A 57,671-nucleotide genomic window follows, 5' to 3' on the forward strand; every position below is an offset into this window, starting at 1 on the left:
AAAAGGGAGTAACAAGTTGGCGCTGGCTTTAAGAAATGCTGCAAACACCATTGATAAAACCAAAGATGGGGTGTTGACAAGGTTTTTCAAACGAGTGGCTTATCGCAAAGGAAGGGGAGCTGCCATTACCGCAACTGCCAGAAAGCTGGCAGTAATTATCTGGAACATGATTATAAAAGGAGAAAGATACCAGCCCGGTAATTTAGACCAATACCAAAAAGAAATGAAGGATCGAATGATAGCATCAATTAAAAAAAAGATGCTATCACTGAATATGTCAGCCGATGAGTTAAATGCTGCCCTATCATAAGTTAGATGGAAATATGCTATTATTTCCCAATAGGATTGAAACTGCAAGAAAATCAGACTATTAAGAGAATAAAGGGATAAAACCGATATGATGAAGTTAAAAATAATAAACCAAGACTGATTATTAAGCAATTTTAGACCGGAATGGGATAGGTAATGCCTAAAACCTAACACGGAATAAATAAGAAGGGGATCTCTTTCATTTCCTTTTCAATCTGTTTGGAGTACTCTTTTACCGAGAACCAAAAAGTCCACAAGACAGGACATTCAAAAAATAATCCTGTCTATTTAGGTAGATTTTTTAAAAAGCGACAATGAATTTGCATATTTGCGTTCAGTAAGCCATCTGTTTGTATAGAATGGCATGTTTCATAAAATTAAAATCATAAATGTCTAATCAAAAAATCAAAATAACCCTTCCGGATGGTTCGGAAAGGGAAATGGACAAAGGAGTTTCAGGACTACAAATTGCTCTTGGTATCAGCGAGGGTTTGGCCAGAAACGTATTGGCGGCAAAGGTAAACGGCGAAATATGGGACTCAAACCGTCCGATTGAGCAAGATGCCACCGTTCAATTGCTCACCTGGAATGATAAGGAAGGGAAATCCACTTTTTGGCATTCATCAGCCCACTTGATGGCTGAAGCCTTGGAAGCCCTTTATCCGGGTGTTAAACTTGGTATTGGCCCTTCTATCGAAAACGGGTTTTATTACGATGTTGACTTCGGCGATCGGACTTTCGAAGGCGCCGAATTGGAAACCATTGAGGCCAAAATGATAGAGTTGGCCCGAAACAAAAGCGAATACATACGAAAAGACATCTCTAAAAGCGAAGCCATCGCTTATTTCGAAAACAAGGGAGACGAATATAAATTGGACTTGTTGGAAGGACTTGCCGACGGCACCATTACTTTTTACGAGCAAGGCAACTTTGTTGACCTTTGCCGTGGACCCCACATTCCAAATACGGGATTTATCAAGGCGGTCAAGCTATTGAATATTGCCGGTGCCTATTGGAGAGGGGATGAGAAGAACAAGATGCTCACCCGTATTTATGGCATAACCTTTCCCAAGGCGAAAGAACTTCAGGAATATTTATTTATGCTGGAGGAAGCCAAAAAGAGGGATCACAGAAAGCTCGGACGGGAATTGGAATTGTTTACCTTTTCCGAAAAAGTAGGCATGGGACTTCCATTGTGGTTGCCAAAAGGCACCTTGCTTCGGGAGCGTTTGATCAATTTCATGAAAAAGGCCCAGGACAAATCCGGGTATCAGCAAGTGACCACTCCACATATTGGGCACAAGGCTTTGTATGAAACCTCTGGCCATTATGAAAAATACGGCAAGGATTCATTCCAGCCGATCGCTACTCCAAATGAAGGAGAGGAGTTTTTATTGAAACCAATGAACTGTCCTCACCACTGTGAGATCTACAAATACAAACCAAGATCCTACAAAGATCTACCGATTCGCTATGCTGAATTTGGTACTGTTTATCGATACGAGCAGAGTGGTGAATTACACGGTTTGACCCGTGTACGTGGATTTACGCAGGATGATGCGCATATCTTTTGTATGCCGAATCAGGTTAAGGAAGAATTTATCAAAGTCATCGACCTAGTATTGCATGTCTTTAAGGTGTTGGGATTTAATGATTACACAGCCCAGATATCCTTGAGAGATCCCAATAACAGGGAAAAATACATTGGAGGAGATGAGGCATGGAACAAAGCAGAATCCGCAATTATAGAAGCGGCTGCTGAGAAAGGTCTTGAAACCGTCACAGTCCTGGGAGAAGCAGCTTTTTATGGTCCAAAATTGGATTTCATGGTGAAGGATGCCTTGGGCAGAAGATGGCAGTTGGGTACCATTCAGGTGGATTACCAGTTGCCGGATAGATTCGAGTTGGAATATATCGGAGCAGACAATCAGAAACACAGACCAGTGATGATCCACCGCGCACCATTTGGCTCTTTGGAGAGATTTGTGGCCGTATTGATAGAACATTGTGCAGGGAATTTCCCACTTTGGTTGTCCCCTGATCAAATCACCATTTTGCCGATTTCAGAGAAATTTACCGAATATGCTGAAAAAATCAGGATGTTATTGGATGAAAATGACATCACCGGATTTATCGACAACAGAGATGAAAAGATCGGGAGAAAAATCCGGGATGCGGAAGTTAAAAAGATCCCATTCATGTTGATCGTAGGAGAAAAAGAGCAGGAGGAGGAAAAAGTATCGGTAAGGAAACACATTGACGGTGATTTGGGAAGTTATACTCCTGAGGAATTTGTAAAATATTTCAAGGGACTAATTGCTGATTCACTGAAAAATTAAAAGTAAAAAGGCAGGAGGTTTTTTAAATCTCATAATTATTTCGATATTTGCGTCCTATTTCATTAAATAACCATAAAATATTTTGAGAGGAAGAACACCGTTCAAACCAAGACAAGAAGAGCCTTATAAAGTAAATAACAGAATCAGAGCCAAAGAAGTAAGGGTTGTAGGTGATTTTGTAGAAGGCGGAAACGCCGTTTTACCTTTAGATGAAGCAATTAAAATTGCCCAGGCAAATGAACTTGATCTCGTAGAAATTTCACCAAATGCCGAGCCTCCTGTGTGTAAGGTGATTGATTATGCGAAATTTAAATATGAGCAAAAAAAGAAGCAAAAGGAAATCAAAGCCAATGCTTCCAAGACTGTTTTAAAGGAAATTCGTTTTGGTCCGAATACCGATGATCACGATTTCAATTTTAAACTGAAACATGCCATCAATTTCTTGAAAGAGGGAGCAAAGGTAAAAGCCTATGTTCATTTTGTGGGAAGGAGTATCGTGTTTAAGGAAAGAGGGGAAATGCTATTGCTAAAGTTTGCGCAAGCCCTCGAAGAATACGGCATCGTAGAACAAATGCCAAAAATGGAAGGTAAAAGGATGCATATCTTTATTGCCGCCAAACCAGGGAAAAAATAATTTCAACAAATAATACAGTTATGCCTAAAGTAAAAACAAAATCAAGTGCAAAAAAGCGATTCAAATTGACTGGATCCGGTAAAATCAGAAGGAAGCATGCTTACAAAAGCCACATCCTGACAAAAAAGACAACCAAACAAAAGAGAAATCTTACCCAAATGGGAATGGTTCACGAGTCAGATGAAGGAAGAGTAAAAGCAATGTTGAGAATCTGATCAAACGATTCGTCCATTAAAAATCATCAGTAAGGTTAAATTATTCACCAGATTCATTGGTATAAAGTCCGAAAGGCACCAAGAGTCAAAAATCAGTAAATTATGCCAAGGTCAGTAAACTCCGTCGCGTCTAGAGCTAGAAGGAAAAAAGTATTAAAAGCCACCAAAGGTTACTTCGGAAGAGGTAAAAACGTTTGGACGGTAGCAAAGAACAAATATGAGAAAGGCTTACAGTATGCTTACAGGGACAGAAAAGCGAAGAAAAGAGAATTCAGAGCTTTATGGATCCAACGTATCAACGCCGGTGCCAGAGAACATGGTATTTCATATTCACAATTGATGGGAATGTTGAAAAAAGCAGAAATCGAATTGAACAGAAAAGTTCTAGCCGATCTTGCTATGAATCATCCCGAGGCATTCAAAGCTGTTGTTGAAAAAGTAAAGTAAGAAGGCACTTAACTTACTTGTTAAAAGCCCCTGATAAAGGGGCTTTTTTTTTGTGCATTTTTTTTATGCCAATAGGTTCTCTTTCTTATTTTTCACTATATTACAAAAGATCAAATCAGACCCGAAAGCATATCTCCAATTCCAACTTGGATAATTTCAAAAAATACCTGTGGAATGGGAAGGCGCTCTTTTGCTGGTCAAAGATTTGAATCTAACGTTAACAAATAAATGAAAGTGGTTTTGTCCAATTCAACCGATGGTTCTCTGAATCATTGTCCATCAAAAAAATAAAGGCATAAAAAAAGCCTCTCACATGGAGAAGCTTTTAATGTAGCGAGGACGGGAGTTGAACCCGTGACCTCAGGGTTATGAATCCTGCGCTCTAACCAACTGAGCTACCTCGCCAAATCGGAATGCAAATATGCAGGGTTAAGGACTAAAATGCAAGTCTTACGCGTTAAAAAAAGCATTATTTACAAATCAATTAAAATTAAAATGGTTAAGAATAAATTTGTTTCTGATTATCAGATAAATACTTCAAGGAAAATAATTTTCCCGTACCTGAGTACAGCGAGTGGTTTATCGGAATGGTTTGCAGATGACGTGAAGATCAATGAGGATAAAAATTATATTTTCAATTACGATGGAGAGGATCACTATGCCAGAATCGTGGCGCTGAGAACCAATATCCATATCAAGTTTGATTTCTATGATCCAAAAAACCCTGATGAGACCGATCATTCTTTCATAGAATTCCGACTTGATGAAAATGAACTTACCCAAACCTTGTTTTTGAAGGTCGTTGATTATAGCGATACTTATGATGATGACGAGCAAGAATCGATTTGGGAAAGCCTTATCGGTTCATTAAAAGAGATAATTGGAGGTTAGTTTTATGAAGTGTTCCTGTTTTTGGAATATTATCATGACCTTTGACGTTCTTAACAAAAAGAAAAAGAGCCTCGGGGTTTCATGAAAAAACTTGATAAATTAATACTAGGGTCCTTTTTAGGTCCCTTTTTATTGACTTTTATTGTTGTGGATTTTATTCTGCTCACCGTGAATATGCTGAAATACTTTGACGAAATCTTCGGCAAAGGTTTGGCCTTCTCGGTGTACATGGAGCTTATTGGCTACTTTGTCATCAGTATATCTCCTATGGCTTTGCCCTTGGCGGTATTGCTTTCTTCCTTGATGACTTTTGGGAATCTGGGGGAGCATTTTGAGCTCACGGCGATCAAGAGCAGTGGCATTTCCCTGCTGAGGGCATTGAGACCCATTGGGATTTTTGTGTTTTTCCTGGCCATCGGCGCTTATTTATCCAACAATTATCTGGTGCCAAAAGTGAACCTCAAGACCTTTGGACTCCTGTACGACATCCGGATGAAATCTCCGGCATTGGACATCAAGGAAGGAGTATTTTATAATGGTATCCCAAATTATAGCATCAAAGTCAATAGGAAATTGGACGAAGTCAGGTTGCAGGATGTCATTATCTATGACCATTCAGAGGGACAGGGCAATATCGGCATCATACTGGCAGATTCCGGTCGTATGGAACCGTTTTTCAATGACAGTTATATGAGTCTTACCCTTTACCATGGGTATAACTATAAAGAATCTAGGGGACAACGGGGGATAATGGAAAAACCCGTGGATTTCAGTCGAACCAAATTTTCCGAAAACCAGATAATTTTCAATTTGGAGTCTTTTCAGTTGAACCGGACCCCGGAGGACCTCTGGTCTACCAATCGGTCCATCAAGAATATAGCGGGATTGCGAATGGGCCTAGATTCCCTGGCAAGTGAAATCAATCAAATCACCTATCTCAACTACCTCAATACGGAATCTTCCTATCCCTATTTCGCAAGGGAAAGGAAACTAACTCCCCCAAAAGATATTTCTGAAAGGAAAAGAACAGACGATTCCATCCGAGCCCTAAAAACGCTTGAGCAGGAGAGACGAGACCGTGAGTTGACAAGGAGAAAAGATAGTATCACTGTCAATGGATCGGGGGCTCTTGACTCCTTGGCTATTTCCGTGATGTCCGAAACCCAGGATCAGGCTTTGGCATCCCTTGATTCTGACCTTTCACAGCGTTCCGATGGTGGATTCGATCCAAATGCGCTGATTGAAAAAAGGAAGAAATTGATGGATGATGTTCAGGATCCTGCCGCGTCCGACTCGGGAAATGATTCCAGCTTGGCCAAACCTACTTTTCCCGTACAGGTTCAAAAGGAAATTCCCCAAAGAGTGTTTTCCCCTGAAAAGAAGGCGTGGATGGATTCAATGATAGTTGCGGGTAATTACAAAACCCGTGCAGCCACAGTGGCACTGAACAATGCCAGAACGCTCAAAAATAATTTCAGCAACAAACTTTCACAAATAGATAATCTGGAAAGGGAATACAGAAGATACCAAATCGCATGGTATCAAAAGTATACTTCTGCATTTGCCTGTATCGTCATGTTCATGATTGGGGCACCATTGGGAGCGATCATCAAGAAAGGGGGATTGGGTATGCCTGTTCTTATTTCCATTATTTTCTTTATTGTTTATTACATGCTTACCATCACGGGGGAAAAGTGGGTGAAGGAGGGGTTGACGGATCCATTTTTAGGTACGGCCTTTTCAAATTTGATGCTTTTGCCTTTCGGGCTTTTCTTCCTGAGACAGGCACGAAAAGACGCTCGGTTGTTTGAGCCAGAAACCTACACGGAAGGGGTGAAAAAACTCATCAATTGGTTTAAGTCAAAGTTTTCCTAAAACGAAAACTGGTTTTTATATTCAAAATAATAGGCTTATATTTGTGTTTGTTTTACAAAATTAATTAACTAAGCATGTATTTAACATCAGAGAAAAAAACGGAGTTGTTTAAAAATCATGGCAGGTTAAAAGCTGATACGGACACAGGTTCTCCTGAATCCCAAATCGCACTATTCACTTATAGGATTCAGCATTTAACAAACCATTTGAAAACCAACAAAAAAGACCACTCTTCAAGATTGGGTCTTTTGAAACTTGTAGGTAAGAGAAGAAGTCTTTTGAATTATCTTATCAAGAATGATATTGAAAGATATAGAGCTGTGCTTGCTGACCTAGGAATACGTAAATAATTGACATTGTGAGGTTCTCTTTCGGGAGGACCTTACTTTTTTGCTTTCACCAAAGATTAAACCTTACTTTTAAATCTATTATAGTCTAGAGTAATTCTTAAAAAAACTTTATGTTACCAAATGTTATTTCAAAATCTATAATCCTTAAGGATGGTAGAGAGATTATTATTGAGACAGGTGCATTGGCCAAACAGGCTGATGGTGCAGTAGTGGTAAGAATGGGCAATACGATGCTCTTGGCCACTGCAATGTCAAAAAAAGAAGCTGGTGAAGGCGTTGATTTTCTCCCGATGTCAGTGGATTACCAAGAGAAATTTGCTGCTTCAGGCAAAATCCCAGGGGGATTTCTGAAAAGAGAGGGCAGATTGTCCGACTACGAGATTTTGATAAGCCGAATGGTCGATAGGGCCATCAGACCAATTTTCCCGGATGATTACCACGCTGACACCCAAATAGCGATCACCTTGATGTCTTCTGACTCCGAAGTTTTGCCTGATTGTTTGGCTGGATTGGCTGCATCAGCTGCATTGGCAGTTTCTGATATCCCATTCAATGGACCTATTTCAGAAGTAAGAGTTGCCAAAATTGATGGTGAATTCATGATCAATCCGACTCCTAAACAATTGGAAAAAGCAACATGTGAATTCATCGTTGCCGGATCACTTGATTTTATCTTGATGGTAGAGGGTGAGTCCAATGAAATTTCTGAGGACGAAATGGTAGATGCGATCGCATTTGGCCATGAAGAAATCAAGAGACATTGTCAAGTTCAATTGGAATTGACCAAGGCAGTAGGAAAAGAAATCAAAAGAGAATACAACCACGAGAAATCAGATCCTCAATTGTTTGAAAAAATGAGGGCTGAATTATACGAAAAGTGTTACGAAGTTGTCGCAAGGCAGATTCCAAACAAAAACGAAAGAAGCGCATTGATCAAAGCCATCAAGGAAGGATTTGTCCAGAGTTTGGGCGAAGACCATGGATTTGAAGCCAGCTTGATCAGCCCATATTTCGCCAAAATCCACAAGGAAGCGGCCAGAAATCTTACGCTGAATGAAAAGAAAAGACTAGATGGTAGAAGAACGGACGAAATCAGACCAATCTGGTCTGCTGTTGACTATCTTCCATCCGCGCATGGATCTGCCGTGTTTACAAGAGGTGAAACCCAGTCCGTCACTACCTGTACTTTGGGTACAAAAATGGACGAACAAATGGTGGATGGAGCTGTTTTTTCAGGATATAATAAATTCTATCTTCATTACAATTTCCCTGGATTCTCTACTGGAGAAGTAAAAATCAACAGGGGAGTAGGAAGAAGAGAGGTGGGTCATGGTAATCTTGCGATGCGTGCTTTGAAAAAAGTATTGCCTCCATTGGATGAAAATCCATACACGATCAGGATTGTTTCGGATATTTTGGAATCAAACGGTTCTTCTTCCATGGCAACTGTCTGTGCTGGATCTTTGGCATTGATGGATGCGGGAGTAAAAATCACCGCACCAGTTACTGGAATTGCGATGGGAATGATTTCCGACTCCAAAACAGGGAAATATTCAATCCTATCCGATATTTTGGGTGATGAAGATCATCTGGGAGATATGGATTTCAAAATCACAGGAACAGAAAAAGGAATCACTGCCTGTCAAATGGATTTGAAAGTTGAAGGTTTGGATTATAATGTATTGAAAGAGGCATTGTACCAAGCGAGAGAGGGAAGACTTCATATTCTTAGAGAAATTGAAAAAACCCTTGCTTCCCCAAGACCGGAATTGAAACCGCATACGCCAAGATCGTTTATGTTGACCATTCCTAAGGAATTGATTGGCGCGGTAATTGGACCAGGCGGTAAAGTCATCCAGGAAATCCAAAAAGACACCGGAGCGACCATCATCATTGAAGAAAAAGACAATGCTGGCCGTATCAGTATCTTCTCTAATAACCAAACATCCATGGATGCAGCGGTTGGAAGGATCAAGAGCATTGTCTCTCAACCTGAAATTGGAGAAACTTATACCGGCAAAGTGAAAAACATCATGCCTTTTGGTGCATTTGTTGAATTTATGCCAGGTAAAGATGGTTTATTGCATATATCCGAAATCAAATGGGAGAGATTGGAAAATATGGAAGGTGTTTTGGAACCAGGAGAAGAGATCATGGTTAAACTTATCGATGTAGATAAGAAAACTGGGAAATTTAAACTTTCTAGAAAAGTCTTGTTGCCCAAACCAGAAAAAACCGAAAGGAACGATTAAGGATTTGATGAATATTTTCATTAGTGAACTTAATTGAAAACCAATTCTGTTATACCAATAGTCTTAACCGCAAAATAAAATTTCTTGAATGAGGCAGCTAAAGATTAGCAAACAGATTACCAACAGGGAGAGCCAATCCCTGGATAAATATTTACAGGAGATAGGCAAAGTGGATCTTCTTACGGCAGATGAAGAGGTAGTTCTTGCAAAAAGAATAAGGGAAGGGGATCAACTCGCTCTTGAAAAGCTTACCAAAGCCAATTTAAGATTCGTAGTGTCTGTTGCCAAACAATACCAAAACCAAGGACTTTCTTTGGGTGATTTGATCAACGAGGGTAATCTTGGTTTGATCAAAGCCGCGCAAAGATTTGACGAAACCCGTGGTTTCAAATTCATCTCCTATGCAGTTTGGTGGATTAGACAATCTATTCTTCAGGCCTTAGCTGAGCAGTCAAGAATAGTACGTCTTCCTTTGAACAGGGTAGGCTCTTTGAATAAAATCAGCAAAACTTTTAGTGAGCTTGAGCAAAAATTCGAGAGAGAACCCTCTCCTGAAGAACTTGCCGAGGTCTTGGAAGTTACCGCTGCTGAGGTTGTGGATACCATGAAAATCTCGGGTAGACACGTTTCTATGGATGCCCCATTCGTTCAAGGTGAAGAAAACAGTCTTTTGGATGTTTTGGAGAATGATGGCGAAGAAAAACCGGATGATGGATTGATGAATGATTCCCTTAGGAAGGAAGTTCAAAGAGCCTTATCTACTTTGACCCAAAGAGAGGCGGATGTAATCACCCTTTATTTTGGTTTGAATGGAGAGCATTCCATGACACTCGAAGAAATCGGTGAAAAATTCAATCTTACAAGGGAACGAGTAAGGCAGATCAAAGAAAAGGCTATCAGGAGGTTAAGACATACTTCAAGAAGTAAAACTTTAAAGCCATATTTAGGATAAACGTCCTTCATAAGGGTTATGAAAAAAGGGGGATATTCCCCCTTTTTTTGTTATAAATCAGAACTAAAATATAACTTTAAATTTTAGGGAATTTTAACAACCATAAACTTTGTTGTAAACTTTAATTTCTTAAAATTTGCCCACCCAAAAATTCAATTGAAATGTCCCCTGAAATAGAAAAAGTAAAGGTTTTAATTATCGGATCTGGTCCGGCTGGTTATACAGCCGCAATTTATGCTGCAAGGGCAGGACTGAATCCAGTTTTATACACTGGCCCACAGCCCGGAGGTCAATTGACCATCACCAACGATGTGGAAAATTATCCCGGGTACCCAAATGGTGTGATGGGCCCCCAAATGATGGAAGATTTTAGGTCGCAGGCCGAAAGATTCGATACAAGGGTTAGATATGGTATGGTTACCAAAGTTGATTTTTCAGAAAGGCCTTTTCAGGTCATTGTTGATGAACAAATAGAGATCCAGGCCGAAACCGTTATCATTTCTACCGGAGCATCCGCAAAATGGTTGGGACTGGAAAGTGAAACAAGGCTCAATGGAAAAGGGGTTTCAGCTTGTGCTGTATGTGATGGGTTTTTCTTCAAAGGTCAGGAAGTAGCCATTGTTGGTGCAGGAGATACCGCATGCGAAGAAGCCACCTATCTTGCCAATATTTGCAGCAAGGTATATATGCTGATCAGGCGCAGTGAAATGAGGGCTTCTCAAATCATGCAAAAAAGAGTGTTGAAAAATCCGAAAATCGTTGTTCTTTGGAATACCGAAACTGAGGAGATTTTGGGTGAAGAGGAAGTTGAGGGAGTGCGCATTGTCAATACGGTTACGAATGAGAAACAGGATCTAAAAGTATCAGGTTTTTTTGTGGCCATTGGACATGAGCCCAACACTGCGGTTTTCAAGGATTTCATCACGATGGATGAATCTGGATATATCAAAACAATCCCTGGAAGCACCAAAACAAATATTGAGGGTGTTTTTGCTTGTGGTGATGCCCAAGATCACATTTACCGTCAAGCTGTAACCGCAGCAGGAACCGGCTGTATGGCTGCTCTTGATTCTGAAAGATATCTTGCAGAAATCGAAATGGCTTAATATTTTCAGATGAGTTTAAAAATTATCCGCATTTTAATGGTTTTATTTTTGAGCATTGGTTCGTTTTCGAGCCATGCTCAAAATTTTCCCAAGATCATCAAAAAGCCAAAAACACAAAGTTCATCCACAAATAATCCCTTAAAAAGAGACATTAGACTTTTTGATTCCCAAAAATATTTACAGAACCTTACTCGACAAACAGATTCCTTGCTTTATAAGGATTATGTGGATTTGAGAAAGAGGATGAGCATCGTCGCTGAAGACACTTTGTCCTTGGTTTGGGCGCCCACAAACCAACTCGTGCAGGTTTCTGAACAAGTATTGATTGACAGCATTTGGGTTACCGCTTTCGAGTATTACTCCTCTTGGGATAGTAAAAAAATAAATATCTACGATTTCAATCCTAAAGATTTTAAAGATACTGTCAACATCAAATTGTATGACCAGTTTTTTGGAGCAAATTGGAACCTGCCTTTGGAAAGCACAAAGATTACCTCTGAATTTGGATTCAGAAGGTACAGATGGCACCATGGAACCGATCTAAAACTGAACACTGGTGACCCAATTTTCAGCACTTTTGATGGGATTGTCAGGATCAAATCCTATGACAGGAATGGATATGGCTATTATGTGGTAGTAAGGCATAAAAATGGTTTGGAAACACTTTATGGCCATATGTCAAAGATTTTAGTGGAGATAGGCCAAGAGGTCAAATCTGGAGAAATTTTGGGCCTTGGTGGCAGTACGGGTCGAAGCTCCGGTCCCCATCTCCATTATGAAATTCGTTTTCAGGGTTTATCCATCAACCCTACCGAAGTTTTCGATTTCAATGGAGGAAGAATCAAGTCCGAGCTTTACAGCATAACCGCCTCAAGTTTCGATCATGTCATAAAACCGAATACGCAAGAGGCTGTATACCACCGTGTGAAAAGCGGCGAGAATCTGAGCTTGATTGCCAAGAAATATGGCGTTAGGGTCAGTACCTTGACAAGCATGAATAACATAACCACAAGAAGTGTTTTGAGGGTTGGTCAAAGAATAAAAGTAAGGTAGCATCATGGTACCAGGATTTTTTGTGGTATTCACCAAAAGTATTGAATGATAATATATGAAACTTGATATTCTAGTTGTTGCAGCCCATCCAGACGATGCGGAGCTCGGTTGTTCTGGAACCATTGCTGCCCATGTTGCCAAAGGCTATAAAGTTGGTATTTTGGATCTAACCAAAGGAGAACTTGGCACTCGGGGAACTCCTGAAATCCGAATATTGGAATCTGATATGGCAGCAACCATCTTAGGGCTTTCCGCAAGGGAAAATTTGGCTTTTCAAGATGTTTTTTTCAATGATGATGCTGCCCATCAACTTGAAATCATTAAGGCAATTAGAAAGTATCAACCCGAAATAGTGCTGGCAAATGCAGTATCCGATAGACATCCAGACCATGGAAAAGGAAGTGTATTGACTTCCAATGCATGTTTTATGAGTGGCTTGAGAAAAATAGAAACAACGCATGATGGCCAATTTCAACCTGCTTGGAGACCGAAATTCGTTTACCACTACATTCAAAACAATTACATCAAACCTGATTTCGTATTCGATATCACTCCTTTTTGGGAAAAAAAGGTGGAAAGTATAGTGGCTTTCAAATCCCAATTCTTTGATCCAAGCAATGCCGAACCAGCGAGTTTTATTTCCTCACCGGATTTTCTGGATTTCATTGAGGCACGAGCCAGGGAATTTGGACACAGCATCAACGTCAAATTCGGGGAAGGTTTTACAGTCGAAAAAATGATCGGGGTCGACAATCTTTTCGATCTAAAATAAACTTAATTGCAATCCTTGGGAGAAATCAAGGCGCTAACCTTTTTTTCTCCCAATGGCCATTCGCTGTTTGGGTATACAGGATGCGATCATGTAACCTGCTTGGCCTTCCTTGCCAGAACTCTACTTCACTGACATCGATTCTAAATCCACCCCAATGCATTGGCCTTTTGATCGTATCAGGATCAAATTTTTCCCTTAGAGCCACATCCCTTTTTTCAAGAAATTCACGATCCTCGATCGCCTCGCTTTGAGGAGAAACCCATGCCCCGATTTGGCTTGAAAAGGGCCTTGAAAAAAAATATTCATCAGATTCTTCTCCTTTGATTTTCGACACTTTGCCCATTATTCGCACTTGTCTTTCCAGCTCGGCCCAAAAAAAAGTGACAGATACGTAGGGATTTTTTTCCAATTCAATACCTTTGGTACTTGAGTAATTGGTAAAAAAAACCAATCCTGAATCTACCCCTTTTAACAAGACTATTCTGGAGTTTGGACGGCCATCCTCTTTGACCGTTGCCAAATTCATTGCATTGACTTCCAGTACCTTTGCCTGAATAGCCTCATTCAGCCATATTTTGAACTGTTCGATGGGTGAGGGCAATACATCATTTAAATCCAATGATTTAAGTGAATAATCAATCCGAATATCTGATATTTTCATTTTTTATAAAATTTGTATTTAAAATTACTATTCTTATTGCAATTAAAAAATTTAGATTTAAATTAAACTTCAGTAAAAAAGATGGATTTTTTATGAAAGAGAATTCTAAAACAGTACCTCAACCAGGGCATCTTTTAATTTCAGAACCTTTTTTACAAGATGAGAATTTTGTAAGATCTGTTGTATTGATTTGTGAAAACAATGAAAGTGGAGCATTTGGATTGGTACTCAACAAAGTTTCCATTTTGAAGCTGAACGAACTGATTGATGAGCTTGACTTTTTAAATACAGAGGTTTATGTTGGAGGCCCCGTAGAACAAAACACACTTCATTTTATTTATTCTGGGCAAAAACTTCTAGACGGAAGTGTCAGTCTTGGCGAGAATATGTGGTGGGGTGGAAGTTTTGAGCAACTTATTCTCAAACTCAACGCTTCGGAAATAGACCTGGAGGATATTCGATTTTTCATTGGATATTCAGGATGGTCAGTAGGACAGCTGGAAAGTGAATTGGAGGAAAAAACTTGGATAGTTTGTGAAAAATCAGAAACTGAAAGTATTTTTAAATCCTCTCCTGAAGAATTATGGCGCGTTATTTTAAAGAAAATGGGAGGAGAATATCAGGTTTTGGCAAATTATCCCATTGACCCAAGATTAAATTAAATCAAATTCGTTACTTTTGTTTTGATAGCTTTCTAAAAAGTTCTGATTTAAAATTATGAATACAGATAAAGAAATGTCTGAAGAAGACAAGGTGACCCAAGCCATTGATGAAAATCAGGCCCATGGTATTGAAGTAACAGATGATGTTTCTACTCCATCCGAGGAAGAGAGTAGCCCAAATGAAGGGGGGGAAGAAGCGGTTGATTATTCACATTTTTCGAAAAGTGAACTGATACAGGCCATTAAAGAACTTGCAGTTTCGGAGAATATAGGAAAGGTTGATTCCCAAATCAATGAAATCAAAACCAGTTTTGATGATTTTTTCAACAAGGAAAAAGAAGAGGCTCTTCAGGATTTTGTATCCAATGGAGGTGACGCCGCTGATTTTGAATATAAGCCAACCGATGAGGACAAAGATTTTTTAGCTGCCTACCATCAATTTAGGGAACGGAAAGCTTCCCATTATAAGGAGATGGAGAAACAAAAGGAAAAAAATCTGTATGCCAAAAATAAAATCCTTGATACCTTAAGGGACTTGGTAGATGGGGAAGAAACCACCCATAGCATCACGACCATTAAAGATATCCAAGAAGAATGGAAAAAGATCGGGCCAGTACCCAATGCACAAAACAGAAATCTCTGGGCATCTTTCAATGCTTTGATGGATCGGTTTTATGATAACAGAAGTATTTATTTTGAGCTTAAAGAACTCGATCGGAAGAAAAACCTTGAATTAAAAACCGAAATCTGTGAAAAAGCGGAAGCGCTCGTCAATCACGAAGAATTGAGAGACGCAATCAAGACGCTAAACGATCTTCATGAGGAATACAAGCATGTAGGCCCTGTTCCAAGAGAAGAACAGGAAAATCTGTGGCAAAGATTCAAGGCAGCTTCAGATGCTATTTATGCAAAAAGAAAAGAGTTTTATGAGGGACAAAAGGAAGTGTTCAAAGACAACCTCAAGTTCAAGGAAACTTTAATTGAGAAATTAGAAGCCTATAAGGATTTTAACGGTGGCAAAATCAAGGATTGGAATGCCAAAACGAAAGAGGTATTAGCAGTACAGAAAGAGTGGGAAATCGCCGGATCTGTCCCAAAGGATATCGGAAAAGACGTTAATAAACGTTTCTGGGGTCTGTTCAAACAATTTTTCCATAACAAGAACCAATTCTTCAAAGAACTGGATGATATCCGATTGGTCAATAGGCAAAAAGCTGAGGAGCTGATTGAAAAAGCAGAATCCTTCAAAGACAGTGAGGATTGGCAGACCGCGGCCAATAAATTGATAGCCCTCCAACAAGAATGGAGAAAATTGGGTCCAACACCAGAAAAAGTCAGAAATGATCTTTATACGCGCTTTAAAGCTGCCTGTGATGCGTTCTTTGAGAACAGAAGAAATGCAAATAAACAGGTGAATAGAGAATTTGAGCAAAACCTTGAAGAAAAAGAAGTTATCATCTCCAAAATAGCTGAAGAAGCCAAAGGTAAGACTGTATCCATTGAGAGTCTTGAAAAGATGATACTTGAGTTCAATACAATCGGCTTTGTGCCGAGGAAGAACATGAAGGAAGTCCTAGTCAAATTCAATGAAGCCATAGATACTTATGTCAGTGCGATGGGAGTTGCGGGAATCGATAGGGAGGAATTTTTGTTCAGGTTAAATTTGAACAAGCTTCAGTCGGATCCTAATAGCGACAGGGTGCTGAATAAAAAGGAGCATGGAATCAGGAAACAAATTTCTGATCTTGAAAATAATGTTACCCTTTGGAAAAATAATCTCGAGTTTTTTGCTTCCTCCAAGACAGCAGACAAGCTCAGAGATCAGTTTGATGAGAAAATTATTAAGGCTGAAACCGAAATTGAGAAGCTTAAGAAAAAGCTTTCCATTATTCGTGAATTTTAAAGTACTCAATTATAGAGAGATAAATTTATCTCTCTATTTTTTTTCAAAATCCCTTTGGCAGTTAATCTTAAGGTTCTATATTTGCATTGTCATAAGGGCAAACTCTGAGACAAAAACAAATTAAGAATAGGCCTCTTTAGCTCAGCTGGTAGAGCAACTGACTTGTAATCAGTAGGTCGCTGGTTCGATCCCGGCAAGGGGCTCTTGATTATCAAACACTTAGGAAGAAATTCCTAAGTGTTTTTTTTTGTCCGACACTTTCCGCCAATTTTTAACTCAAAGTAAAATCTGATTATTTGGAGAATTCCAAGAATACAGATTTTGATCCGTTATCCCGATTGCTTTTATTTTCTGGAAAGCAAAGTAAAAGGAAGCATCAGCAGGGATCTGATAAAATCAAATGACAAATCAACCGCAAATCCCAAAAGTCTAAAGGGGATCAAAATCAGCCAAACCAATGGATATAGGACCAATGCAATGATGGCAATGGGCCAACACAAAATCAAAAGGATAAACCAAAGAAGAAAACTCGTCATAACAAGGCACGTTTTTCGATTAAATTTACAATTTCTGTTCCAATAGCCAAAAACCCACTACAGGTACGCCATCGGTGGTACAGGTTTTTGTCCTGTACCAAAACAGGTCAATTTATCGTCCATAAGCGGACATAATGGGGGCTTTTTCACAATTTCAGGTTTGGGTTCATCAACCTGATTTTCACCCTCACGGATTTCGAAGAAGGGGTATGGCTAGAATGGGCCATAAGGCCAATGGGAACCAATGGATTTGCTTCTGGGAAATAAGTGGCCAAACATCCCTTTGGAAGATCGTAAGGAACCACGGAAAAACCTTCCACGATTCTTTCTTGATTTTCGTAATTGTTAAACAAAGTAATTTTATCTCCCTTTTTAAGGTTGTTTCGGGCTGCATCCTCACCATTCATAAAGACAACCATTCTTCCATTGAAAACACCGCGATAGCGGTCATCCAAACCATATATAGTCGTGTTGAACTGGTCGTGGCTGCGGGTGGTCATCATGATGAATTCCTCGGCCTCTAGGGGATTGTCCATCATTTGGTTGATGGTGAAATTGGCCTTCTTGTTGGATGTATTGAATTCTCCGATTCTGGATGCATTCGGCAATTCAAATCCCAATGGCTTCTTAATGCGTTCGTTGAAGTTTTCAAAGCCATCAATGGTCTTTTCGATCAAATCTCGAATATTCCCATAATCCTCGATGAGAAAATCCCAATCAACTTTGTCCTGATCCAATGTTGCTTTTGCAATGTTTGCCACGATGACGGGTTCACTTTCTACAAATTCAGAAGGAGCGGGAAATATTCCCTGGGTGGAATGAACAATCCCCATGGAGTTTTCCACGGTAACAAATTGTGATTTCCCATTTTTGATGTATTTGTCTGTTCTTCCCATGGATGGGAGGATCAAGGCTGTCTTCCCATGTGTCAAATGGGAACGATTCAATTTTGTTGAAATATGGACAGTCAAATTACATTTCCGCAGTGCTTCCGCCGTGAAATGTGTATCAGGAGCAGCAGCTGAAAAATTCCCTCCCATTCCGACAAAAACCTTGACTTTTTCTTCGTGCATTGCTTTGATGGTATCTACTACCGAATACCCATCCTCTCGGGGAGGAGAAAAGCCAAAATTCTCACTGATCTTATCCAACAGTTCCTTTGAAGGTCTTTCAGCAATGCCCATAGTCCTGTCACCTTGCACATTGCTATGCCCGCGGACAGGACAGGTTCCAGCACCTTCTTTTCCAATGCTTCCTTTCATCAATAGCAGATTGACCAACTCCTGAATATTGTCCACTCCATTGACGTGCTGCGTCAATCCCATTCCCCAACAGGCAATGATTTTGGTTCGCTTGGCAATCAAGTCTGTCAAGGCATCAATTTCGGCTTCCTCGAGGCCCGTTCTTTTCATCAATACAGAAAGATCTTGGGAAAGAAGCATATTTTTGAAAGCCTCAAATCCAGCGGTTTTTTCGCTAATAAATCTGTTGTCCAAAATGGAAGGTTCTTTTTCCGCTATTTTCAATAATTTAAACATGACCGCTTTTAGCAAGGCCACATCCTCATTGATCCGCACCTGTAAATAAAAATCGGAAATCTCCACACCTCCACCAAGCATGCCCTGGACCGTTTGCGGATTTTTGAAATGGACCAGACCAACTTCTTTCATCGGGTTAATGGAGACGATCTTTGCGCCCTTTTTTTTCGCTTTTTCCAAGGAGGTTAACATCCGCGGATGATTTGTCGCTGGATTTTGACCGAAAACCAAGATCAATTCCGCCTTTTCAAAATCTTCTAAAGTCACAGAACCTTTCGTCGAGCCCAAGGTTCTGGAAAGGGCGACACCGCTGGATTCGTGGCACATATTGGAGCAATCGGGAAGATTATTCGTCCCAAACATGCGGGCAAAAAGTTGATAAAGAAATGCGGCTTCATTGCTTGTTCTTCCCGAAGTGTAGAAAGCAGCTTCATTAGGGTGACTCAATCCCTTCAATTCCTCTCCAATGCATGCATTGGCTTCATTCCAAGAAATAGGAAGATAATGGCTTTCCCCAGGTCTAAGCACCATGGGGTGTGTCAAACGGCCTTGCTGACCCAACCAATAATCGCTCTTGGCCCGTAGATCATCAATGGAATGGGTTGCAAAAAAAGAGGGACCGGCAACTTGCTCCATGGCTTCTTCAGCAATGGCTTTTACCCCGTTTTCACAATATTCGCCTAATTTGGATCGGTTTTTTGGATCTGGCCAAGCGCAACCAGGACAATCCACGCCTTCCTTTTGGTTCAATTTATAGAGAACCTTGATGGCCTTGCTTTTTGGCATGACCTGAAAGATGTTTTTCATGGCGATGAAAACCGCTTTTATACCCGCCACACTTTTAGGTGGACTTTCAATCCTCAAATCTTTATTCTCAGTCATAATTGTAGAAGAACATCCATTAACTAAAAATAACACTTATTTAGAGTTAGCGAAATTAAAATTTTAAAGGTATAAGTAATTCTTTGGGATGGGTCCTCGAAGATGGGCTATTTTAACCTTCATCATAGCATTCCAATAAGATATGAAAAAAATAATGGCATTTAGGTTGGATGTTTTTATCTGAATCGTGGTCAATTCCCCTCCAGAAAAAGCTTGATTGATATCTTTCAATTATTAATTGATGCACTCCAAAAAGATCTGATCTTTTTGCAAAAGGAGCGTTGGATTGGTGCTACTTCAATTTGGCTATAATGGATCAATTTGATGGTGGTTTTTTATGCCCTGCAGCGTCAAGATACCGCCCAAAAATTCTATAATCGATGCCAATCCCATTAAAGAATTTAATTCAACAGGATTCCTTTTGCCAGGCCAACCAAATAGCTTTTTGGTACCATGCCTGGCAAACATAAAGCCCCCAACTTTGAATTGGGTCTTTGAGACCAGGTAGGATCAGTTAAGGTTTGATTTTTTATCCAGAATGGATGTTTTGATTGAAATTTACTCCCTGTCATTAAAATCATGCTTTCCATAGAAGTTTTAGGAAATCCCAAAAAAGCTTTTTGCCAAAAATGTTTTAGTTCTATTTCCTTAGAATTGATTAATTCAAAGGAAATCTTGTGATTATTCATTTCAAATTTGAGTTGAAATAAAAAAACATTGAAATTGAACGTAATTATTGGTATAATCGATTGTATTGTTTTTTTTATTACCAGATAGCATGCATATTTGCTTTGTCATCCCACATCCAATCTTTTGTTTTATTATCCTGAAAAAAAGAAAAATATGTTCACTGTTTTTTTGATTTTTTGGTCATTGGTGCTGCAAGCCTTACCACAACAATCACTTCCTGATAGTCTTAAGAATTCCATTGTGGAAACAGAAAATGACTCTATTAAGGCAGTCCTTTTTCTTGACCTGAGCAAGCATTATTATTCCTTTGAGCAAGATAGCGCCATCTATTTTGCGAATCAATCGATCATTTATTCAGAAAAGTTAGGTTTAAAAAAACACCACGCAAGTGCGTTGAATGTCATTGGTGTAAGTAACCTGATCAAATCTGAATATGAATCTGCTTTGAAAGCCCATTTCGGAGCATTGACAATCAGGGAAAATATCGATGATTCCGTTGGAATGCTTGAATCCAATTTGAACTTGGGAAATATCTATTACCGGTCGGGTGAAATCGAAAAAGCCGAAAAAATGTATCAGAAGGCTTTGGTTTTTGGATTGAAAACCAACAATCAAAGAGGCTTGGCATTGATCTACAATAATCTGGGAAGCTATCACAGAGACAAATGGAGAGGGAATTCCAAGGGCGAAGATTTTGATCTGGCAATGGATTATCTCCAAAAAGCCTTGGAAATCAAAGAGTCAATGAAGGACGATAGAGGAATGATCAACAGCATCAACCAGTTGTCAGAATTGTATTTGGAATCGGGAGACAGTAAGACCGGGATTAAAATGTTGAATCGAGCACTTGAGCTCATTGAAAACCAAAATGATGTAGAGAGTAAGATTTCTGTGCTGTGCCAAATTTCTGATTTTCATAGAGCAGACAAAAATTATAAAAAGGCCATGGACTATGCGGAACAAGCCTTTGCGATTGCCCAAAGCATCAAATCAAGATTCCAAATCACCCATACTGCAGGAAGAATTTCAACCATCGCCTTGGCTCAAAATGACTTTAAGAAGGCCTACGAATATCTTGTCATCCAAAAAACAAATGACGATGCTTTTTTTAGTGAAAATAGGCAGAAGGTTAGGGAGGAACTTACCATTCAATATGAGAGTGAAAAAAAGGAGTTGGAAAACCAGGGTTTGATTCAAGAACAGGAATTTTCAAGACTCTCCCTACAACGAAAAAATGAATTGTTAATTATCATCATCATCGCCGTTTTGTTAATGGCAGTTCTGCTTTTGGGACAGATAAAAAATTACAAAAAACTTAAATTTGCCCATCATAAATTAAGGAAATCTCTGGAATTGGTCAAAAAGCAACATCTTCAAATTCAATCTCAAACAGAACATCTCAATGAAACCAACCTGGCCTTAAGTAAAGCCAATATATTCAGGGATAAATTATTTTCCATTATTTCCCATGACCTCCGTGGACCTTTTTCCAATATTCACAGCACAATAGAATTGTGGAATTTCGAAATGCTTTCCCATCAAGAATTGGAGGAAATGATGAAGTTGATTTCAAGAGATACCAATGCGGCATCCCTTATGTTGGAAAATCTATTGGTCTGGGCAAGAACGCAGATGGGATCGAATGTGGTTCAAATGAAGGAATTCAACCTAAACAAGCTGATAGAAACCAATATTGAATTTTTCAATGTTCAGCTTGCAAGAAAAAACCAGGAGTTGGTTAATAAAATACCAATTGATCAGCGAGTGATTTCGGACAAAGATAGGTTGAATTTCATTATCAGAAACATTGTCATGAACGCGATAAAATTCACACCGGTAGGAGGGAAGATATACATAGAGATTTTGGATAGAAACGATGGTGAAATCATCATAAGAGATACCGGAATGGGGATGAATGAGAGCAAAGTTGCAAAAATATTTGGCAACAAGAACCAATCTACAAAGGGGACGGATGGCGAAACCGGGACAGGAATCGGATTGATGCTTTGTAAAGATTTTGCGGATAGTATCAATGCCGAACTGGAGGTGGAAAGCACGGTGAATTTGGGAACCAGTTTTATCATCAAACTAAACAATGCCAATATCCCAATTGACCAGATCAGTTGATCTCAAAATAAGCCAAGTCTAAATAGGAGCAATGATTACCCATGATGAAAGGGGTACCTTACTGGACTCACAATAAGTTTTCTTTATTTTTACTGCCAAAGATTCAAATCCTCGAAACTAAAAAAATATCCAAAAACTTTTTTACCGTATTATGCATCGGCAATTCTATTCCAGACTGAAATTACGCGTTAATCCGTCAGGGGTTTACGTTTTTTTACTTCATCCAAACGGTAACTACACTCCATTCTCCGAACATTCTGATTTCCTTTCAAACCCAAATCTCATTGGAAAAAGGGATGCACATTTCGAGTAAAAAAAATCAATGATTTCAAGACATGACTTCCGGAGCCATTAACCGAGCGAATTTTTCGTGAATGGCCAATATTTCTTCGTACATCATTTTTTGATAGGCCAATTGTTCCTCTTCTGAAAGGGGTTTTGGGGGATTATGAATATGGTATTTCCGGTGATAACCATTAGCATCGGAATGCTCATATCCCACCACTTCTATGATATCCTTGTCCCATATTTTCAATTCTTCTTTCAGGTTGGTATAATCCAAGCCTTCATTCTGTAGCTGTTTTTCAATTCCCATGATTTCTTCCCGCAAATCGAGCGATTTTTGGTGAAAGACATTCGCCTCTTTCAAAATTTCACTAGGCTCCTGATTTTTGGTGCCGCAGGAAACAAGTTGAAATAGGATGAGAAAAAAAACCGAAAGATGTATTTTAGTTTGCATGGATTTATCGTTTAATTATGCTTTAAAGATAAAAAAAGGCATCTTAAAATGAATGTATTTTAAGATGCCTTTTGAATTTTTTAATTCAAAACCAATGGAAATACAATATCCAAATCCGTCTCGCCACCTGCCTGGATAAAATTCTCAAAGCTGGGGTTATTTGCTCCCGGAAAGCTTTTGTTCAAATCATGTCTTAAAACCAATCTGAATGTAGCATTGTTGAATCCTGGGTTTTGTGCCACTGCAACGAAACCTTTCAATCCAACCAATTCACTTCCTTCGTCAGCATAGGTATAAGTCAGAGGCGCAGAACCTACAAATGCTGTCCCAAGGAAATAAAATTGATGTTCGTCTGCTTCCTCTTTGATCTCTTTGGTGATGTCCTCATTTTCTATGCTATTGAACAATTCAATTTCTAACATGTACCGCTTTCCCTTGATCAAAGTGATGGTTTCAATTGTTGGTGTTGTGCCCAAACCCAATCCTTGGTTATCGATTGCTTTGACATTGAATGGCGTTCCGATGGCTTCGCCAGCAGGATTTACCTCTGTGAACTTCAGTGTGACATCGGTGATGAGTTCCTCTTCATTTTCCTCTTCGGGATCTTCACTCGTACACGAGCTGTACAGGAATACAAATGATAATAAGACCATGGCCAAAAATCCTTTGTTGATCATTTTCATTGTTGTGTTCATTTTTATTTTGGTTAAAATATTAAAATTCATAATTGAGTTTGAGTAAGAAATTCCTTCCAATATCGTGGGTGAAATATCTAAAGCGATTCATATAATCTTTATACGAGGTATTGAATATGTTTTTTGCTTGAAAGCCAAGATTAAGTGTTTTGTCAGAAATCTTAAAAGAGGTTTGAAAGGCCGCGTTCCAAAGGAAATATCCGGGAGGAGCGGGGGCCAGGTCAAAGTCAGGAACCCTAGTTTGTTTTGCGACCATTAGGTTGCCAAGGGTGAATTTTGTATTGGAAACCCCATCCTTTGTTGGCATATTTAAAATTATTCCCGTTTCCAAACGATCTGAGGAAATGAAAGGGAGGAAATTATTTTCTTTTATGTTCTTTGCCCGGACAATGGACCCCTTCGAATACAATTCCAAGACAGGCGTAAGCGTGTAGTTGACTGAAAGATCACCGCCCCAGAGGTTTGCGTCGGTCTGCAAATATTCAAAAATCGCAAAGGACCCTCTCAGGGATACAAACTGCTCTTGGCTTGGACTTAAATAAATATAATTATTGATCCGATTGGCAAATCCCGTTAATTCCATACGGAGATTATTGTCGACGAAATTCAAGGTGTTTACCCATTTATAAGACTGTTCGCTGACAAAATCCGGATTGCCGATCTCGATTGCAGCCAACCCATGATGAAGCCCCTGACTGAATTGTTCATTGATATTGGGTGGTCTCCAAGCAGACCCAAGGTTCGAATTGAAAGTGAGTGAACGGCTTAGGGCATATACCCCACCCAAGAATGCAGAGAAATTTTGGAACTCAAATTCACGGTCATCCAATTCACCATTTTGGATTCTTGCACTTTTTACTTGTCTAAAATCGTACCTCAAACCTCCTTCTATCTCCAAGGGACCGCTTGTATACTTCTCTATGACAAAGATACCGACATTCTTCATGTCATAATTGGGGATCAAAGGCACTACGCCTGTACCGGGGACATTTGAATTTGCCTGTTGAATCAAATTCAATCCCACAGATCCATTCCATTTTTTCCGAGTCATGTGCGTGAAGCTGATATCCAATGTATTGGAAAAAAGCTCCAAGTCCAGAGATGCCCTCTCGTTCAATTCACCCCGTCTTCGGTCAAACTCCCTTCTGTGGTTTCTTTGAAATCCATATTGCAGGTTCAATTTACTTCCATTGCCAAGGTGGTAATGGGATTTGAGTTTTAACAATTGGTGATCTACTTGCTGTTTGGGATTTCCGATTTGGTAGGTGAATTCTGAGTCCCGAAAAGGTCTTCCATTTTCAATGATACCATTGAGATCTGATAAATTGCCTGTGTGTGCATCACTTAGAATCCCGAGGCTGGTCTGGAAATGGCTAAAGTACAGTTCCGTCCCCAATTTATTGTTGCTATATCCTAGGGCTCCCGAAAAATTCAACTCACGCACACCGGTATTGTCTTGATAGTAATCAGGAGATTGGATATTCCCTGCCATTTTGGATGAACTTTGAACTCTATAACCCAATCCTTGCCATTTTTTGGATCCTCCCGATATCGTGACGGAAGTATTGACCATTCGTCCATTGGATGCTCCTACTAGGTCTAGTTCTCCAGCAAATCCGGCTTTTGTAGGTATGGGCGCAGGGCTGATCAGGATCACACCCCCCATGGCTTCTGGTCCAAAACGGACTGTTTCCGCCCCTTTAACGACTGCAATCTCTTTGGCAATAAAAGCATCTATTTCAGGAGCATGTTCGGTACCCCATTGTTGGCCTTCCAATCGGATTCCGTTGTTCAGAATCATGATCCGGTTGCTGTGCAAACCCTGAATGACGGGTTTGGAAATATTGGCACCTGTACTGTATGAACTTACTCCTGGGATTCTGCCAAGGGTTTCGCCAAGGGTTTCTCCTCTTGCAATACGCAATTCTGCTCCACGGATACTGGAAACAGATGAAGTGGTGATGACGGCGTCCTGGTGTCCATGGATGTCCACACCTTCTAAGGTGATGTCTTCTGCATCCAACCTGAACGTGAAATTGGAATTTGAAGTAACCACAATGCTTTCTTTATAATCGCTGTGTCCAAGGTATTGGACGGAAACAGTGTAATTGCCTGTGCAGAGGTTGAGAATCCTGAAATTACCGTTATAATCACTTATTGCTCCACGGTCTATCTCCTTTATCCAAATATAAGCGCCTTCAATGGGTTCATTGTTTTCGGCATGGATGACCTTTCCCCGAATCGTCAAGACACAATCTTCTTGCGCTACAGTGAGGCCAGTGTACCAAAAGGCAATGAATAATATTCCCAGGATCTTATTTATCATATTTGTAACAGAGTTGCAAAAATAAGGGATCCATCTTGTTTATGCTATTTCTTTTGCAACTTTGTGACATTTATTAACCCGAAAAACTTTTTATATACATAAAAATATCATTTATACCTGTTTATATGGTTATTCAGTAATAAAACCAAATTTTATCTATATTATTTTCAATAATTCTTTTTATTAAAGAATTAAAATCTTAAGTTGAGTCATCAATTTTCATTCATTAGGCAACATTACAAACCACTAAATAAAATTTATGCAAAAGAAAAATTACCAATCTATCGGAAAACAATTTGGCTTGTTCCTTTTTGGTTTTACCATTATCGCTAGCTCCTGTCAGGAACTTGGCGAAGATCAGACAATCGCAGAAATGGAGAATGTGTCCTTGATAAAGGAGCAGGGTTTTATACCCGGAAAATTTATCGTGGTCCTTCAGGAAGATAATCTTCAGCTAAATTTCAGGAAAACTGACAGTTATGAAGATGTACAGGCGGGCATGAGGATTGTTTCCAATGATCTGGCAGCCCGATACAATGTCTCCGAACAAAAAATAGATCGCGTTTATGGTAACCTGCTTACCGGATTTTCTGTTGAGTTGACCTCCCGACAACTAGAGGCAATGGAGCAGGATCCGGCCGTGAGCTATATCGAACAGGATGGCTATGCCTATGCCAGTACAACAACAACCCAATCCAATGCAACTTGGGGTTTGGATAGGATAGACCAGCGGGCATTGCCTTTGAATGCAAATTACGAATACAAAACAACAGGTTCTGGTGTTACTGCTTATATCATCGATACTGGCATTAAACGTGACCATGTTGATTTTGGTGTAAGGGCACAAGCCTCAGGGTTTGATGCCTTCGGAGGTAATGGAGAGGACTGCAACGGTCATGGGAGTCATGTTGCAGGTACTGTTGGCGGGACAATTTATGGCGTAGCCAAAGGAGTCTCGTTGGTAGCGGTCAGGGTACTGGATTGTAATGGATCAGGATCCTGGAGCGGGGTAGTAGCCGGAATGGACTGGGTAGCCTCAAATGGAAGCAACAAGTTAAGTGTGGCCAACATGTCTCTTGGAGGTGGTGCTAGCCAAACTATAGACGATGCAGTGGGGAGAATGTATGATGCCGGTATTCCTGTAATTGTTGCTGCGGGAAATGGAGACAGTCGTGGAAGAGAGCAACCTGCCTGTAATTATTCCCCCGCAAGAGCCCCTAAGGCCTATACTGTCGGTGCCACTACTACAACAGATGGAAAAACCTCATGGTCAAATTACGGTAGCTGTGTAGATATTTTTGCCCCTGGTGCTGGAATAACTTCTGCTTGGTATACCAGTAATACCGCACTCAGCACCATTAGCGGTACAAGTATGGCATCTCCTCACGTAGCAGGGGTTGCAGCGCTTTATTTAGAGGCGAATACTACTGCAGGTGTGCAGGCAGTTTATGATTTTATTTCTGCTACCGCTACCCAAGGAATCGTCACGAACTCCAGCACTGCTAAAAATCATCTCCTGTATTCTCTGGGAGAAGGAAACAATAACGGCGGTCCAATTGTGGATCCAGTGGATCCAGAACCAGCTAGTATTGTACTTTCAGGTTCAGGCGCTAAGATTAAGGGTTTGTTTACTGCCAATTTGAAATGGAATGGAGCAAGTTCTGCTAATGTGGACATTTACAGAGGTTCTGTAAAAGTTGCGACCATTTCCAGTGCAACCGGTCAATATACAGATAACACAGGCTTAAAAGGAGGCGGTTCCGTCACCTATAAAGTTTGTGAAGCTGGAACGGGAACTTGTTCCAATGCATTGACTTTAAACTATTAATACCAATTTCAATTAAGAGCAAATGAGAGCCGTTCGGAAATTCTGAACGGCTCTTTTTTAACGCATTTTTTTCAGTTGATACAGGATATCCTCAAGACCGTTCAAACGGATTTCATAAAGTGTACTTAGCCACATCCCAAGTTTTCCCTCCGGGAAACCTTTTTTGTTCATCCAAACCAAATAATCTTCAGGAACATCACAGAGGAGTTTTCCTTTATATTTTCCAAAAGGCATCTTTTTGGTCACCAAATCCATCAGAATTTCTTTATCCATTCCCAAATGTAGATGTTTTTATCTAAGGTAAAATTTTTCACCTGCGCATTGACACTTTAAACTTTTAGTCATTACAAACCGTCATTAAGTGTTTTTTTGATAAGAAACCAATATCTTGAGGGTTGGAAATAAATTGAATAACATTCAAAAAACAATTAAGTATCAATCCTCCAACACCAAGTGTCCATGAAAAAATCAATATTCATACTTTATGTACTTTATATCTCACTGCAACCCAGTCTTGGCCAGGAACTGGCTGGAAGCTGGAAAGGGGAATTAGATGTAATGGGGCAAAAGCTGCCATTGGTATTTAACTTTCAAAAGGAGGGCGGGGAATGGGCCGGAACAATGGATAGTCCAAATCAGGGAGCTAAGGGAATTAAACTTTCCAAAGTCCTTTTTGAAGGGATTTTATTGAACTTGGAAATTGCCGCTGGTGGGATATCTTATGAAGGAATTCTAACTTCCGAATTGATCAAGGGAAAATTTACCCAAAATGGAATGAATTTCCCCCTCGATCTCCAAAAATTATCTGTAGATGCTGTGGATGAAGTACCAAAACGACCACAAACTCCAATCGCACCTTTTGATTACGATTTGGAAGAAACCACTTTTGAAAACCTTAGTGCTGGGATTAAGCTGGAAGGGACAATCACTAAACCAAGAGGGGATGGGCCTTTTCCTGCTGTTATTTTGATTTCAGGTTCAGGCCCACAAGATAGAAACCAGGAAATTTTAGGACATAAACCATTTTGGGTGGTAGCGGATTACCTGACCAGTCAGGGAATTGTTGTTTTCAGGTATGATGAAAGGGGTGTTGCCACCTCAGAGGGAGATTTTGCAACAGCAACTTCCATAGATTTCCAAAAGGATGCAGAAAGTGCTTTGGATCATCTCAGCAAATTTCCATTTGTGGATCAAACCAAAATTGGAGTGATTGGCCATTCTGAAGGGGGCATGATCGCTTGGGAAATTGGTGCAGGTGCAATCTCACCCAATTTCCTTGTAGCCTTGGCCGCACCCGTGGTACCCATTTCCGATTTGATGGTCAAACAGACCAAAGACATCGCACGTTCTTCCGGTTTGTCAAAAACCTTCGTCGATCAACAGGTTTCTTTTAATGCGTCTTTTTATGAATTGTTGAAAATGAGCAACAGCGAAGCGGAAGCAAAATCAAAACTGACAGGCTTGATTGAGGAATCGTTGGCAAATCAAGAACTTTCAGATGAAACCAAAAGCCAGCAAAAGGAAGCTCTCTTGAAAGCTTATGAGCCCAATATCAGCCCTTGGCTCATCAATTTTCTCAAAACCAAACCAGAAATAGCCATTTCAAAAATAAATATTCCTGTATTTGCCGCCTTTGGTGGAAAGGATCTTCAGGTAAATGCTGCCGAAAACGGCAATTTGTTGAACTCACTTTTTGAGGAGAAAAGTGAGTTGCTCCATTTAAAAGTTTATCCAGAAATGAACCATCTTTTCCAAACTGCAAAAACGGGCGCTGTAAGTGAATACAGCCAGATAGAAGAATCTATCAGTGAGGAAGTTTTGCGGGATATTGCCGCATTTATTTTGAAACGATAAGGCTAAGAAATAAAAATCATAAACAAGACCAGCCCTTAGATTTTTTTACCTCGGTTGTACTTAAAAAAATGGATCCCAAGTGGGCGTATTCCCATCGGGATCCATTTTTTTTTGAACAGAACAATCAAAAGCCAATAGCTGTATCGTCGCCTCGCTTATCAGCTCCACCTTCCAATTTACCGTTTGGCAAAACAAGAATGGCATCGACTTTCCCGATGATTGGCGTATTGTTTTTATTGATCAAATACCCTTTTTTCTCCAATTCCTTAAGCAGCTCATCAGAGAATCCCTGAGGCTCAAAGGTCACATTATCCGGTAACCACTGGTGGTGGAATCGCGGTGCGTTGACGGCTTGCTGCATGCCCATATCGAATTCGACCACGTTCAAGATTGTTTGCAATACGGCTGTGATAATGGTGGACCCTCCAGGAGTTCCCACTACCATGAAAAGTTTTCCTTCTTTTTCCACCAAGGTAGGGGTCATGGAACTGAGCATTCTTTTTCCAGGCTCTATTGCATTGGCTTCGGCACCGATAAGTCCAAACATATTGGGAACACCGGTTTTGGAGCTGAAATCATCCATCTCATTGTTGAGGAAAAAACCCAAATCATCACAGTACAATTTAGATCCGTATGCGCCATTGAGTGTTGTCGTGATTGAAACAGCATTTCCAAAAGGGTCAACGATGGAGTAATGGGTAGTTTCATCACTTTCTTGGAATTGGATTTCACCCTGTGCCAATTCCGATGACAAAGTGGCTTTATCGAAGGAGAAAGATTGCATCCTTGCATTTAAATAATCCTTCTCCATCAACTTCCCAACAGGGATTTCCACAAAATCGGGATCTCCCAAATAATAATTTCTGTCGGCGTAGGCCCTTCTTTCTGCTTCAGTCAGTACCTGGATGAATGGCAGTGAATTATGTCCCAATTGAGCCAAATCAAATTTTTCTACCATTCCCATAATTTGCCCCAAAGTGACGCCTCCGCTACTGGGGGGTGCCATGGAGATTATTTTATATCCTTTATAGGGGAAGGTAAGTGGGGTTCTCCATTTGGCTTCATAGCTGGCAAGATCCTCCAATGTGATAATTCCGCCGTTTTCCTCCAAAAATTGGACGAGTCGTTTTGCGGTTTCCCCTTTATAAAACTCATCTCTTCCACCTTTGGATATCCGCATCAGGGTTTCTGCCAATGCTGGATATTTTATGGTATCGTTCACTTGGTAAGTCGCAGCAAAAAGGGTGTTTTCTCCGCTGACTTTGATGATATCCGCCCGACTTCCAGCCAATCTTCTCTCTTGCTTTTCAGTGACAATCACTCCTTTTTTTGCCAATTCAATGACGGGAGCAAGGATGACCTCAATCGGCAATGATCCAAATTTTCGGTGCACTTCAAAAACCCCTGCGATGGTTCCCGGTATACCAACAGCCATTGCGCCATGTGTGCTTTTGCCAGGGATCACGTCGCCATTTTCATCCAAATACATATCCCTTGTAGCGGCCAATGGGGCTTTTTCCCGATAATCAATGGAACCTATTTCTCCATCTGACATCCGGTAAACCATAAAGCCTCCGCCACCCAAATTTCCCGCAAATGGATATGCAACAGCCAATGCCAACTCGGTCGCCACCATCGCATCAAAGGCATTCCCTCCTTGTCGAAGGATTTCAATCCCTATTTCTGAGGCCTCTTTACGGGCCGATACAACCATCGCTTTGGCTGCGACCAATCCATTTTCCTCGGAGACATTGTCTTTTTTTTCCCCACAGGAGAAAAACAGAAAAAGAAATCCCAAGAATATCGGAAACTGAGAAAAATTCGGCTTGAAGTTTTTCATGTTATTTCAAAAGTGTTTCATTGAATAATTTCAGTATTCGCTTGTATTCATCCGTCCAACTGCTGGGCTCCACAAATCCATGGTCCTCAACTGGATAAACTGCCATTTCCCAATTGTCTTTTTCCAATTCAATGAGTCTTTGGGCCAACCGAACCACATCCTGAAAATGCACATTGACATCCAACATCCCGTGCGCAATCAGCAGATTGCCTTTCAAGCCTTCGGCGAAGTTGATAGGGGAAGATCTTTCATAAGCAATGGGATCATTGAAAGGCTCATTGAGGATATTCGATGTATAACCGTGATTGTAGTGTGCCCAATCTGTAACAGAACGCAAGGCACCACCTGATGTGAAGGTCTCAGAGGCATTAAAAAGCGCCATCAATGTGATGAAGCCCCCATAACTGCCTCCATAAATCCCGATGCTCCCGGCGTTTACGCCATGCTGGGCCATTAAATATTTTGCCCCATCGACCTGATCTGATAGGTCTTTTCCACCCATATGACGGTATATGGCCGTTCGCCAATCTCTGCCATATCCTGCAGACCCACGATAGTCAATGTCCAAAACCGTGTATCCCAAATCCGTCAGCAAATTGTGGAACATGTATTCCCTAAAATAACTCGACCACCACTTGTGGACATTTTGAAGGTATCCGGCACCATGAACGAAAATAACGGCTGCGCCATTGTTATTGCTCGCATCGGGAGTGTAAAGTCTCGCTGGGACTTTGGCGCCATCTGCAGCATCAAAGTGGATCAGGGAAGACTCTCTCCAAGGATATTCTTTGAATGCATTGCTTTGCCCGTCGGTCAATTGTTTTGCCTTTGCCTTGGAAGAATTTGCTTGAAGATACAATTCCCAAGGTTGGTTGCTGGATGAAAAAAGTATCGCCAATTGTTTTTCGTCAGGGGAAAGTGTGACGTCGTTGTTTCCAGTCATGCTGGTCAATTTCTCCATTTTCCCACCCATCAATGGCATCTTATAAAAATGCCTTTCTCCAGGATGGACTTCAGAACTGGTCAAATACCAAGATTTACCATCTTTTGAAATGAAGGGGTTGAAAACTTCGTAATTTCCAGCTGTCAGGGCTTTTTTTGTCCCTGATGTGATGTCCAAAAGATAAAGGTGGGAAAATCCTGTTTCCTCGGATTGGAAATAGATGTGTTTGTTGTCGGATAGCCAACCCAAGGTGCCACCGCCAAAACTGGAGCCCACGCCAGGACCGCCTACCCAGGCCTCATCTCTCTGTCTATCCAACGTTTTAAGTGTCCCTGTTGATAAATCCAAGAGGGATATCCATCTGTCCTTGTTGTCAAAAGAGCGGATATTGATAATTGCATTCTTGCCATCATTTGAAAAAACAGGGCTGGAAGGAATGATTTTCCGGTCTTTTTCCTCCCATTTCTTTTCAGGGTAATCCTTGACATAGTCGGGCAGATCCTTGATGCCGGGAAGGTTATCCGCCGATACCATCATTACACTGTCGGTGGTCAAATTATAAATACCCAATTCAACTTTCACCGGGTCGTCACCCACTTTCGTTCTTGCAGCGATGTTGGTGGTGTAACCGGTCACCTCAGTGTAATCAGGAACGTCTGTTCTTTTGTTCTCCGAACGCGTGATCAATGAAAAAGTGACGAATTTCTCGTCAGGAGACAATTGTAGGTTGGATATCTGTTTTGTACCCGTGAAGAAAGGCTTAGGTTTTTTTTCTTCTGTTGCTTCTCGATACGCCTTTGTTTGTGCTTTTTTATCTTCCCTATCTTTAATGACACCGAGTAATCTTAAATTATCTTCTTTCAGCCATTCCTCTTTTTGGCTGGCTTTCTTTTCCTTGGATTCGGGATCGACGCCGATTTGGATATTGGTGACTTTTTGGATCTTGCCGGAGGGGATATCAAAAACGTAAAGGTTGTTTTTGGATTCAAATGCGATGCGGTTTTCATCTTTCAAAAACCTTGGATTGGAAATCCGGTCTCCAAATAAAAGCAAACTCTTTTTTTTGTTTAATGCGGATTCATAAAGGAACAATTCATCACTTTTCGAAAAAAGTTTTTTGGTTTTGGAAATGTTGTCTGAGGCATTATTGGGAATAATCTCAAGTTGTTCTTTCAATCCGACTTTTGTGATTTGGGAGGTTTGATTGAGGCTGATTTTATACAGTGAATCCGAAGGATCCTGATTTTTGTTGTAGTTGAAATAAATCAATTGCCCTTGGGCATCCCAATCCAGGTTTGATGGGAAAGTGCCCATCCACTTGGGATCTTGCATGATCTTCTCTACTGTCAGCTTGTTTTGTGCAATTGACAGGTTAACAAAAAAGAAAAGAAAGAGAATGGAGGTATGCAGTTTTTTCATATCAAAGTCCGATTTTTCCGAAAATTATCGGAAAAATCGGACTTTGACTGGAAATAAATTATAGGTGGTAAATTTTAATTTTGTGTAGTCAAAGATTTTTCAAAAAGGAATTGAGTTCTGCATCCAAAATATCCAAATCCTTAAGCAATTCAAGGTATTTTGGATGGGAATTTTCAAGGTCAGCTTCAATCTCTTCCAGAAGTTTTCTGGTTTTCATGGCTCCCACATAACTCATACTCGGTTTGGATTTATGACACTTTTTTTTCACCATTGCCAAATCCCCTGAAACATAATACTGTTCCAAATGCTTCAGATCGTTGAAATTGGTGTCAAGGATGATTTGAATCATCTCTCTAAGCATCTCCTCATCATCATCACCGAAATACTGAAAAATAATTTGCGGATTTATCAATTGATACATAAAATGTCGTAATTGTTCTTTTGGAGAGTTAAAAACTTAAAGTAATAATAAAGTAAATTACTTACAATTAGATTAAAATTAAAAACATTTTTTTTTAAATTAGGATTACCTGTTTATGAAAATGACTTTGGGGAAAAGGATGGGGGAAAGTTTCTTTGTGCCTTTCCGATTTGGAGTGCTTATAGTTCTTTTGTTTTTAGTTCAAGAAGTGTTTAGAATTGATCTGGCATTTTTGGGTATTTTCCCGATGAAAATCAAATTTTTGCACGGCGTTCTGTTCTCGCCACTTATTCATGGCAATGTTTTGCATCTCATTTCGAATTTGATTCCTTTTCTGGTATTGGGGACAAGTTTGTATTTTTTTTATGATAAAGTAGCCGATCGGGTAATCCTCCAGTGTTATCTTTTTACAAATTTGATCGTTTGGTTTGCTGGCAGACCCTATTTTCATATCGGGGCGAGTGGTTTGGTTTATGGTTTGGCCTTCTTCATGATCTCCTTGGGGATTTTTAGGGGGACCGTGAAATCAATAATTATCTCCTTTATCACTATTTTTCTATATGGCGGCATTATCTATGGCGTACTCCCCACAGACAAAAAAATTTCATGGGAGTCTCATTTGGCGGGGACTGCGGTCGGGATTGTTTCAGCTTTTCAAGTCAGCAGAAAACGAAAAATTAGTAGTTTTTAAACACGATTGTTTGAACTATTTTTGCCAAAATAAAACCGAATTGGATACATTGATGTTAATCTGACAATGCTTATGAATAGGAAAAAACTTATCTTTTTAATAATAGCGGTTCTCTTCATGATAGCCATGGTGATTATTGGAATTGATATTTCTTCCCGAACCACCTTTCCTGGATCAAAGGGAAACCTGAAAGAAAGAATTGTACCCACCGATAGTATCAAAAAAAATGAAGAACCGAAACAAGATTGATATCAGTAACTTTGATCTGGAGAAAATGAAGGAGAAGACCACCGATAATCCGGGACTTCTTCCCTACGCGCACCAAGCGGGCAGTGCGATCATTAGACCAGAGGACAAGGGCAAAATAACCGGAAGGGCTGTATCTGCGATGCATTCACAGACGGATATGCAAATGTCCCAGATTTACCAACAAATGCAGCTTTTGGCAGACCAAGCAAAACTTATTCAAAAGCGGTTGGAAGTTTCCGAAAGAATCTATCAAGCCTCGATTGGGTTTGAACCCTTGATCAACCATCATTACTTCCTTTATGAAAAAGAAGATGGATCAGATTTTATGAGTATGATTGCACCTGAAGAATGGGGGAGGAAGGGGAGTTTTGCCACCTTCATTGCAGAAGTCAATTTGCTGGCGGATCATACCTGGGACATCATCCGAAAAGGGGAATAAACAAAGTTAAAAATCGTGCACAATTTAAAAGTAAATCATCTCATTCAAATACTTGAGGAGGCAGCCGTAGAATTGGAAGAAGCCTTCATTTTTCAGGTTAACCCTGAGTTTTTGAAGGGTAAGGGAGAAATTCTTTTGTCAGAAGCTTTTGCTGCTTTGGGAGGTGAAGGACAACCCATTTTATTGGATTCTCTCAAATTCGATTTTAAAATCAATCGATTTTTATTTCTTTATGATGATGAAGTCCATTTTAACAGGTACAGGTTAAGTACTTTGAAAACAGGTATTTATGATGTATTTTCTTTTTATTGGGCCGATGCATACAAAAGGCAATGTAGGACCTTCGAAAGAGAATGTCTAAAAGTGGGTTTGCAGGAAAGAATTTGGAATGGTCCACCTATCGCTGCAAAAGTTTTTGGGAAAGGGGAGGAATTCGGAGATCTTTCCGGGAATGGGTCTCCGGGTTGGAAGCTGAATGCATACAATGATGCCCAGTATGATCTGATGTCAAGGCTGCATGGATATAAATTGATCAGAATATCGGTTTACGAAAACATCATGACCGGAGGAAGCCTAAAACAAATAGACGGACTTCTACTAAATCCCAAAGAGGAAAACCACAAGGCGATTTCCAATTGGCTTTTGAGAAAAATGGAATAAAGGATCTCTCGAATTCTCAAAAGATCCTTTATTCCATTTCAATCAGGAAAACAAACCGTGGATTTCTACATCCACCCTTCCCACAATGGCTGAAAAATCCTCTGGATTGGCAACAAAATCAAGGTCATTCACATCCACGATCAGAAGTTTACCTTTGTCATAACTCCCAATCCAGTCCTCATAATGGGTATTGAGATTTTTTAAGTAATCTATTCGGATTGAGTTTTCGTACTCGCGACCACGTTTTTCGATTTGACCCACCAATTTTGGAATATCTGCTTTCAGATAAATCAAAAGGTCGGGCGCTTTCACCAAATTTATCATGGAATTGAACAGGCTCAAGTAATTTTCATAATCCCTTTCTGATATCAACTTTGATTTATGAAGGTTTGCGGCAAATATATAGGCATCCTCATAGATGGTCCTGTCTTGGATCACCGAAATTTCACTTTGCCTAATTTTAGTGATTTGATTGAATCTACTGTTGAGGAAATACACCTGAAGATGGAAGGACCAACGCTTCATGTCCTCGTAAAAGTCCGCCAAATAGGGATTGTTGTCCACTGCTTCAAACTCAGCCTTCCAACCATAGTGTCTGGCCAACTTTTCCGTCAATGTTGTTTTGCCACTTCCGATATTTCCCGAAACCGCTATATGCATTTTTTTTGATGAGATGAACCGTAAGATTTTGTTCGGTTACTAAACCGAACAAAATCTTACGGTTTTATTTGATGAATTTATTTAAATCTCTCTGAAACGACCAATTCCTTGCTACCCGCAGTGTATTTGTAAAAACCTTCACCTGTTTTGACTCCTTTAAAATCCGCAGCTACCATATTGACCAAGAGTGGGCATGGAGCATATTTTGGATTGCCAAAGCCATCCTGAAGGACCTTCATTATGGATAAACAAACATCAAGGCCAATAAAATCCGCTAATTGTAATGGCCCCATAGGATGCGCCATTCCGAGTTTCATCACGGTATCGATTTCCTCAATTCCCGCTACCCCCTCATATAAAGTGTAGATGGCTTCATTGATCATCGGCATCAAGATTCTGTTGGCAACGAAGCCTGGGTAATCGTTTACCTCCACGGGGCTTTTTCCGATGGTTTTGGAAAGCTCCATGATCTCCATTGTCACGGCATCAGAAGTCGCATAACCTCTGATGACTTCTATCAGTTTCATTATCGGCACAGGGTTCATGAAGTGCATGCCAATGACACGTTTCGCTCTTTTGGTGGCCGCCGCGATTTTGGTGATAGAAATGGAGGAAGTATTGGAGGACAATATGGTGTCAGCTGGGCAAAGACTGTCCAATTGTTTGAAAATCTCCAATTTGACGGCAACATTTTCTGTGGCCGCTTCTATAACAAGATCTGCATTTTTTACCCCTTGGCCCATTTCGGTGAAGGTTTGAATATTGTTCAAGCCTTGGACCTTGTCCTCCTCTGTCAATATTCCCTTACCGATTTGGCGGTCGAAGTTTTTACCTATGATAATCATGGCTTTGTCTAAAGCAGCCTGATTAATGTCTATCAAGGCTACCTGAAAGCCATGCTGGGAAAAAAGATGGGCGATGCCATTTCCCATGGTACCGGAGCCAATCACTGCAATGTTTTTCATATGATATTGGGGTTTATATTTATGGTCTTAAGGGAACGTCGGCAGCATACCTAATTGAAGGCTGGGGTTCACCGTTGTTTGGAACGTCAAATCTAATTTGATTCGCAAGGAAATCCAATTCCTACTTCAAGTAATTTAGTTACCTTTGTAGCATGGAAGAATTGGGGAAAATCAATCAATTATTGATCAATAGGTTCACGGCAAATGGTGCATACTTGGCGCTTCACAATGGAGATGAACTGCTTTTACCAAAAAGTTACCTGAAAGGGGATGAAAAAGAAGGGCAAGAAATCGAAGTGTTTGTGTACACAGACAGTGAGGACAGGCCTGTAGCGGTCACCAACCGACCAATAGCATTGGTGGATGAATTTGCCGTCATGGAAGCCAAGGAAATCACGAAATTCGGAGCCTTCATGGATTGGGGATTGATGAAAGATCTTTTTGTGCCAATGGCCGAAATGGCGAAACCAATGGAAAAGGGAAACCATTACCTGGTTCGGGTTTGTAAGGATTTTCAAACCAACCGGTTGATTGGTGTCTCCAAATACGAGGATTTTATCATCACCGATACCCAAGGTTTTCAGGCTGGTCAAGAAGTGGAAGCTTGGATTTTTGACGAAACAGATTTGGGTTTCAAGGCATTGATTGAAAACAATTTTGAAGGATTGATTTTTAAAAATGAGGTTTTTCAGAAGATTGAAGTCGGTGAAAAAATAAAGGCATTTGTCAAAAAACGTAGGGAAGATGGGAAGTTGGATCTTCAGATTCAGCCCATTGGAAGGGAAAAGTATGAAGAAGGGGCGGAAAAAATCCTGGAAGTCTTAAAAGTGCAGAAATTCTTGCCCCTTCACGATAAATCATCCCCTGATGCCATCAAAGAGTTGTTGGGAATGAGTAAAAAACATTTCAAACAGTCAATAGGTCAATTGTACAGTGCTAAAAAAATAAAGATCACAGACGAAGGGATTGAACTGGTTTAGTCCAGTTTCAATACATCGTTTGGGCTTATACACAATACCGCTTTATTTTTTTTGATGGCGATGGGCGCCTTGATCAGATAAGAAAATCTGATCAATATATTCAACCAGCCTTCGTCATCCCAGGTTTTTCCTGCAATGTGGGTTTGATAATCCGGATGTGCCCGATTCAGAAGATCTTTGGGCCGTAGATTCAGTTTATCCAGTATAGACAACCATCCCGTCGTGGTTATTTTTTCCTTTTCCATATTTATTTCATTGATATGGGTGGCAACTACCTGCGCATAAGCCCGGGTTTGCTTGTCCACCGGATTGCTGGGGTTGAAATAGAAAAACAATTCATTGGGGTGCATTTTCATAATTCATAGTGTTAGGTAGTTTAATATAGCGGTTTTTATCTTATTCACAAAATAAATTGCTGATATTTTGTGAATAAACCATATTTTAATATTAAAAAATTAGGTTTTACAAACAGGATGTTGTGTTGATTTTTGAGAAAAGCGAATGGGTGTAAACCGATTATTAGGTTTCAGTTGAAAATGCGACAGGCAAAATAGCTGTTGTACCGGTTTCAGGTAATTTCAGGAATTAACCCTTCAAAATTGTTTTTTGTCAACCAATTCATTCGGAAATCACAAAAGGACCTGAAAATCAATGCTTTTTTAATCCCTATAACCTTGAATTTACCCTGTCAATTAAAAATTCAAATACTTTATAAAAGTTTTTTAGGATGTAAAGCAATCTCTTCACTATTTTAGGCTTTTAAACCTATTGAAGATAGCCATGAATAAACAAGAAGAGCATTTTTTGGGAGTAGACGTAGGGGGAACCCATCTAAAAATCGGATTGGTAAACCGCCAGGGAGATATCATTTCCTTCGACAAAGAAGACACGACCCCGTACAGAGAAAATCCAGAGGGCTTTAACGCCTGTTTTATCAATGGATTGGCAAAATACCTCAAAAAATATCCCGAAGTCAGGAAAGTTGGGATTGGACTTCCAGGGCTGATTTCCAAAAACAGGACGACAACACTTGAGATTCCGGCGATACCGGCACTCAACGGTTTTAATCTCAAGAAGGGACTTCTGGAAAAATATCCAGATATAAAATTTTATTTGGAAAACGACGCAGCTGCAGCAGCGCTTGGTGAATTCAGATACGGTAAAGAAAATCCATCCGACAATTTCCTTTTCATTACCATGGGTACAGGCATTGGCAGTGGATTGATTCTGGATGGTGAAATATTCAAAGGTTCCAGAGGCAATGCCATGGAAATGGGACACATGCTTTCGCACGGAAATGCCGGTTTGGAGAAGTTGATCGGTAGGGATGGGATTTTAAGAATTCTGGAACGTTTGATCCAAGCTTACCCTGTTCTCGCGGGCGATGATTTGACCAACAAAGAGCTTGGGACCCATTTACTTGTGGATACCGCAAAAGCAGGGAATAAGGTTTCCTTGATGGTTTTTGAGGAAGTTGGAAGAATCCTAGGAGAAGCTATCGTTTCCACCATCAGGATTTTGGATGTAACAGAGGTTTATTTTGGAGGTGGGATTTCTGCAGGTTTGGAATTTATGATGCCTTCTTTGGACAAAACCGTCAGGCAATATCTGACCCCATATTATGTAAAAGATCTTAAATTGAAAAAAGCCACCTTGGACAACAATGCCGGTACTTTGGGTGCCGCAGCTTTGTGTTTTATGGATTAAGGTTGGTGATGGTCACTTCGCTGACTTTACTGATCGCATTCATTCGAAAAAGAACCTTTAGGGGTTCTTTTTCATTTTCCACCCCTGTACATTCATTGGAAGGTTCCAGAAAATAGTAGAAGAAACTTTGGCTTTTGTCAAACAATTCCACACGGTCTGGTCTCCCAAAGGTTTTGATCAACTCTTGGTTGTTGATGCCCAAAAAATCATTTTTTATTTTTCTGAATTCTTCGATATCCTGGATGCGAAGCCCTTTGCATCCATATCTGTCATTCTTCCAATTTTCAATATTGATTTTGCCAGCTTCTACTTTGGATGTACAGGAAGTGAATTGGAAAATAAGCGCAACGCTGAATGCGGAGATCAAAATTTTATGCATTCTGAGTATTGTTTTGAATTTGGGCCTGAAATTTTTTCACGGTATTGAGATTTAACCAAAGCCAAAAGTACGAGACGAAAGCATAAACGGAAAGTACAATCCACATTATATTTTCAGAGAGCATTTCACCGCCAACGTACCAAATGAACAGGGAGAAAATTGTAATTCTCAGCACTTCCTGAACATGGTACCACTTACTTTGTTCAAATATTCCCGAGAAACTGACCGTGCTCCATACGATCAATCCTGAAATCAGGATCTTTGACAGGATGCCAAATGTATCCAAATTGAAAAGAAAGAATGCCGTCAAACCCATCAACAAAACATATTGGAAAAACACATAATAGTTGAGTGGGTTGGGCATTGTGGTGGTGAATTTTTCGTAGTTGGGTTCTACTTCCTTAGGCGCCCGATATCCTCCCAAATAATCTGGAAGCCAGCCCGGCTTTTTGAAAAGGTATCTGATGCGATCCTTCCAATTGTGTATTTGGCCCAATTCCTCTTTCATACTGGAGTAGTGGGAAATATTTACCCAGACTGGATTCCAACTTTTTACAGGCGTGGTAATACCATAAGTCGGTCTTTCCTCTTCTTCCTTGAAAGTCCCAAACCATTTATCGAAGAGGATAAAAGTTCCTCCGTGGTTTTTGTCGATATATTTGGGGTTTCTGCCATGGTGCACCCTATGATGGGAGGGAGTGTTCATGAATTTCTCCAAAAACCCCATTCTGTCAATGGCCTCCGTGTGAATCCAAAATTGGTACAACAAGTTTAGCCCAGAGACCAGAACCAAAGAAATGGGATCAAATCCAATCAATGCCAATGGCAGATAAAAGAAAAATGTCCAAAGGGTTTGCGTCGAACTTTGTCTCAAGGCCACGGATAAATTGTACTCCTCGCTGGAATGGTGGACGACATGTCCGCCCCAAAACAAATTGATTTCATGGCTCATTCGGTGGGCCCAATAATAACAGAAATCGTAGAGGAAAAAAAGAAGCAGGAAAGTCCAGATGTTGCTCTGGATCTGCATCAGGGCAAAGTTTTCAAAAACCAAAGTATATACGCCAATGGACAACACCTTGATAAAAACACCCGTTACTTGAGACATCACTCCAAGATTGATGTTGGTAATCGCGTCATTCAACCGGTAACTTGGGTTCTCTTGAAATCGCAAAACGATCAATTCAATGCCCATCAGTAGAAAATAAATGGGAATGGCGATCACTACAGGACTAAGGTTCATTGGATATCAGGTATTTGGGTTTTTGATGATTGCATCCTAAATAAAAACTAAATAAAGGAAAAAACAGTTTCGCATTTCTATAATCTTAAATCTTTATATTAGCGGCTTAAATTTAATCAAACATGCATTTTCGATTCGGTAAAGTATTTCATTTCTTCTCGGTACTGTTATTTATTTTCTCTTTCTTATTCATTTATGCTTCCCTTTCAGAACAAGTGGCCTATGCGATAGACGACCAAGGGACTGTTTTAAAACAAGTTTCCAAGGAAAGTTTCTTCTATACCGGGATCATTTTTTTTGTGGTCCTAAACGTTTTGATCATTTTTCCTGGCAAAATGGTGGAGAACCAAAGCACCAAAAATATCAAAAGATTGTTTCCAGTCGGAGATCCTGCAAGGGATCGGATGCTGATTTGGATATATAGTTTCGCTGGAATCATCAATGTTTGTTTGGCCATTATGCTGCTTTTTATCAAAAGCCTCAACCACCAAAATGAAATCAGCATGTCAGAATTCAGCTTTTTCTTTTATCTGATACCCGTATTTTTTGTAGTTTGGATCATCGCCTTGTTTTGGATTTTATTGGAAAAATTCAAATCAGTCCAAGTTAAATAATTATCAAGACTTTATAAATCAATTTCAATAAATGGCAGAAAACTTTCAATATACCGAAGACAGCATTAAGTCCCTTGATTGGAGAGAACATATCCGGATGAGACCTGGGATGTATATCGGAAAACTTGGGGATGGGAGTGCTCAGGACGATGGTATCTATGTTTTGGTCAAAGAGATTCTGGATAATAGTATCGATGAGCACATGATGGGATATGGGCGCACCATTGAAATCAAAATCTCTGACCACAAAGTGGAAGTTAGGGATTATGGTCGTGGGATTCCCCTTGGGAAAGTGATCGACTGTGTGTCCAAGATCAATACCGGAGGAAAATACGATTCTGGAGCATTTCAAAAATCCGTTGGTCTGAACGGAGTTGGTACAAAAGCCGTCAATGCCCTTTCCGGTTATTTCAAAGTACAATCTTATCGTGACGGAGAAACCAAAGTAGCGGAATTTGAAACCGGAAATTTGACCATGGAAAAACCCATCGACAAGACCTCCGAAAGAAATGGTACCAAAATCATCTTTACACCGGACCCCACTGTTTTCAAGAATTACCATTTCATTCCTGAATACCTGGAAAACCAAATCTGGAATTACGCTTTCCTAAATGCAGGATTGACCATTAATTATAATGGCAAGAAGTTTTTCTCGGAAAAAGGACTTTATGATCTTTTGATGAGAAAAGTGGACGAGGATTCCATTCGGTATCCGGTTATTCACCTCAAAGGAAATGACATCGAACTTGCCCTTACCCATTCCAACCAATACGGAGAGGAATACTATTCCTTCGTGAATGGACAATATACAACACAAGGGGGTACACACCTTGCGGCATTCAGGGAAGCTTTGGTAAAGACCATTCGCGAGTTTTATAAAAAAGACTATGATGCATCCGATATCAGGCAAGGAGTCGTAGCAGCCATCGCCGTAAGGGTAGTGGAGCCGGTTTTTGAATCCCAGACCAAAACTAAATTGGGTTCCCAGACCATCGGCCCGGACGGACCGACACTCAGAACCTTTGTCAACGATTTCATCAAAACCGAACTTGACAATTACCTGCACAAAAACCCGGCGGTTGCAGATGCTTTGTTGAAACGGATTCTGCAATCGGAGCGCGAAAGAAAGGAAATATCCGGCATCAAGAAATTGGCCAATGAAAGGGCTAAAAAAGCAAACCTTCATAATAAAAAACTAAGGGATTGCAGGGCTCATTATGATGATCCGAAGGCGGATGAGGAATTGAAAAACCAAACCATGCTTTTCTTGACCGAAGGAGATTCTGCCTCAGGATCAATTACCAAATCCCGAAATGTCCAGACGCAGGCAGTATTTTCCCTGAGGGGAAAACCGCTCAATTGCTATGGGATGACCAAAAAGGTGGTTTATGAAAACGAAGAATTCAATCTTCTTCAACATGCACTGAATATAGAAGATGGTATAGAAAACCTTAGATACAGGAAAATTGTAATCGCCACCGATGCCGACGTGGATGGGATGCATATCAGGCTGCTGATCATGACCTATTTCCTTCAGTTTTTCCCAGACTTGGTCAAAAACGGACATTTGTATATTCTCGATACACCATTGTTCCGGGTAAGGAATAAAAAAGAAACCATCTATTGCTATACCGACGAAGAGCGACAGAGGGCGATCCATAAATTGGGGAAAAATGCTGAAATCACCAGATTTAAAGGTTTGGGAGAGATTTCCCCTGGGGAATTCGGAGGATTTATAGGCGAAGACATCCGCTTGGAGCCGATTATCCTGAGCAAGGAAACCAAAATCAGTGAATTGCTCAATTTCTACATGGGCAAAAACACACCCGACAGGCAGAATTTCATCATTGCGAATCTTAAAATTGAAAAGGACATTGTTTTTGATGATCCAGCCCAAAAGGATGATGAAGAAGAAGAATCTGAAGCTGCGTAAACTTGATGATGGCTGATTTTATTCAGTAATTAAACAATTAAACTTGAATACCCACTTGTACGCTCTGTGTACCAAAATCAATATTTTGTAAATGAGTGAAGATAGTAATATTAACAATCCAGAGTCAGAAGGAACCTTACATGAATCCATTCCGGTAACCGGAATGTACAAAGACTGGTTTTTGGATTATGCATCTTATGTGATCTTGGAAAGGGCCGTTCCAGCGATTGAGGACGGTCTTAAACCGGTCCAATGCAGGATTCTCCACGCAATGAAGGAGATGGATGATGGCCGATTCAACAAGGTGGCCAACATCATTGGCCAATCGATGCAATACCATCCCCATGGTGACGCATCGATCGGGGATGCGATTGTCAACCTAGGTCAAAAGGAACTTTTGATAGAAACCCAAGGAAACTGGGGAGATATCAGAACTGGTGATGGTGCAGCGGCTTCCCGTTACATAGAAGCAAGGCTTTCCAAATTTGCCCTTGAAGTAGTCTTCAATGCACAAACGACAGACTGGCAGCTTTCTTATGATGGAAGAAAGAAAGAACCGGTCACACTTCCGGTAAAATTCCCGCTTTTATTGGCGCAGGGAGTTGAAGGGATCGCAGTAGGTCTTTCCACCAAAATCCTACCACATAACTTCATCGAATTGATCGAGGGATCCATCCAAATCCTGAAAGGAGAAAAAACAAATATCCAACCGGATTTCCCAACCGGAGGACTCGCGGATTTCACGGAATACAACGAAGGACTTCGCGGTGGCCGGATTAAGGTTCGCGCCAGGATCGAAGAGGGAGATAATAAAACCTTATTGATCAAGGATATACCATTTGGTGTTACAACCAATACTTTGATTGAATCCATCATCAAAGCAAATGATAAGGGAAAGATCAAAATCAAAAAAGTGGTTGACAATACGGCGAAGGATGTAGAAATCCAGATCCAATTGGCACCGGGTCAATCCCCAGACATGACCATTGATGCCTTGTATGCCTTCACGGACTGTGAAGTGAGCATCTCTCCAAATGCCTGTGTGATCATCGAAGACAGACCGGTGTTTTTGAGTGTCAACAAAATCTTGGAATACAACACCAAGCAAACCAAAGCTCTCCTGAAAAGGGAGTTGGAAATCCGAAAAGGGGAGTTGTTGGAAAAATTGCTCTTTTCTTCACTGGAAAAAATATTCATCGAAAACAGGATTTATCGCGACATAGAGGAGTGCGAAACATGGGAATCTGTTATCCAAACGATCGACAAGGGACTTGAACCTTTCAAACCAAATTTTTACAGAGAGATCACCACAGAGGACATTGTCCGATTGACAGAGATAAGAATCAAGAGGATTTCAAAATTCGATGCTTTCAAGGCTGATGAATTGATGCGCAAGCTAGAGGAAGAATTGAAAGAGGTCAATTACAACTTGAAGCACCTGACTGAATATGCTGTCAATTATTATCAAAACCTTATTGCAAAATACGGAAAAGGAAGAGAGAGGAAAACGGAAATAAGAACCTTTGACACCATCCAAGCGACTTTTGTGGCCGCCAACAATGCCAAGCTTTATGTGAATAAAGCCGATGGTTTTGTCGGCTATGGCTTGAAAAAAGATGAGTTCGTTTGTGATTGTTCTGACCTTGACGATGTGATCGTGATCCGTAGGGATGGCAAATGTGTGGTTTCCAAAATACAGGAAAAAGGATTCCTTGGAAAAGACATCATCCATGTCGCGATTTTCAGGAAAGGTGATGAGCGCATGGTTTACAATTTGATTTATCTGGATGGAGGTTCAGGCAAATCGATGGTCAAACGTTTTCAGGTTTTGGCGGTGACCCGCGATCGGGAATATGATCTTACCAAAGGAACCAAAGGCTCCAAAATCATGTATTTGACGCCCAATCCGAATGGAGAAGCGGAGATTGTGACGGTTTATCTTACACAAGGAGCAAAAGCAAGGGTAAAAGTATTCGACTTTGATTTCAGTACGATAGAAATAAAAGGCAGGAGTGCGGGAGGGAATATTTTGACCCGCTATCCTGTGAGAAAAATTCAGTGGAAAATGGAAGGTGTTTCCACACTTGGAGGATTGAATGTCTATTACGATTCTTCCGTGGGCAGACTGAATACGGACCAAAGAGGCAAATTGATTGGGAATTTTCTTGGGGACGATCGGATCCTTGTTTTCTACAAAAATGGAGAATATGAATTGACCACCTTTGAGGTCACCAATAGGTATGAAGCATCCGAAGTGTTGTTGATTGAAAAATTCAACTTAAAGAAAGTAGTATCAGCTGTCTATTTTGATGGAGCCAGCAAGACCTATTATGTCAAACGCTTTCAAATCGAGACCACTACACTCAATAAAAAATTCCACTTCATATCAGACCACAAGCAATCCAAACTCAAAATCATCTCCACAGAAAAACAACCTCAGGTGAAAGCCATCCTTGAAAAAGGGAATGAGACTGAAGAGCACGAGTATGATTTGGACATGTTGATCGATGTCAAAGGTTGGAAAGCCCTTGGCAATAGACTTTCCAGTTTCCCAATCAAAGAATTGACTTTATTGGAATCTGTGAAGGAGGAAGAGCCAGAAAACAGCAGTGAAAATCCAGACAAAGAAGGTGATGATTTGGAAGTTGGAACGACCGTTGAGATGAAGATAAAAAAGGAGGATGATGAACAGATGGATTTATTTTAAGAAAAATCCATAATTCACATTTGGTAATTTAAATGCCCTTAACTGAAGAGTTAAGGGCATTTTTATGTTTATTTTTTCATGATAGGAAGAGAAATGCTACTTGGGTATTTGCTGGAGTGGTGGATGTTGTTGGTTGCCACCACAGCTTCTGTCTCGTCATAATTATTTCCTCCCGTATTCATGTTTCTGTCAAATCTCGGGAAATTTGAGCTGGAAACCTCGATTCTGACGCGGTGTCCTTTTTCGAAATAATTGGATGTGGACATCGGTGTCAAATTCACTTCATAGACTTTTCCTTTTTCCATAAAGACTTCTTTTTCATAACCTTCCCGGTATCTTACCCTTTGAATGGTTTCGTCAAGGTTATATGCTTTCCCATCAGGATAGACATCAATGATTTTGATGGTCAAGTCTGTGTCCTTTACATCGGTGGAAAGGAACAATTTTGATTCGATAAAACCACTTATTTCGACGCCCTCTTCAAAGGGTTCGGAAGTATAGACCAAAATATCTTCCCTCATTTCCATTTCTTGTTGGTCAAATGAACCACCTTGGACGGCATTGCCAGTACAGCAAACATTTCCCCCGTATGAAGTTACAGGATCCATGGGATCATATTGGAAGGTGTCTGGATTGTCTTTTCTTGACTTTTTTGTAGTCAAGACACCATCTCCCATTCTTGAATTCGCCTTCCCCTTACTGTCCAAGAAGTAGGTGACCATTTCGGCTTCTTTTGGTGGCCAAGTGTCAGATGTTTGCCATTTATTGGACCCCATTGTGAAATAGGTGACACGGGGCAATTCGGCTTTCAAATTCCCTTCTTCGCCTTTTAACCAATGGTCAAACCAAGCGTAGGTCATATCATTGTAAGGAAGTCTTGCATCTCCCATGCTTCTTTCACCGACGACAGTGTTTTCAGTTGCCCGAGTAAAAGCGCAATGTAGGGTAGGGGCAATCACCAAATATTGGTTGTCTCTCATCGCCTGGTCTTTGGCATTTTCCCTTACATGGTTGAAAAGTGCCAAATTTGGGCTGGATGACACATCATACCAAGACACAAACCAGTAACTTGGTTTGTTGAAAGGCATATCATCATGGTACAAGCCACCTTCAAACCATTTTGGATCATTGGGTTTTCTGGTGATCATCTCTTCGTAGAGACCTTTGGGACCATTCACATTTTTGATGATGTCCTGGACCGGAAGATGACTCAGGCCTTCTTTCCAATCCACGCGCGGATACCTTGGCGCCATGTCATAAAAACGCTGCAATCTCAATAAATCTTCTTGGGAAATACCCTCGGCAAGTTTTGGGGCCATTGGGTCATTTTGTGTCCCATACAGCCAAGCGGTAAACAGCATTTGTCCCGCTCCACCGCGATACCAATTGCCTTGTTCGTGGTAATCACCAATTCTTCCGACACCAGCGCCAAAAGCTTGTGGAACCATGGCTGCATGCGCAGGATGATCCAATGAAGCAACGGCCATTTGCCATTCAGCAGTCGAAGAACAACCAATCGTTCCGATTTTCCCATTGCTCCAAGCTTGATCGGCCATCCAGGTAAATGCATCGTAGCCATCGGTCAGCGGTGCACCCAAGATTTCCCATTCCCCTTCGGAAAAAAATCTTCCTCTTTCGTTTTGGACCACATAGGCATACCCTTTTTCAACAGCCTCCAGTGCTGTCTGTAACGTTCTGGTGACGAGTTCTCCATCTCGATAGGAATTGAAATTGTAAGGTGTGCGAGAAAAAATGATTGGGACTGGTTGGTCAGTTTTTGGTCGATAAATATCGGTAGACAACCGAACGCCATCTCTCATGGGCATCATTACCTTTTGGTCCACAATGGCAATTTCTTCCAATTGTTGAAGGACGTTTTTTTCTTGTGCCCAGGCGACTCCATTAAAAAATAATAGGAGCCCCAATAAGTAAAATCTGGTTTTTTTCATAGAATGTCTTTTTGATGAAAACAATTTATGATAATAATAATAATCCTGATAAGAATCGATGACTATTTGACCAAAGGCCTATAAAAATATATGGATGATCAATTTCTTTTGAATTTCTCTTTAAGGTTTTCAAATAGGGGAGCTTTGCTCTTTCTATTCTTTCGCTTTTTATCCCTTGCTTTTTTTCTCCATTTTTTGTCTTGCTCCCTTCCCTTCACCAAAACCATTCTTGCAGAGATTCCAACTTGTCCCCTAAAAAATTCTTCCCTTCCAGCCATGTTGAAGTTCGGCTTGTAATCAATCGAAATGTTGGTACCGGCAATAGTCATTTCTATGCCTCCTATCAGGTCAATTCCCGTGGTGGCATTGCCGTAGGTTTGGGTGATTTCTTTCGTGTCCCGGTTCTTGATAAAACTTTCCTCCCTGCCAAGAGAAAAGCCGCCTCCATAGTAGTAATTGAATCTTTTGGAAATAATGGGATGATGCTTTTCCAGTAATATGTGCATTCCGGAATTCCTGCTAAAATCCGACTGGATTATTCCTTCCACAGTGACATTTTTGAGGACCCGTTGTTGGACGGAAATCCCAACGGTCCTGCTAAGATCATTGCTTCCCAACCTCAATCCAGCAGAAGTTCCGTATCGTTGAGCCAAAACGGAGGATCCCGAAACAAGTATAAGAAATAAAACCAGGGTGATGTATCTGTAGCGCACAGGCATGTATTTGATTGATTTTCTTAAGGTTCAATAATTATTCCAAATTTGGCATTTAAATTCACCAATTGTCTTCAGGACTGATTTTTTCGTTTTTTTCATCCACCGAGGCCAAAAAATCCTTCCACAATTCTTCTCCTTTGTCATTGTATTTAATTTCCGCACTGAGCAGAAAATCATTTGTTTTCAACAATTCCTCATAGGTTGGATTTTGGATGTGCTTTGGGATTTTAAAAATCCGTGGATCTTTTTTATCAAAAGGTGTTTCCTCCTTGCTTCCAAATAAGTACGGCATAAGGGTTTCAGAGCAGGTTATTCCGATTTGATCAACCCTAAAATCCTTGAAATAGGAGGAAAGCCGAATATTGATTTCTTCAAAAAACTCAAGCGTCTCACTCAGCCTAACCCTGGAGCCAGCCCTTGACTTGCCTTTGGTTTTCAGGTATTTGATCTGACTTTTTCCTTGCTTTTTCCGGACCATGTAAGCCCTGAATACTTTATGATCCGTATTTATAAAATTCTCAAAATAGCCAACCGCCGCGATCCCGGATCGTATGAGTACCAAAACATAATGCTTGAAATCCAGGAGATTGGTTTGATTCTTTTCAGGATCAAATTCCAAATCCAAGGGCAATCTAAGTTTCATCAAAGCCTCAGATTCTGAATAATAAACGAGCTGGTTTTTTTTAGCCTCAAAGAGGACTTCAAAATTTCGGGACTGCATAAATACCAAGAATTTCTCAATCAAATTTTTATCAAATATTTCTCTTCTCATAAAAATTCCATGATTTAAAGTAAAATTAACCTTAAATTTGATCAAGTGACTAAAGAATAAACAATGGAAAATAAAATAGCCAACCTGTTTGGCAAAATGTGTGACAAAAACGAGGATGAATCTTTTGAATATGCGGACAAGTTGGCCAAAATCGGTACCGAGGAGGTCGTGGACGAATTGATAAGGATATTGAAGGGGGAGGACATGGACAGTGCCATTCTCGCCGCTAGGGCATTGAGCAAAACAGAAAAAAATGAGAAAGCTCTAGAGCCTTTGCTAGAATTGATACATGATACTGCTTACAAAAACAAGAACGGGGCTTTCGTCCAAGCGCTTGAAGGTTTCGACCTAGGGTCAAAATTCGTGGATATTTTAAGAATTTATCTTTTTGGAAATTTCAAAGCCTCTGCCTTGGCTAAAGAATATCTGGATTACACTGAATTTGATCTGACGCCTCGGGTGATCAAAAAAATCGAGAAGCATTGGAGTCATTTCGAAAATAACATTTCAAAGGAAGATGATGAATACATCATCAAAAAGCAGGAAATTGAAAAAATACGAATGGACATGAAAGAATTATTTGAGTCAGAATAGGCAACAAAATTCACAAGTAAAAGTTATAAGTGTATGGAAATCAAAGAAATGATATCTCTTCATGAAGATTTCTTGGAAGATTTTGGTTTCAGTCTAGACCAGGAGATTTTTCATTTTATCAAGAAAATTCCTCAGGGGAAGCAGATTATTTTTTTCCACCATACACAACAACCGGAAGTCAGCTATTTGGAGTATCACCTTGGAATCCGGTTTGATATCGTTGAGGTAATCATCAATCAATTTTTGCCCTCATCCGGGGATTACCAAGATCGGAGTATTACCTTGGTCGAAACAGTGGATTCCATTAATAAGTCCATTCCGAGAAGGTTTTTGGTCGAGAATGAATTGGAAATCAATGCGGTGATCAAAGAAGCAGAACATTTTTTGGTAAAAGAGGGATTCAAATGGCTTGATGAATATTCAAATCCCTTAAATATGGAGCGACTGTTTAACGATGCCACGGATTTCAGCAAAGTGAGTCAGAATTTTACTTACAGGTCTGCTCGTGGTGTCACCCTCAGTAAACTCTACAATCCCGCTGAATACCAAAATGTGAAGACTTTTTATCTGGAAAAACTTGAAGAAAAACAGGAAACGCCTTTTACTTTAGCCAGTTTTTTAAATCTTCTCGATTATTTGGATAATCTTTGATCCAAATAACAGCATTTCACATTTAGCCAATAGCCATTCAATTTCTTTACAACAAGCATTTGAAAACGATTTTGCTTTTAAAAATTGAATTCTGATTGTGACCAAACTTTAAAAATCGGTAGCTTTTGATTTAGCTAAACCGTCGTTCTTTTTTTCACACCTTTTACCGCTTGGGCCTCTAGCGGATTTTCAGGCCAAGAATGCTTGGGATATCTTCTTTTCATCTCTTTTTTCACTTCAAAATAAGTGTTCATCCAAAAACTTTTTAAATCTGAGGTCACCTGCACAGGCTTGTGTCCCGGGGAAAGTAAATGCAATAACAATGGAATTTCTCCTCCATTGATCCGTGGTGTTTCCATCCAGCCGAAAACTTCCTGGAGTCGAACAGCCAACACAGGGTTCGCTCCGTCTGCCTGGTATTGGAGCGTAATGCTGCTACCACTTGGGACTAGAATCTTTTTGGGTGCCAAACGGTCCAATGAATTTTGCTGCTCCGATGTCAGATTGTGGAAGAGGATTTTCTCCAAGTCCAATTTTTTCAAATCTTCAATTTTCTTAACGCCGATCAAATAGGGTCCCAACCATTCCTTATTGGTCTGGAGTAAATAGGACAAGCTCCAATCCGGCCAATTATCATCCTTTCTCCAAACCTTCAAACTGTGCACACGATTTTGCAGCTGCAGGAATGAATCGGAAAATTCCAGATGCTGTTTGCCTTCCAAACTGATAAATTTGGATGCCGCATCGATCATTTGTTCTTCGGGGACATTCTGAATGGGGGTAGATTTTAGGACAATACTTCCGATCCTCAAATCCTTTGACGCGACCAGGCCTCCTTTTTTCGCATCCCAGAGGACCACTTTTTTTTCCTTAACCATTGGTGCCAAATCCCTTGGATTCAGTGGAGAGCCCAAGAATATTTTCCCCATTCCCTCACGTGCATCGATGTGGGAAATGGCTAGCCATGGCTCGTGGGCCAAATCATCCTTGTGACCGAACATTGCCAATTTCCCGTTCGCCAATTGATATTGGGCATTATTACCGGGCCTCGCAAATGCAATCCGTTCCGGATAGGCATTGGCAATCAGAAGACCTGTTTCGTAGGGATCAAAAGCTGAATTTTCAACATCTACCCTGAACATTCTCCGATAGTTAGCTGCCACTTTTTCAATTTTATTCAAATCCTTGACAGAAAGATTTTCCTTTCTCGCCCTTCGCAAGGCTTCGATTCTCAGGTTGATGTCGATGCCGGTTTCTGGATCCAAAGGATCTCTTTCTTCCAGCAATGCCGCAATGTCCGTAGCGAGTGCAGTTTTCCCTTCTTCTTCTGCAATGACCAGCATGTGGGCAATCCGTGGATGGGAAGGTATGGAATGGATTTTCTTTCCATGGGCTGTAATCCTATTTTCCTCCAAAGCACCCAGCTGGTGAAGAATATCAAAAGCCTGCGCCAGCATTCCCGCCGGAGGTGGAGTCAACCAAGTTAAATCCTTGATGTCTTTGATTCCCCACAACACCATGTCCAACACCAAAAAAGCAAGGTCAGCATCTAGGATTTCGGGAGTCCTAAAATTGGCCATGGTCCCTTGGGTGGCCTTGGACCAAAGCCTAAAACAAACCCCAGGGGAAAGCCTTCCCGCGCGACCAGCTCTTTGGTCAGCAGAATCCTTCGCTATCCTAACAGTTTCCAATCTCGAAAGCCCTGACTTCGGGTCAAATTTGGAGGTTCGCCCAAATCCGGAGTCCACCACAATGGTGATTCCCTCTATGGTCAAACTTGTTTCAGCAATAGACGTCGCCAAAACCACCTTTCTTTTCCCATTTCTATTGGGCATGATGGCTTGGAATTGGGCAGTAGGGGAGAGTTGACCATAAAGTGGATGAATGGAAAAATTCGGCAGCTGCTTTCTTAAGATACTCTCCGTCTTTTTGATTTCTCCTTGACCGGGCAAAAATACCAGAATATCTCCCAAATTTGATTTTGAGGCTTGAATGATGGTTTTTGAAACCATTTCCGGCATCAACCAAGGGTCGATATCCCCGGAATAGTGGACTTCAACGGGAAACAATCTCCCTTCACTGGATATTACTGGGGCATTTAAAAGAGCAGAAAGCTGTGGCATATCCAAAGTAGCCGACATCACCAATATCCTTAAATCAGGTCTGAGCATTTGCTGTGCCTCCCGGCAAAGGGCCATGGCTACATCTGCATGGATATTTCTCTCATGGAATTCGTCAAAAATAACCATGCCTACATTTTCCAAAGCATTGTCTTGGTGGAGCATCCTGGTGAGTATCCCCTCAGTGAGGACTTCAAGTTTGGTCGAGGAAGTGACCTGGCTTTCGAATCTTATTCGATACCCTACGGTTTGCCCGATTTTTTCTTCCAAAAGCTCCGCCATCCTAAAAGCAATTGTCTTGGCGGCTAGTCTTCTTGGTTCGAGCATCAATATCTTTTTCCCGGCCAAAAATTGCTCTTCAAGCAAAGCCAATGGCAAAAGCGTGCTTTTTCCAGCGCCCGGAGGGGCATGGACAATCAAGGTGTTGTGTTGTGCTAATTTTTGTTTCAACTCTGGAAGAATTTCCAGAACCGGTAAATCAATTTTGTAAGGATCGAATTTCAAGTCAATAAAATTTAGCCTCAAAGGTAAAAAAAATACCACTGATCCATGAAAATTAAATTTCAGAACCAGTGGTATTTTTTAGTTTTTGTTTTTACTACTCTATTTTAGCAGAAGCCTTTCCGTATTCCCATCTGATTTCAAAACCACCAGAATTAACTTCGTAAACCAATCTTTCTTCCATTGAAGAGCCTTGTCCTGAAGGAACTTTCACTCTTAAAGCGTCTTTGCTTTGGTCATATTTGTAAGCACCCCATTGTTTGGCTTCTTTGTTGAAGACAAAAGTTGATTCATATTCTCCAGGAATAATGAAAAAACTATAGGTTCCAGCAGGTAGGCTTTGGCCTTGAACCTTGATGGCTTTGCTGGTTTCAAAAGTGGTGGCATCATTTGCCCCAGCTCTCCAAATTTCGCCCATGGGAACCAAATCTCCCCATATCGTTCTACCCTTCACAGCCGGGCTGGAGTAATTGATAGTGATACTGGCGCCATTGATTTCGCCTGTGGCAGTTTTGGCCGGACTTGGTTTTTCTTCCTGGGCAAAGGCCATAAGAGAAAACACCGATAATAAGACAGTCAATAGACCAGATTTTCCAAAAGTTGTTTTTTTCATATTGGATTGAGTTTGATTTGATTTGTTCGATTTAATTAACTCTTAAATGCAACATTGGTTTGGAGGCGAATGGTTTTGTTATATTTTCACCCAAGCTTGTTTTCTATGGCTTTCGATGATTCTTTCACAAATCAACAATTCCCTTTGCCCATCCAAGAAGGCTGGGAAACTTGGTGCTTCCGGTTGCCTTCCTTCTCTTATTGCTGCATAAACTTCTTTGAACATCTGTTTGGAGGTGTCCGGGAATCCTTCATTGTGACCACCTGGGAAACTAATCAATTGAGCTGCTTCTTTGGAGAAAAGGGAAGGATCTTTCATCAATTGATGATTGGCCGTTTCTCTTTTTCCGATCCACATTTCATTGGGCTTTTCAGAGCACCATTCAAAGTTTGCCTTTGAACCCGCGATTTCAATATTCAGCCTGTTTTTACGACCTGCATTGATTTGGCTTACCGTGACGGAGCCTTTGTTTCCATTGTCAAAACGAAGCAAAACAGAAGCATGGTCTTCGGTGCTGATCGGAACTTCTTCGTAGTCTGATGCCTGAAGTTTTTTATTGGAAAAGCTTTCAACAGCTTTCAGAGGCTTCAACCTGGTCTTGTGAACGGTAGAAAAATCCGCCATTACTTCGGTTATTTTCAGACCGGTGACATATTCGGTAATGTCCAACAAATGCGAACCGATATCCGCGATGGCTCTTGAATCTCCGGATTTGTCCGGCTCCAATCTCCAATTGTAATCCGTATTCAAAAAGAGCCAATCTTGAAGATAAGAACCCATAATGCTGTAAACATCACCCAACTCACCGCTTTCTCGCATGGTCTTCATTTGACGTACCATCGGATAATATCTCAGATTGAAGTGGACTGCATTGACGAGACCTTTATCTTTCGCCAAAGCGACGAGCTCTTCGGCCTCTTCGATTTTAGTGGCCAAAGGTTTTTCACAAATGACATGCTTTCCAGCCAAAAGTGCAGCTTTGGATTGCGGAAAGTGAAGGAAATTTGGGGTGCAAATGTGGACCACATCGATTTCCGACTGTTTCAACATTTCCTCAAAAGTATAGGCATTGGGGATCCCCAGAAGATTTGCTTTTTCTTTGGCCAATTCAAGGGTTACTTCACATAGAGCCGTAACCTCAATATTGGGTAGGCGACGTAGAGCTTCCAAGTGAGCCGGACCGATAAAGCCGGTTCCCACGATGGCAACATTGATTTTTTTCATAATAGGTTATTTGGTTTGATTGATTTTTTGAAATAAAATTAAAGATAGGGTCAAGTTTTTGGATATAAAACAAGCATTGGATTTTTTTGGGAACTGAGAACCAATTTATCCATGAAAACTGGCGGTACATACAAGCGCTTGGTGCACATTTAATAGGGTTTAGATTTGGTTTTTATGGGGATAAAAAGAATTGTTGTTTTTGTTAACAATCCATTTCAAATCCCAAGTTTAGAAAAACAAATAAACGCCAAATAACAAAATGGCCAAACCAAAAAACAGCATGAACTTTCCCTTTTTTGCATTGGCTTTGTGTTTTTCGAATCCTTTTTCATCCTTGAAGGTGATCACTCCTTCCTTATCTGTATTGTAGAATTCATAAATTTCCAATGTTTTCAAAATCTTGTAGGACCATATCAAGAGCACAATACCCAATAGGAGAAATGGAATTCGAAAGCTTTCCAATAATTCCAGGATGTTTTGACTGGGCTCCGAAGAGGGATCGATTGCATTCCCATTGGGATTTGGATCGGCTGTACTTGAGGAAATCCCCAAGCTTGAATCTTGTGCAGCAACTTTGATATTCCCTACAAATTTTCCAAAACCGCTAGGATAGCCATTTTCAAAATTATCGAATATTTTAAAAACAGGATTCTGGGAAAAAGAATAATTCACGGTCTGTACGCATATGGAACATAAAAAAAAGGTAAGTAACGCCTTTGAATTGAAATTGAATTCCATGGTGAATCACTTGAATAGAGAAGGAATTGGGTGACTACAATCAATATATAGTTTCGAAAAATAGTTGATTAAATTTGGATTAATTCCATTTTTGAATTTAATTTTTTGAATATTATTGTTTTTGCTCAGGTACGTAAATAAAACTATTTGGCATTTTGAAGCAATAAAAAATCAAAAACACCGACCATTCAAATTTCTTTTTCTTTGCTTTATCAAATTAGATCAAAATATACAATCTATCCTGTCAGCCCCTGCGCATTTTTTCATAAATTAAAGTCAAAATCAAAAAACCGAGAAACAATGGCGA

At 40.4% G+C, this 57,671-nt stretch carries 51 protein-coding genes, 2 tRNA genes and 1 pseudogene (1 of these 54 running past the window's edge); 30 read left to right on the plus strand and 24 right to left on the minus strand.

All coding sequences use genetic code 11. The features are described 5' to 3' along the window. From F824_RS27775 to rplT, 5 genes and pseudogenes are all read left to right on the plus strand, one after another. A pseudogene (locus F824_RS27775) lies at window positions 1-310 on the plus strand (IS110 family transposase); the annotation flags it as partial. Between the two features lie 388 nt (window positions 311-698). After that, entirely contained in the window at window positions 699-2,648 is a 1,950-nt protein-coding gene (gene thrS / locus F824_RS0122690; RefSeq protein ID WP_019600239.1) for a threonine--tRNA ligase, read from the plus strand. Between the two features lie 82 nt (window positions 2,649-2,730). After that, window positions 2,731-3,282, plus strand: a complete 552-nt coding sequence (gene infC / locus F824_RS0122695) for a translation initiation factor IF-3 (protein WP_019600240.1) — start codon at window positions 2,731-2,733, stop codon at window positions 3,280-3,282. Window positions 3,283-3,302: 20 nt separating this feature from the next. Beyond that, window positions 3,303-3,497 (plus strand): 50S ribosomal protein L35, encoded by a 195-nt coding sequence (gene rpmI, locus F824_RS0122700; RefSeq protein ID WP_019600241.1) that lies wholly within the window; start codon window positions 3,303-3,305, stop codon window positions 3,495-3,497. Window positions 3,498-3,599: 102 nt separating this feature from the next. Beyond that, complete coding sequence (rplT, locus tag F824_RS0122705; protein ID WP_019600242.1) at window positions 3,600-3,944, plus strand: 50S ribosomal protein L20; 345 nt, start codon at window positions 3,600-3,602, stop codon at window positions 3,942-3,944. A 331-nt stretch (window positions 3,945-4,275) separates the two neighbouring features. On the opposite strand, the gene F824_RS0122710 is transcribed toward rplT, so the two are convergent. Beyond that, window positions 4,276-4,349 (minus strand) — tRNA-Met (locus tag F824_RS0122710). A gap of 90 nt (window positions 4,350-4,439) precedes the next feature. On the opposite strand from F824_RS0122710, the gene F824_RS0122715 reads away from it, so the two are divergent. From F824_RS0122715 to bshB1, 8 genes are all read left to right on the plus strand, one after another. Continuing rightward, window positions 4,440-4,835: an START-like domain-containing protein gene (locus tag F824_RS0122715; RefSeq protein ID WP_019600243.1), complete on the plus strand. Its 396-nt coding sequence runs from the start codon at window positions 4,440-4,442 to the stop codon at window positions 4,833-4,835. 81 nt (window positions 4,836-4,916) lie between these two features. Next, window positions 4,917-6,710, plus strand: a complete 1,794-nt coding sequence (locus F824_RS0122720) for an LptF/LptG family permease (protein ID WP_026333874.1) — start codon at window positions 4,917-4,919, stop codon at window positions 6,708-6,710. Between the two features lie 74 nt (window positions 6,711-6,784). Continuing rightward, the gene (gene rpsO / locus F824_RS0122725; protein ID WP_019600245.1) at window positions 6,785-7,060 is read left to right on the plus strand and encodes a 30S ribosomal protein S15; all 276 of its coding nucleotides are present in this window, start codon (window positions 6,785-6,787) and stop codon (window positions 7,058-7,060) included. Between the two features lie 110 nt (window positions 7,061-7,170). Next, window positions 7,171-9,312 (plus strand): polyribonucleotide nucleotidyltransferase, encoded by a 2,142-nt coding sequence (pnp, locus tag F824_RS0122730; RefSeq protein WP_019600246.1) that lies wholly within the window; start codon window positions 7,171-7,173, stop codon window positions 9,310-9,312. An 88-nt stretch (window positions 9,313-9,400) separates the two neighbouring features. Further along, entirely contained in the window at window positions 9,401-10,264 is an 864-nt protein-coding gene (locus F824_RS0122735) for a sigma-70 family RNA polymerase sigma factor (protein ID WP_019600247.1), read from the plus strand. A gap of 161 nt (window positions 10,265-10,425) precedes the next feature. Beyond that, window positions 10,426-11,370 (plus strand): thioredoxin-disulfide reductase, encoded by a 945-nt coding sequence (trxB, locus tag F824_RS0122740; RefSeq protein ID WP_019600248.1) that lies wholly within the window; start codon window positions 10,426-10,428, stop codon window positions 11,368-11,370. A gap of 9 nt (window positions 11,371-11,379) precedes the next feature. Further along, window positions 11,380-12,423, plus strand: coding sequence for a peptidoglycan DD-metalloendopeptidase family protein (locus F824_RS0122745; protein WP_026333875.1), 1,044 nt, complete (start codon window positions 11,380-11,382; stop codon window positions 12,421-12,423). 55 nt (window positions 12,424-12,478) lie between these two features. Continuing rightward, on the plus strand, window positions 12,479-13,195 hold the full coding sequence (gene bshB1 / locus F824_RS0122750; protein ID WP_019600250.1) for a bacillithiol biosynthesis deacetylase BshB1: 717 nt from the start codon (window positions 12,479-12,481) through the stop codon (window positions 13,193-13,195). 25 nt (window positions 13,196-13,220) lie between these two features. On the opposite strand, the gene pdxH is transcribed toward bshB1, so the two are convergent. Further along, window positions 13,221-13,856 (minus strand): pyridoxamine 5'-phosphate oxidase, encoded by a 636-nt coding sequence (gene pdxH, locus F824_RS0122755; protein ID WP_019600251.1) that lies wholly within the window; start codon window positions 13,854-13,856, stop codon window positions 13,221-13,223. A 92-nt stretch (window positions 13,857-13,948) separates the two neighbouring features. Between pdxH and F824_RS0122760 the strand changes: the two genes are divergently transcribed. The 3 genes from F824_RS0122760 (at window position 13,949) to F824_RS0122770 (ending at window position 16,624) form a co-directional block, all read left to right on the plus strand. Then, entirely contained in the window at window positions 13,949-14,518 is a 570-nt protein-coding gene (locus F824_RS0122760) for a YqgE/AlgH family protein (protein ID WP_019600252.1), read from the plus strand. Window positions 14,519-14,573: 55 nt separating this feature from the next. Then, window positions 14,574-16,421: a DUF349 domain-containing protein gene (locus F824_RS0122765; protein ID WP_019600253.1), complete on the plus strand. Its 1,848-nt coding sequence runs from the start codon at window positions 14,574-14,576 to the stop codon at window positions 16,419-16,421. Window positions 16,422-16,551: 130 nt separating this feature from the next. After that, window positions 16,552-16,624 (plus strand) — tRNA-Thr (locus F824_RS0122770). A 141-nt stretch (window positions 16,625-16,765) separates the two neighbouring features. Here F824_RS0122770 and F824_RS0122775 read toward each other — a convergent pair. The 3 genes from F824_RS0122775 to F824_RS0122790 all read right to left on the minus strand — a co-directional run bounded on the left by F824_RS0122775 (window position 16,766) and on the right by F824_RS0122790 (window position 20,066). Then, complete coding sequence (locus F824_RS0122775; RefSeq protein WP_019600254.1) at window positions 16,766-16,957, minus strand: hypothetical protein; 192 nt, start codon at window positions 16,955-16,957, stop codon at window positions 16,766-16,768. A 146-nt stretch (window positions 16,958-17,103) separates the two neighbouring features. Next, a complete protein-coding gene (locus F824_RS0122780) occupies window positions 17,104-19,377 on the minus strand; it encodes an FdhF/YdeP family oxidoreductase (RefSeq protein WP_019600255.1) in 2,274 nt (757 codons plus the stop codon). Window positions 19,378-19,778: 401 nt separating this feature from the next. Beyond that, on the minus strand, window positions 19,779-20,066 hold the full coding sequence (locus tag F824_RS0122790; protein ID WP_019600257.1) for a hypothetical protein: 288 nt from the start codon (window positions 20,064-20,066) through the stop codon (window positions 19,779-19,781). Between the two features lie 154 nt (window positions 20,067-20,220). Here F824_RS0122790 and F824_RS0122795 point away from each other — a divergent pair, with 154 nt between their 5' ends. After that, entirely contained in the window at window positions 20,221-22,194 is a 1,974-nt protein-coding gene (locus F824_RS0122795) for a tetratricopeptide repeat-containing sensor histidine kinase (protein ID WP_139189914.1), read from the plus strand. Window positions 22,195-22,522: 328 nt separating this feature from the next. Here F824_RS0122795 and F824_RS0122800 read toward each other — a convergent pair whose 3' ends face one another. The 3 genes from F824_RS0122800 to F824_RS0122810 all read right to left on the minus strand — a co-directional run bounded on the left by F824_RS0122800 (window position 22,523) and on the right by F824_RS0122810 (window position 25,954). Further along, entirely contained in the window at window positions 22,523-22,933 is a 411-nt protein-coding gene (locus F824_RS0122800) for a hypothetical protein (RefSeq protein WP_019600259.1), read from the minus strand. A gap of 80 nt (window positions 22,934-23,013) precedes the next feature. After that, window positions 23,014-23,628 (minus strand): hypothetical protein, encoded by a 615-nt coding sequence (locus F824_RS0122805; protein ID WP_026333876.1) that lies wholly within the window; start codon window positions 23,626-23,628, stop codon window positions 23,014-23,016. A gap of 19 nt (window positions 23,629-23,647) precedes the next feature. Next, window positions 23,648-25,954: a TonB-dependent receptor gene (locus tag F824_RS0122810; protein ID WP_019600261.1), complete on the minus strand. Its 2,307-nt coding sequence runs from the start codon at window positions 25,952-25,954 to the stop codon at window positions 23,648-23,650. Between the two features lie 259 nt (window positions 25,955-26,213). Between F824_RS0122810 and F824_RS0122815 the strand changes: the two genes are divergently transcribed. After that, window positions 26,214-27,782, plus strand: coding sequence for a S8 family peptidase (locus tag F824_RS0122815; RefSeq protein WP_019600262.1), 1,569 nt, complete (start codon window positions 26,214-26,216; stop codon window positions 27,780-27,782). Window positions 27,783-27,839: 57 nt separating this feature from the next. Here the strand turns inward: F824_RS0122815 and F824_RS0122820 are convergent, their stop codons facing one another. After that, window positions 27,840-28,055, minus strand: a complete 216-nt coding sequence (locus F824_RS0122820; protein WP_019600263.1) for a DUF3820 family protein — start codon at window positions 28,053-28,055, stop codon at window positions 27,840-27,842. Between the two features lie 186 nt (window positions 28,056-28,241). Between F824_RS0122820 and F824_RS0122825 the strand changes: the two genes are divergently transcribed. Next, window positions 28,242-29,636 carry an alpha/beta hydrolase gene (locus F824_RS0122825; protein WP_019600264.1) on the plus strand — a complete coding sequence of 465 codons (1,395 nt, stop codon included), beginning with the start codon at window positions 28,242-28,244 and terminating at the stop codon, window positions 29,634-29,636. A 124-nt stretch (window positions 29,637-29,760) separates the two neighbouring features. On the opposite strand, the gene ggt is transcribed toward F824_RS0122825, so the two are convergent. The 3 genes from ggt to F824_RS0122840 form a co-directional block, all read right to left on the minus strand. Continuing rightward, on the minus strand, window positions 29,761-31,476 hold the full coding sequence (gene ggt, locus F824_RS0122830; RefSeq protein ID WP_019600265.1) for a gamma-glutamyltransferase: 1,716 nt from the start codon (window positions 31,474-31,476) through the stop codon (window positions 29,761-29,763). 1 nt (window position 31,477) lies between these two features. Continuing rightward, a complete protein-coding gene (locus F824_RS0122835; RefSeq protein WP_019600266.1) occupies window positions 31,478-33,838 on the minus strand; it encodes a S9 family peptidase in 2,361 nt (786 codons plus the stop codon). Between the two features lie 88 nt (window positions 33,839-33,926). Next, entirely contained in the window at window positions 33,927-34,259 is a 333-nt protein-coding gene (locus F824_RS0122840) for a hypothetical protein (protein ID WP_019600267.1), read from the minus strand. 115 nt (window positions 34,260-34,374) lie between these two features. Here F824_RS0122840 and F824_RS0122845 point away from each other — a divergent pair, with 115 nt between their 5' ends. The 3 genes from F824_RS0122845 to F824_RS0122860 all read left to right on the plus strand — a co-directional run bounded on the left by F824_RS0122845 (window position 34,375) and on the right by F824_RS0122860 (window position 36,298). Further along, complete coding sequence (locus F824_RS0122845) at window positions 34,375-34,950, plus strand: rhomboid family intramembrane serine protease (protein ID WP_019600268.1); 576 nt, start codon at window positions 34,375-34,377, stop codon at window positions 34,948-34,950. A 226-nt stretch (window positions 34,951-35,176) separates the two neighbouring features. Beyond that, window positions 35,177-35,638, plus strand: a complete 462-nt coding sequence (locus tag F824_RS0122855) for a DUF2452 domain-containing protein (RefSeq protein ID WP_019600270.1) — start codon at window positions 35,177-35,179, stop codon at window positions 35,636-35,638. A 15-nt stretch (window positions 35,639-35,653) separates the two neighbouring features. After that, window positions 35,654-36,298 carry a DUF7255 family protein gene (locus F824_RS0122860; RefSeq protein ID WP_019600271.1) on the plus strand — a complete coding sequence of 215 codons (645 nt, stop codon included), beginning with the start codon at window positions 35,654-35,656 and terminating at the stop codon, window positions 36,296-36,298. Window positions 36,299-36,340: 42 nt separating this feature from the next. Here F824_RS0122860 and F824_RS0122865 read toward each other — a convergent pair whose 3' ends face one another. Together F824_RS0122865 and F824_RS0122870 are read right to left on the minus strand one after the other, a co-directional pair. Next, window positions 36,341-36,958, minus strand: a complete 618-nt coding sequence (locus F824_RS0122865) for a deoxynucleoside kinase (protein ID WP_019600272.1) — start codon at window positions 36,956-36,958, stop codon at window positions 36,341-36,343. A gap of 77 nt (window positions 36,959-37,035) precedes the next feature. Continuing rightward, window positions 37,036-37,923, minus strand: a complete 888-nt coding sequence (locus tag F824_RS0122870) for a 3-hydroxybutyryl-CoA dehydrogenase (RefSeq protein ID WP_019600273.1) — start codon at window positions 37,921-37,923, stop codon at window positions 37,036-37,038. A 152-nt stretch (window positions 37,924-38,075) separates the two neighbouring features. On the opposite strand from F824_RS0122870, the gene F824_RS0122875 reads away from it, so the two are divergent. Beyond that, window positions 38,076-38,903 (plus strand): CvfB family protein, encoded by an 828-nt coding sequence (locus tag F824_RS0122875; RefSeq protein WP_019600274.1) that lies wholly within the window; start codon window positions 38,076-38,078, stop codon window positions 38,901-38,903. On the opposite strand, the gene F824_RS0122880 is transcribed toward F824_RS0122875, so the two are convergent. After that, window positions 38,900-39,259: an arsenate reductase family protein gene (locus tag F824_RS0122880; RefSeq protein ID WP_019600275.1), complete on the minus strand. Its 360-nt coding sequence runs from the start codon at window positions 39,257-39,259 to the stop codon at window positions 38,900-38,902. The genes F824_RS0122875 and F824_RS0122880 overlap by 4 nt on opposite strands. A 424-nt stretch (window positions 39,260-39,683) precedes the next feature. Between F824_RS0122880 and F824_RS0122885 the strand changes: the two genes are divergently transcribed. After that, entirely contained in the window at window positions 39,684-40,610 is a 927-nt protein-coding gene (locus F824_RS0122885; RefSeq protein WP_019600276.1) for an ROK family protein, read from the plus strand. Here F824_RS0122885 and F824_RS0122890 read toward each other — a convergent pair. Then, entirely contained in the window at window positions 40,600-40,989 is a 390-nt protein-coding gene (locus F824_RS0122890; protein WP_019600277.1) for a hypothetical protein, read from the minus strand. The genes F824_RS0122885 and F824_RS0122890 overlap by 11 nt on opposite strands. Continuing rightward, window positions 40,982-42,232, minus strand: coding sequence for a sterol desaturase family protein (locus F824_RS0122895; RefSeq protein ID WP_026333877.1), 1,251 nt, complete (start codon window positions 42,230-42,232; stop codon window positions 40,982-40,984). The genes F824_RS0122890 and F824_RS0122895 overlap by 8 nt, the downstream gene beginning before the upstream one ends. Window positions 42,233-42,354: 122 nt before the next feature. On the opposite strand from F824_RS0122895, the gene F824_RS0122900 reads away from it, so the two are divergent. The 3 genes from F824_RS0122900 (at window position 42,355) to F824_RS0122910 (ending at window position 47,486) form a co-directional block, all read left to right on the plus strand. After that, complete coding sequence (locus tag F824_RS0122900; RefSeq protein WP_019600279.1) at window positions 42,355-42,846, plus strand: hypothetical protein; 492 nt, start codon at window positions 42,355-42,357, stop codon at window positions 42,844-42,846. A gap of 31 nt (window positions 42,847-42,877) precedes the next feature. Then, window positions 42,878-44,779, plus strand: coding sequence for a DNA topoisomerase IV subunit B (locus F824_RS0122905; protein ID WP_019600280.1), 1,902 nt, complete (start codon window positions 42,878-42,880; stop codon window positions 44,777-44,779). Between the two features lie 91 nt (window positions 44,780-44,870). Next, window positions 44,871-47,486 carry a DNA gyrase/topoisomerase IV subunit A gene (locus F824_RS0122910; RefSeq protein ID WP_019600281.1) on the plus strand — a complete coding sequence of 872 codons (2,616 nt, stop codon included), beginning with the start codon at window positions 44,871-44,873 and terminating at the stop codon, window positions 47,484-47,486. Between the two features lie 68 nt (window positions 47,487-47,554). Here the strand turns inward: F824_RS0122910 and F824_RS0122915 are convergent, their stop codons facing one another. The 3 genes from F824_RS0122915 to F824_RS0122925 form a co-directional block, all read right to left on the minus strand. Beyond that, the gene (locus F824_RS0122915) at window positions 47,555-49,435 is read right to left on the minus strand and encodes a CocE/NonD family hydrolase (RefSeq protein WP_019600282.1); all 1,881 of its coding nucleotides are present in this window, start codon (window positions 49,433-49,435) and stop codon (window positions 47,555-47,557) included. Window positions 49,436-49,533: 98 nt separating this feature from the next. Then, a complete protein-coding gene (locus F824_RS0122920; protein WP_019600283.1) occupies window positions 49,534-50,154 on the minus strand; it encodes a hypothetical protein in 621 nt (206 codons plus the stop codon). Window positions 50,155-50,209: 55 nt separating this feature from the next. Then, a complete protein-coding gene (locus F824_RS0122925) occupies window positions 50,210-50,923 on the minus strand; it encodes a hypothetical protein (RefSeq protein ID WP_019600284.1) in 714 nt (237 codons plus the stop codon). Window positions 50,924-50,986: 63 nt separating this feature from the next. Between F824_RS0122925 and F824_RS0122930 the strand changes: the two genes are divergently transcribed. Together F824_RS0122930 and F824_RS0122935 are read left to right on the plus strand one after the other, a co-directional pair. After that, a complete protein-coding gene (locus tag F824_RS0122930; RefSeq protein ID WP_019600285.1) occupies window positions 50,987-51,517 on the plus strand; it encodes a HEAT repeat domain-containing protein in 531 nt (176 codons plus the stop codon). Window positions 51,518-51,550: 33 nt separating this feature from the next. After that, a complete protein-coding gene (locus F824_RS0122935) occupies window positions 51,551-52,168 on the plus strand; it encodes a hypothetical protein (RefSeq protein ID WP_019600286.1) in 618 nt (205 codons plus the stop codon). A gap of 134 nt (window positions 52,169-52,302) precedes the next feature. On the opposite strand, the gene hrpB is transcribed toward F824_RS0122935, so the two are convergent. The 4 genes from hrpB to F824_RS0122955 all read right to left on the minus strand — a co-directional run bounded on the left by hrpB (window position 52,303) and on the right by F824_RS0122955 (window position 57,298). Further along, window positions 52,303-54,792 carry an ATP-dependent helicase HrpB gene (hrpB, locus tag F824_RS0122940; protein WP_022582243.1) on the minus strand — a complete coding sequence of 830 codons (2,490 nt, stop codon included), beginning with the start codon at window positions 54,790-54,792 and terminating at the stop codon, window positions 52,303-52,305. Window positions 54,793-54,886: 94 nt separating this feature from the next. After that, window positions 54,887-55,402 (minus strand): DUF2911 domain-containing protein, encoded by a 516-nt coding sequence (locus F824_RS0122945; RefSeq protein ID WP_026333879.1) that lies wholly within the window; start codon window positions 55,400-55,402, stop codon window positions 54,887-54,889. Window positions 55,403-55,480: 78 nt separating this feature from the next. Next, the gene (locus tag F824_RS0122950; protein ID WP_019600289.1) at window positions 55,481-56,626 is read right to left on the minus strand and encodes a Gfo/Idh/MocA family protein; all 1,146 of its coding nucleotides are present in this window, start codon (window positions 56,624-56,626) and stop codon (window positions 55,481-55,483) included. 228 nt (window positions 56,627-56,854) lie between these two features. After that, entirely contained in the window at window positions 56,855-57,298 is a 444-nt protein-coding gene (locus F824_RS0122955) for a hypothetical protein (protein WP_019600290.1), read from the minus strand. Between the two features lie 366 nt (window positions 57,299-57,664). On the opposite strand from F824_RS0122955, the gene F824_RS0122960 reads away from it, so the two are divergent. Continuing rightward, a protein-coding gene (locus tag F824_RS0122960; RefSeq protein WP_019600291.1) for a (2Fe-2S)-binding protein crosses the window boundary here: on the plus strand, window positions 57,665-57,671 show its 5' end (the start). 455 nt of this gene lie beyond the right edge of the window; only the first 7 of its 462 coding nucleotides appear in the window; its start codon is at window positions 57,665-57,667; its stop codon lies beyond the right edge, outside the window.

The organism is Rhodonellum psychrophilum GCM71 = DSM 17998 (genome assembly GCF_000381545.1).
In the GTDB taxonomy this organism is placed as follows: domain Bacteria; phylum Bacteroidota; class Bacteroidia; order Cytophagales; family Cyclobacteriaceae; genus Rhodonellum; species Rhodonellum psychrophilum.

Excerpts from the sequence above, each read along its gene's own strand:
- thrS (WP_019600239.1), top strand. The coding sequence starts at position 699 with ATGTCTAATCAAAAAATCAAAATAACCCTTCCGGATGGTTCGGAAAGG.
- rpmI (WP_019600241.1), top strand. The coding sequence starts at position 3,303 with ATGCCTAAAGTAAAAACAAAATCAAGTGCAAAAAAGCGATTCAAATTG.
- rplT (WP_019600242.1), top strand. The coding sequence starts at position 3,600 with ATGCCAAGGTCAGTAAACTCCGTCGCGTCTAGAGCTAGAAGGAAAAAA.
- F824_RS0122715 (WP_019600243.1), top strand. The coding sequence starts at position 4,440 with ATGGTTAAGAATAAATTTGTTTCTGATTATCAGATAAATACTTCAAGG.
- F824_RS0122720 (WP_026333874.1), top strand. The coding sequence starts at position 4,917 with ATGAAAAAACTTGATAAATTAATACTAGGGTCCTTTTTAGGTCCCTTT.
- rpsO (WP_019600245.1), top strand. The coding sequence starts at position 6,785 with ATGTATTTAACATCAGAGAAAAAAACGGAGTTGTTTAAAAATCATGGC.
- pnp (WP_019600246.1), top strand. The coding sequence starts at position 7,171 with ATGTTACCAAATGTTATTTCAAAATCTATAATCCTTAAGGATGGTAGA.
- F824_RS0122735 (WP_019600247.1), top strand. The coding sequence starts at position 9,401 with ATGAGGCAGCTAAAGATTAGCAAACAGATTACCAACAGGGAGAGCCAA.
- trxB (WP_019600248.1), top strand. The coding sequence starts at position 10,426 with ATGTCCCCTGAAATAGAAAAAGTAAAGGTTTTAATTATCGGATCTGGT.
- F824_RS0122745 (WP_026333875.1), top strand. The coding sequence starts at position 11,380 with ATGAGTTTAAAAATTATCCGCATTTTAATGGTTTTATTTTTGAGCATT.
- bshB1 (WP_019600250.1), top strand. The coding sequence starts at position 12,479 with ATGAAACTTGATATTCTAGTTGTTGCAGCCCATCCAGACGATGCGGAG.
- pdxH (WP_019600251.1), bottom strand. The coding sequence starts at position 13,856 with ATGAAAATATCAGATATTCGGATTGATTATTCACTTAAATCATTGGAT.
- F824_RS0122760 (WP_019600252.1), top strand. The coding sequence starts at position 13,949 with ATGAAAGAGAATTCTAAAACAGTACCTCAACCAGGGCATCTTTTAATT.
- F824_RS0122765 (WP_019600253.1), top strand. The coding sequence starts at position 14,574 with ATGAATACAGATAAAGAAATGTCTGAAGAAGACAAGGTGACCCAAGCC.
- F824_RS0122775 (WP_019600254.1), bottom strand. The coding sequence starts at position 16,957 with ATGACGAGTTTTCTTCTTTGGTTTATCCTTTTGATTTTGTGTTGGCCC.
- F824_RS0122780 (WP_019600255.1), bottom strand. The coding sequence starts at position 19,377 with ATGACTGAGAATAAAGATTTGAGGATTGAAAGTCCACCTAAAAGTGTG.
- F824_RS0122790 (WP_019600257.1), bottom strand. The coding sequence starts at position 20,066 with ATGAATAATCACAAGATTTCCTTTGAATTAATCAATTCTAAGGAAATA.
- F824_RS0122795 (WP_139189914.1), top strand. The coding sequence starts at position 20,221 with ATGTTCACTGTTTTTTTGATTTTTTGGTCATTGGTGCTGCAAGCCTTA.
- F824_RS0122800 (WP_019600259.1), bottom strand. The coding sequence starts at position 22,933 with ATGCAAACTAAAATACATCTTTCGGTTTTTTTTCTCATCCTATTTCAA.
- F824_RS0122805 (WP_026333876.1), bottom strand. The coding sequence starts at position 23,628 with ATGAACACAACAATGAAAATGATCAACAAAGGATTTTTGGCCATGGTC.
- F824_RS0122810 (WP_019600261.1), bottom strand. The coding sequence starts at position 25,954 with ATGATAAATAAGATCCTGGGAATATTATTCATTGCCTTTTGGTACACT.
- F824_RS0122815 (WP_019600262.1), top strand. The coding sequence starts at position 26,214 with ATGCAAAAGAAAAATTACCAATCTATCGGAAAACAATTTGGCTTGTTC.
- F824_RS0122820 (WP_019600263.1), bottom strand. The coding sequence starts at position 28,055 with ATGGATAAAGAAATTCTGATGGATTTGGTGACCAAAAAGATGCCTTTT.
- F824_RS0122825 (WP_019600264.1), top strand. The coding sequence starts at position 28,242 with ATGAAAAAATCAATATTCATACTTTATGTACTTTATATCTCACTGCAA.
- ggt (WP_019600265.1), bottom strand. The coding sequence starts at position 31,476 with ATGAAAAACTTCAAGCCGAATTTTTCTCAGTTTCCGATATTCTTGGGA.
- F824_RS0122835 (WP_019600266.1), bottom strand. The coding sequence starts at position 33,838 with ATGAAAAAACTGCATACCTCCATTCTCTTTCTTTTCTTTTTTGTTAAC.
- F824_RS0122840 (WP_019600267.1), bottom strand. The coding sequence starts at position 34,259 with ATGTATCAATTGATAAATCCGCAAATTATTTTTCAGTATTTCGGTGAT.
- F824_RS0122845 (WP_019600268.1), top strand. The coding sequence starts at position 34,375 with ATGAAAATGACTTTGGGGAAAAGGATGGGGGAAAGTTTCTTTGTGCCT.
- F824_RS0122855 (WP_019600270.1), top strand. The coding sequence starts at position 35,177 with ATGAAGAACCGAAACAAGATTGATATCAGTAACTTTGATCTGGAGAAA.
- F824_RS0122865 (WP_019600272.1), bottom strand. The coding sequence starts at position 36,958 with ATGCATATAGCGGTTTCGGGAAATATCGGAAGTGGCAAAACAACATTG.
- F824_RS0122870 (WP_019600273.1), bottom strand. The coding sequence starts at position 37,923 with ATGAAAAACATTGCAGTGATTGGCTCCGGTACCATGGGAAATGGCATC.
- F824_RS0122875 (WP_019600274.1), top strand. The coding sequence starts at position 38,076 with ATGGAAGAATTGGGGAAAATCAATCAATTATTGATCAATAGGTTCACG.
- F824_RS0122880 (WP_019600275.1), bottom strand. The coding sequence starts at position 39,259 with ATGAAAATGCACCCCAATGAATTGTTTTTCTATTTCAACCCCAGCAAT.
- F824_RS0122885 (WP_019600276.1), top strand. The coding sequence starts at position 39,684 with ATGAATAAACAAGAAGAGCATTTTTTGGGAGTAGACGTAGGGGGAACC.
- F824_RS0122890 (WP_019600277.1), bottom strand. The coding sequence starts at position 40,989 with ATGCATAAAATTTTGATCTCCGCATTCAGCGTTGCGCTTATTTTCCAA.
- F824_RS0122895 (WP_026333877.1), bottom strand. The coding sequence starts at position 42,232 with ATGAACCTTAGTCCTGTAGTGATCGCCATTCCCATTTATTTTCTACTG.
- F824_RS0122900 (WP_019600279.1), top strand. The coding sequence starts at position 42,355 with ATGCATTTTCGATTCGGTAAAGTATTTCATTTCTTCTCGGTACTGTTA.
- F824_RS0122905 (WP_019600280.1), top strand. The coding sequence starts at position 42,878 with ATGGCAGAAAACTTTCAATATACCGAAGACAGCATTAAGTCCCTTGAT.
- F824_RS0122910 (WP_019600281.1), top strand. The coding sequence starts at position 44,871 with ATGAGTGAAGATAGTAATATTAACAATCCAGAGTCAGAAGGAACCTTA.
- F824_RS0122915 (WP_019600282.1), bottom strand. The coding sequence starts at position 49,435 with ATGAAAAAAACCAGATTTTACTTATTGGGGCTCCTATTATTTTTTAAT.
- F824_RS0122920 (WP_019600283.1), bottom strand. The coding sequence starts at position 50,154 with ATGCCTGTGCGCTACAGATACATCACCCTGGTTTTATTTCTTATACTT.
- F824_RS0122925 (WP_019600284.1), bottom strand. The coding sequence starts at position 50,923 with ATGAGAAGAGAAATATTTGATAAAAATTTGATTGAGAAATTCTTGGTA.
- F824_RS0122930 (WP_019600285.1), top strand. The coding sequence starts at position 50,987 with ATGGAAAATAAAATAGCCAACCTGTTTGGCAAAATGTGTGACAAAAAC.
- F824_RS0122935 (WP_019600286.1), top strand. The coding sequence starts at position 51,551 with ATGGAAATCAAAGAAATGATATCTCTTCATGAAGATTTCTTGGAAGAT.
- F824_RS0122945 (WP_026333879.1), bottom strand. The coding sequence starts at position 55,402 with ATGAAAAAAACAACTTTTGGAAAATCTGGTCTATTGACTGTCTTATTA.
- F824_RS0122950 (WP_019600289.1), bottom strand. The coding sequence starts at position 56,626 with ATGAAAAAAATCAATGTTGCCATCGTGGGAACCGGCTTTATCGGTCCG.